Origin of the sequence: Paraburkholderia sp. JHI2823 (assembly GCF_038900695.1) — a bacterium.
GTDB lineage: Bacteria > Pseudomonadota > Gammaproteobacteria > Burkholderiales > Burkholderiaceae > Paraburkholderia > Paraburkholderia mimosarum.
This window is the reverse complement of the sequence record NZ_JAYMRY010000008.1, coordinates 113,047-169,876: the sequence shown is the minus strand read 5'-3', so window position 1 is coordinate 169,876 and position 56,830 is coordinate 113,047. Positions and strand designations below refer to the sequence as shown.

Genomic DNA, 56,830 nt, shown 5'->3' with positions numbered 1-56,830 from the left:
ACGCCGCGCAGCTTGATTGTGTAGCAATCCATGCGTGGCGCGCCCAGCTCAGCGCCCGGCACCCGTGGCGTCTCCAACCGCTTTTTGAGCGCCGTCTTGAAATGTGCCTTGACCGAACCGTCGAGGGCCGCCCATTCCTCAAGCGCCTCGGGCACGAACCGCAGGTCGTGCGTCATCACAGCTCATCGAGGTCGACCTTGACCGAACGGTCCACCGACTTCAGGCGAGACTCCGCCAACGTTGAGAGCTGACGCTCGTCGTACAGCTCAGCCATCTGGGCCATCAGCTCTGGCGAAACGGTGTAGAAGGCGGGGCGGTTATGGTTTAGCACTGCGACCGGCTGGCCCTGCGCCTCCTCTATCACTTTTCCGGGGTTTTGCTTGAACTCCGAGATGCTGACCGTCAGCAAGCTGTAGATATTTTCCATATCGACTCCCAAATTAGGTCGAAATTTAGACCTATTTTACGTCGATTCTTGCCTATGCCGCTGCAGGACGAAAAACCGCCTCACGGAGGAGGCGGCATTGCGTTCAAAACGAAACCGCCGACTAGCTTTTCACCTGCTTAGTCGACCGGCTTGCCCCGCAGGGCGTACTTACTGGCGCACCGGGCGCTTCGCGAGCTTGCGCTGCAGCGTGCGGCGGTGCATGTTGAGCGCGCGCGCCGTGGCCGAGATGTTGCCATTGTGCTCGGCCAGCACGCGCTGGATGTGCTCCCACTCGAGGCGCGCGACCGAGAGCGGCGCCGGATGCTCGATGGCTTCCTCGGCCTGCAGTGCGCTCGCATCGCTTTGCAGTGCGGAGAGAATCATCTCGACGTTCGCGGGCTTGGCCAGATAGTTGTCCGCGCCGTCCTTCACCGCCTGCACCGCGGTGGCGATGCTTGCGTAGCCGGTGAGGACGAGCATGCGCGCGTCAGGCTGCAGTTCGCGCAGCGGGGCGATGAGCGACAGGCCCGAATCGTTGCCGAGATGCAGGTCCACGGTGATCTGCGCGAACTTCTCCTGATTGGCGAAGCGGATCGCCTCCTCCGCGTTGTGTGCCTGCTTCACCTCGAAGCCGCGCCGCGTGAGCCCGCGTGCGAGGATGTCGGAGAACACTTCGTCGTCGTCGATGACCAGAAAACTCATATCGCTCATGCCTATTTCTCCGTGTTGTTAGGCGGCGCCGGGCCGGGCCGGCCCCTCGCCTGAACCAATCTCCGAAACCGCGGACGCTGCACCCCCGCGCGTTGCCGCAGAATTCGCCTGACCCGCCTCGCCCGCCTTGACCTGCTTCGCCGGCAAGCGCAGCACCGCGCGGGTGCCGCGCGCCTTGCGGGTGCGCGCGCCCCCGCCGGTTGCGGCGCCGGGCGACGCCTCGTCGTCCGCGCCGCTCACTTCGCCCGACGCGCTGCCGGGCGGCGAGACGTCATTGAGCTCGATCGACCCGCCGAGCCGCGCCGCCGACGAAAACGCCAGATAGAGCCCCACGCCGTGACCGCCTTGCGTGCTGTCCACGGGCGCGGCGCCGAGCGAGGCGCGCAGCGATGCGGGAATGCCGGGCCCCGCATCGCAGACTTCGAAATCAGCGTAACCGGCGCGCGCTGCGTGGAACGCGCGCAACGTCACGAAATCGCGGCTCGCGCGCGCGGCGTTGTCGAGCAGGATAGTGAGAATCTGGCCGACCGCGACGGTGTCGTCGAGGGCGAGGTCGTCCGGTGCGTCGTCCAGGAGTTCGAACTTCACGTGCGGATGGCGCAGGCGCCATTGCTCGACGAACGGCCCGAGCCATTCGCTCACCACCTGGCGGCTGCCCGTGGACGAGGCGCGGCTCCTCAGCCGCGCAAGCGCCGAAGTGCAGAGCGAGATCTGCTTGTCGAGCAGGTCGAGGTCGGCCGTATAGGGCGCGAGACCCTTATCCGTGCGCGCGATGTCGCGCAGCTCCTCGGTCAGCATGGCGATGGTCGAGAGCGGCGTGCCGATCTCGTGCGCCACGGTGGCCGCCTGCACGCCGAGCGCCACGGCGCGCTCATCGCGCAGGAGGCGCTGCTGGGCGTCGCCGAGCGCCGTATCGCGCTGACGCAGCGCACGCGACATGCGCGCGACGAACCACACGATCAGGCACACGCTCACCATGAAGTTCACCCACATGCCCGCGCGATAGTAATCGAACAGGTTGGCGGGATTGTCGAGATTGAGCGGCACGCTGTCGAAGCCGAGCAGCACGTAGCAGGCGACGCTGAAGGCCGCGAGCCATCCGGTGAGATACCAGGGCAGCACGGCGGCCGCGATGGCGAGCGAAGGCAGATAGAGCGAGACGAACGGATTGGTCGTGCCGCCCGAAAGAAAGAGCAGTGCGGAAAGCGCACCCAGATCGACCCAAAGCTGGCCGAACAGTTCGAGATTCGACTCCGGGCGATCCTGTGTGACGCGCAGCCAGGTGACGCCATTGAACGCGACTTCCAGGGCGATCACGAACAGCATGGCCGGCAACGGCAATTGCACGCCAATGAAGAGCTGCACGAACGCGATCGTGCAGAGCTGGCCGATGATGGCAAGACTGCGCAGCCAGAACAGATGGCTGAGATTGACACGAGCACTGACGGTTATGCGATGCATGATGTCAGTTTACCGGCTAAAACTTGTCTGATTCATCATCTTGAAAGGTTTGCTTCAACCTGGGTAATCCGCGACCGATGCGCCCGCACACGAATTGCCGCCCGCCGTCTCGTTCGCTCGGGGCTCGCGTTGCCGTTTGCAAACCGCCACGCCAAAGCGGTAGCACCTTACCGCCGAGCGCAGGAAATCGCGCGAACGTTTCCAGATCTGCGCAAGAATCTTGCAAACATTTTGATGTAAATCAAATTTTACGGGAGCGAAAGGGGATGAACTGCAACGCCGCGCAGCCGTGCGATGAAATCGAGTACGCGGCGCGCGCCGCATGCCAGTATGCGCTCAACGACGCATGGTTACGCGCGAACCTGTCGACGACCCAGCGTCTGCAAGCAAGGGGCGATTATGTGGGAGGGAGGCCGGCCCGGCCCGGATGAAGCTCACCTGGAAAGGGAAAGGGCGAATTGGCTGCAGCCCGTCCCGCCTTCCTGAAACCCGAGTGGCGAGGAGGCGAACCGCTCGTCGGCCGCACGCTGCCTGTGTGGGCCGGACAGGGACGCGTCCCGCCTCCGGGCGCCGGTCTCGCAAAAGTCGCGCTCGAGCCGCAACTCAGGGCATCGAAAGGCCGCCCTTGGGCGCGCCGCCCGGCGCTGGGGCCATGGCTGCCACGAGGCATTCGGGACACAGGCAGCGCCCGCGCGGGTCGAGTTCGTTCGCAGGCAACGCGGGCAGCGACTTGCACCAGCAATCGAACGGTTCGGTGTTCCTGCCGCAGTCGAAGCTGTTGCCGCAGCGCGGGCAGCGGGCGCTTTTCATGCCAGCGGCGGGGACGGCTGAAGCGGTCATGGCGCACTCCTCTCGAACCATGCGTCGGCGACACGAAGATGATGCCACAGCCGGGCCGCGTGGCTGCCGCCTCGCCTTCCCCACCCCGAGTCTGCGACCTCCTCGCTACCCCGTTCCGCCCGCTTCCACTGAGCCGCGCCGCGTTCGCCCCCGGGGTTGCCACGCGCCGCGATTCGTCCGCTGTTCGCCGCGTTTTTCGCGCCGTTTTTCCCCGCCGTTTTGGCTGCTGCACCGCGCCAGTCCTGTACAATCCGGCCTGTTTCGACCGTTTTGCGGCCGCGCTTTTCGTTCGCGGATTTCATCCGCGAGTTGCGTCCGCGAGTTCTATCCGATTCACGTCCTGTCCCCGCCGCCATGTCCGAGCCCCTCGACCTTTCGCAGATCGCACCCACCCTGAAAGCCGAAATCCTGGCCGAAGCGCTGCCTTACATTCGCCAGTACCACGGCAAGACCATCGTCATCAAGTACGGCGGCAACGCCATGACCGAGGAGCGGCTCAAGCAGGGCTTCGCACGCGACGTGATCCTGCTCAAGCTCGTGGGCATCAATCCGGTCATCGTGCACGGCGGCGGCCCGCAGATCGACACGGCGCTCAAGAAGATCGGCAAGCAGGGCACCTTCATCCAGGGCATGCGCGTAACCGATGAAGAAACCATGGAAGTCGTCGAGTGGGTGCTCGGCGGCGAGGTGCAGCAGGACATCGTCACGCTCATCAACCACTTCGGCGGCCATGCGGTTGGCCTGACCGGCAAGGACGGCGGCCTGATCCACGCACGCAAGCTGATGATGCCGGACCGCGACAACCCCGGTCAGTACATCGACATCGGCCAGGTGGGCGAGGTCGAGGCGATCAATCCGGCGGTCGTGAAGGCGCTCCAGGACGACGCATTCATTCCGGTGATCTCGCCGATCGGCTTCGGCGAAGACGGCCTCTCGTACAACATCAACGCCGACCTCGTGGCGGGCAAGCTCGCGGTGGTGCTCAACGCCGAAAAGCTCGTGATGATGACGAACATTCCCGGCGTCATGGACAAGGCGGGCAACCTGCTCACCGACCTTTCGGCACGCGAGATCGACGCGCTGTTCGAAGACGGCACGATCTCGGGCGGCATGCTGCCGAAGATCTCGTCCGCGCTCGACGCCGCCAAGAGCGGCGTGCGCTCGGTGCACATCATCGACGGCCGCATCGAGCACTCGGTGCTGCTCGAAATCCTGACCGAACAGCCGTTCGGCACGATGATCCGCTCGCACTGAGCGCCTTCCCCCCGGCGGCAGCGCCTCGCTGCCGCCGCGCCTCACGCCCCGCAATGACCGACTCCCGCCACACTGCCAGGGGCGCCCGGCGCCTTCCGCGACGCGTCGCCCCTGCGCCGGGCACGCCAGTCTGGCTATTCGATCTCGACAACACGTTGCATTGCGCGTCGCGCGCGATCTTTCCGGCCATCAACGCGGCGATGACGCAGTACATCATCGACGCGCTCGGCGTGAGCCGCGCCGAGGCCGATCACCTGCGCACGAGCTACACGCACCGCTACGGCGCCGCGCTCCTCGGTCTCACGCGCCACCACCGGATCGATCCGCACGACTTCCTCAAGGTCGTGCACACGTTCCCCGACCTGCACGCCATGCTGCATGCCGAGCGCGGCCTCGCCCGCACGCTCGCCGCGCTGCCCGGCCGCAAGATCGTGCTCACCAACGGCCCCGAAGACTATGCGCACGCGGTACTCGCGGCGCTCGGCATCGATCGCGCGTTCGAGCGCGTGATCGCCATCGAGGGCATGCGCGCCCGCGGTCACTGGCGCGCCAAGCCCGATCGCGCGATGCTGCGCCGCACGCTGCGCCAGGCGCGCGTGGCGCTCGCGGATGCGATCCTGATCGAAGACACCCGCAGCCATCTCAAGCGCTACCGGGGCCTTGGCATCGGCACCGTATGGATTACGGGGCATCTGCCGGCGCACCTGCCGGGCACCGGACGGCCCCACTATGTCGATCGTCGCATTCGTTCGCTAAAATCCCTGAAACCAGGCCTGCATTCGGGACGCTCGAAGTAAAACGGGGGAGCGCACACCCAGAGGCCAAAGCCAGGGACGATATCCATGCAGCCGACAGAAACGCGCGAAGCAGTCGAAGCAGCAGAATCGCCGGGCGCGGCCCGCCGCGCCCCCCGCCCGAAACCGGGCGAACGCCGCATACACATTCTCCAGACGCTCGCCACCATGCTCGAGGCGCCGCGCGGCGAGAGGATCACCACCGCAGCGCTGGCCGCGCGCCTTGGCGTTTCCGAGGCGGCGCTGTATCGCCACTTCGCGAGCAAGGCCCAGATGTACGAGGGCCTCATCGACTTCATCGAGCAGACGCTCTTCGGGCTAATCAACCAGATCGTCGAGAAAGAGCCGAGCGGCGTCATGCAGGCGCGCGCCATCGCGCTCATGCTCGTCAACTTTTCCACGCGCAACGCCGGCATGACGCGCGTGTTGACCTGCGAAGCCCTCGTGGGCGAGCACGAGCGGCTCGCCGACCGGGTGAACCAGATGCTCGATCGCGTCGAGGCGTCGCTGCGCCAATGCCTGCGCGTCGATCTGGCACAGGAGGCCGAGCGCAAATCTGTTTCGGGGTCCGACCACGTCAATGCAAAGCCTGCGGCGAGAGGCTACGATCCAACGGTCCGTGCAAATCTGGTCGTCCGCTATGTGATCGGTTGCTGGCATCGCTATGCGCAAAGCGGCTTCACGCGTTCGCCGAGCGAGCACGCCGACGAGCAGATCCGCATCCTTCTTCAATAGCGCGGCCGCGCGGGGTGTTGCCCGGGCGGCGACGATAAGGAGAACCGCCACATGAACCGTCCCGTTCCTCCCGCCGGCCTGCCTCCCATCCTTGCCAGCCTTTCCGCGCATTGGGGCTGGCTCATCGCGCGCGGCATCGCCGCCATCGTGTTCGGCATCCTCGCCGTCATGATGCCCGGCCTCACGGTGCTCACGCTCGCCATCATCTGGGGCGCCTACGCGATCGTCGATGGCGCCTTCGCGCTCATCTACGGCGCGCGCGGCGGCGGCAAGCGGCGCTGGACCCACATCGTCATCGGTCTGATCGGCGTGATCGCCGGGCTCGTGGCGTTTTTCTGGCCCGGCGAGACCGCCATCGTGCTCGTGATGATCATCGGCGTCTGGGCGTTCTTCACGGGCATCTTCGAGATCATTTACGCGATCCAGTACCGGCATGCCATCGCGCATCCGTGGGCCGTGGGGATTTCGGGGCTGCTGTCGGCCACGGTCGGCTTTTTCTTCGCGGTCTTCCCCGGCGCGGGCGCGCTCTCGCTGATCTGGGTGATCGCCGCCTATGCGATCCTCTACGGCATCCTGATGATCGTCGCGGCCTTCCAGCTCAAACGCTGGCGCGACGCCCATCCGCCGAAGTGATAACGCCTTGCGGCCTCGCGCGGCGCGCGGGCGCGTGAAGGAAGGCGGCGCGCCCCTGGCGAGCCGCATTGCTTTGCACTTTTTCCGATATACTCTGCGTTCCTTCTGCAATACCCACGCGCCGATTTGCTGACTCGATTGCGGGCGCGTGAACTCCAGGGCCTGAGCCCGGAGTTCGATATAAATGCGGCTAAAGAGGTCGTCAGCTGCGCCACTCCTTTCGCACTCCGCGCCCGCCGACACCGTTTAGCCGCCCGAAAAACCAAGGCGGAACGAATGGAATCGATCGGCATCGTCGCTCCTCAAACACTGCATTTCGACGAGCCCCTGCAACTGCAGAACGGCACGGCGCTGGCCGGGTACGACCTCGTGGTCGAGACCTATGGCACGCTCAACGCCGCGCGCAGCAATGCGGTGCTCGTCTGTCACGCGCTCAATGCCTCGCACCACGTGGCGGGCGTCTACGAAAGCGACCCGAAGAACGTCGGCTGGTGGGACAACATGGTCGGCCCGGGCAAGCCGCTCGACACCAATCGCTTCTTCGTGATCGGCGTGAACAACCTGGGCTCGTGTTTCGGCTCGACCGGCCCGATGAGCATCGATCCCGCCACCGGCCGGCCCTACGGCGCGAAATTTCCGGTCGTGACCGTCGAGGACTGGGTGGATGCCCAGGCGCGCGTGGCCGATCGCTTCGGCATCGAAAAGTTCGCGGCGGTGATGGGCGGCAGCCTCGGCGGCATGCAGGCGCTCGCCTGGAGCCTGCGCTATCCCGACCGGCTCGGCCATTGCATCGTGATCGCTTCCACGCCCAAGCTCTCGGCGCAGAACATCGCGTTCAACGAGGTCGCGCGCTCCGCGATCCTCTCGGACCCCGACTTCCACGGCGGCGACTACTACGCGCACAACGTGAAGCCGCGCCGCGGCCTGCGCGTGGCGCGCATGATCGGCCACATCACCTATCTCTCCGACGACGACATGGCCGAGAAATTCGGCCGTGCGCTGCGCCGCCCGGAAGGCGCCGTGAACGAGTACAACTTCAGCTTCGACGTGGAGTTCGAGGTGGAGTCGTATCTGCGCTATCAGGGCGACAAGTTCGCCGACTACTTCGACGCGAACACATATTTGCTGATCACGCGCGCACTCGATTATTTCGATCCCGCCAAGGCGTATGACGGCGACCTCACGCACGCGCTCGCGCACACGAAGGCGAAATATCTCGTGGCGAGCTTCGCGACCGACTGGCGTTTCGCGCCCGCGCGCTCGCGCGAACTCGTGAAGGCGCTGCTCGATCACAAGCGCCAGGTGAGCTACGCGGAGATCGACGCGCCGCACGGCCACGACGCATTCCTGCTCGACGACGCGCGCTATCACAACGTGGTGCGCGCCTACTACGAACGTATTGCTGCTGAGGTGGGCGCATGAACCAGAGCGCTTTCGACAGTCTTTCCGCCCGTCCCGACTTTCGCACCATCGCGCGCTGGGTCGAGCCGCGCGCCACGGTGCTCGATCTGGGCTGCGGCGACGGCGCGCTGCTCTCGCTCCTGTGCGAAGAACTGGAGTGCACGGGCTACGGTATCGAGATCAACGACGCGGGCGTGCTCGCCTCGGTGAAGAACGGCATCAACGTGATCCAGCAGAATCTCGAAGACGGCCTGCGCCTCTTCGAGGACGCGAGTTTCGACTTCGCGATCCTGTCGCAAACGCTGCAGACCATCCACCAGACCGCCGCGATCCTGCGCGAGACGGCCCGCGTGGGCAAGGAGTGCATCGTCTCGTTCCCGAACTTCGGCTACTGGCCGCACCGGCTTTCGGTGCTGCGCGGACGCATGCCGGTTTCGAAGTCGCTGCCCTACCAGTGGCACAACACGCCGAACGTGCGGGTTCTCACGGTGAAGGATTTCGAGGCGCTCGCGCCCGAGGTCGGCATCGAAATTCTCGACCGCGCCGTGCTCCATGGGGGCCAGACCGTTCGTTGGGGTGTGAACTGGCGTGGTAGTCTTGCGGTCTATCGCGTGAGAAAAAAATGACGCCGTGCGCGGCGTCGCGTGGTTTTCCGCCCGTCCGGTTCCCTTGGGACCGCACACAAGATCGCACCCAGGATCGAACCCAACATCGCCGCCGCTAACGACGACATGCAGAATCCGCCCCACGAGGCACCCGCTCTTACCGCTCACGAATCCCACCCCGGCTGGCGTGCGTATCTGAATACGCACATGCTGATCTGCGTGTTCCTCGGCTTCACCTCGGGGCTGCCGCTCTTCACGCTCGTCTATCTCGTGCAGGCGTGGCTGCGCTCCGAGGGCGTCAATCTCAAGGAAATCGGCCTCTTCGCGCTGATCCAGTTCCCGTACACGTGGAAGTTCGTCTGGGCGCCGCTCATGGACCGCTACGTGCCCCGCCTGCCGGGCTGGAAACCGGGGCGGCGGCGCGGCTGGATGCTGGTCACGCAAATTCTCGTGGCGCTCGCCATCGGCACGCTCGGCTACGTCTCGCCGAAAGATTCGATCTGGACCGTGGCCGCACTGACGGCGCTCGTGGCGTTCTTCGGCGCGAGCCAGGACATCGCCATCGACGCCTACCGGCGCGAGCTGCTCACGGATACCCAGCAGGGCCTCGGCAACGCCGTGCACGTGAACGCGTACAAGATCGCGGCGCTCGTGCCCGGCTCGCTCGCGCTGATCCTCTCCGACCACCTGCCGTGGAGCACCGTGTTCGTCGTCACGGCGGTGTTCATGATTCCCGGCATGATCATGACGCTCATGGTGAGCGAGCCCCAGGTGCATGGCGCGCCGCCGAAGAACCTGCGCGAAGCGATCGTGCAGCCGTTCGCCGAGTTCGTGCAGCGCGACGGCCTCGCCGCGGCACTGTTCGTGCTTGCCTTCATCTTTCTCTACAAGCTCGGCGATACGATGGCGACCACGCTGTCCACATCGTTCTTCCTCGACATCGGCTACTCGCGCACCGAGATCGGTGTGATCGCCAAGATGACGGCGTTCGGCGCGAGTCTCGCGGGCGGCATCATCGGCGGCGTGGCGCTCGTGAAGATCGGCATCGGGCGCGGGCTGTGGATCTTCGGTTTCCTGCAGATGATTTCGACGCTCGGCTTCGCGTGGCTCGCGCAGCTCGGCCCGGGCTCGCCCTCGCTCGCGGCCATCTATGACGCCGTGCTCGCCGTGAGCCACGCGGTTTCGTGGGCCGCGGGGCTGGTTGGCGCGAACGTGCAGTTCACGCTCGACCCGCGCGCCGTGGCGCTGGCACTCGTCTATGGATTCGAGACCTTCGCCACGGGCCTCACGCTCGCCGCGTTCACCGCCTATATTGCAAGCACGACCGATCCGCGCTACACCGCCACGCAGTTCGCGCTCTTCACGAGCCTCGCCTCCGTGCCGCGCACGCTGGCTTCCGCCGCGAGCGGCTACGTGGTCGCGCAGATCGGCTGGTTCGACTACTTCATCGTCTGCACGTTGCTCGCGGTACCCGGTATGCTCCTGCTCATTCGTATCGCCCCCTGGAGAATCCGGCCGTGAGCACGCCTGAGACCGCCGTGCAAAGCCCGCGCGCGCCGCTGCGCCGCGGCATGCGCGCCCGGACGCTCGCGCTGGCCATCGCGGCGGCCTTAGCGGCTTTTTGCGCGGGCGATGCGTGGTCCGCCGACAACCCGGCGGCCGTGCCGGCCAACACCGCATTGGCACCGGGGAGCAGCGCTGCGAACGCCGGCAATGTCGCAACGAACCCGACAAACAACGCGAACGGCGCTGCAAATGGCGGTGCGGGCGCGAACGTCGCGGCGGCCAACCTCTCCCCCGGCGCGCCGAACACGGGCCGCGTGGTGCGCTTCGGCAACGCAGCCGTCTACCGCAATCTGATTCCCTCGCCGATGCTCGAAGCGCAGGCCACCGCCGAGTTCAACGAGATCGTGCGCGGCGCGGCGCATTCGAACCGCCTCTACGCCGAAAGCGATCCGCACGTGCAGCGTGTGCGCGCCTTCGTCGACCGTCTCGCACCTTATGCGCAGAAGTGGAGCGATCGCGTCAAGAACTGGAAATGGGAAGTGGCGGTCATCCGCTCGACCGATATCCGCATGTACGCGCTGCCGGGCGGCAAGATCGTCGTGTACGGCGGCCTGCTCGACCGCGTGAAGCTCAACGACAACGAGTTCGGCGTGCTGCTCGGCCACGAGATCGCCCACGCGGTGCGCGAGCACGTGCGCGAGCGCCTCGGCGAACAGGAGGCCGCGCAGATCGAATCGGGCAGCGTGCCGCAACTCTTCGGTCTCGCGGATCTCGGCGTGTTTCCGCTCGGCATCGGCTCGCAGCTCGTGGAGATGCACTACGGCCGCCCCGACGAAACCGAAGCCGACGTGATCGGCAGCGATATCGCCGCGCGCGCGGGCTTCGATCCACGCGCCGCGATCACGGCCTGGGACAAGCTCGCGGTGGCGACGCGCGCCGACCGCGATCAGGGCTTCATCTACGTGCATCCCTACACGCCGGCGCGCCGCGCCGATATCGTCAAGCGCCTCGTCGACATGATGCCGCTTTACGCAAAGGCCATCGGCAAGCCGCTCGCCGAGCTGCCCGACTACGAGGGCATCGCGGCTATCCAGAAACGCAAGGTCGTATCGGCGCCCTGAACCGGGCGCCTCACGCCAGGCTGATCGTCAGCCTTTGACCTTGTAGTCGTAGTCGACGGTCAGCGGCGCGTGGTCGCTGAACTTGATATCCCTGAAGATCGACGTCTTCTTCGCCTTGTGCGCAATGCCCGGCGTCGCGATCTGATAGTCGATGCGCCACCCCACGTTCTTCGCATACGCCTGGCCGCGGTTGCTCCACCACGTGTACTGCTCGGGGCGCGGGTCGAGCGTGCGGAAGACGTCCACGTAGCCCACGTCGTCGAACAGCTTCGTGAGCCACGCGCGCTCTTCGGGCAGGCAGCCGGAGTTCTTCTGGTTGCCCTTCCAGTTCTTGATGTCGATTTCCTTGTGGACGATGTTCACGTCGCCGCACAGGATCACTTCGCGCTCGCGCTTGAGCGCCTCGAGGTGCGGCATGAACTCGTCCATGAAACGGTACTTCGCGGCCTGGCGCTCGTCGCCGCTCGAGCCAGATGGTATGTAGACCGAAATGACGGAAAGCTTGCCGAAGCGCGTTTCCACATAGCGCCCCTCCGGATCGAACTCCTCGCTGCCAAAGCCGATGATGACTTCGTCGGGCTCGTGGCGCGAGTAGACGCCCGCGCCGCTATAGCCCTTCTTCACCGCATGCTGGAAGTAGCCGGTGAAGTCGTGCGGCGCGAGGAACTCGGGTGTCATGTCGTCCTGCGAGCACTTGATTTCCTGCACGCAGAGCACGTCGGCCTTCTGTTCGCCGAACCATTCGAAAAAGCCCTTCTTCGCCGCCGAGCGGATGCCGTTCAGATTCGCGGTGATCACACGCAACATGTCTTCTTTCCTCTTGATTTTGTGTTGCCTCGCGCCGCGCCAAAGTCTGACCGCGGTCTGCACTGCGCGGCGCGAAGGAATACGGTCGGCCTCACTCGATCTTGAGACCCTTGAGCTCGGCCTTGGCCGGCGGATATTCGAGCTTCAGGCTTTCCATGAGGCGCAGCAGCAATTCGGCCACCATGAGATTGCGATGCGACTTCGAATTGGCGGGAATCACGTACCACGGCGCGTATTCGGTGGAGGTGGCCACGAGCGCGTCATGGTACGAGGCCTGATAAGCGTCCCAATGCTTGCGCGCCTCCAGATCCGATACGTCGAACTTCCAGTGCTTGGTGGGATCGTCGATGCGCGCCTGGATGCGGCTTCGCTGCTCGTCCTTCGAGATGTGCAGCATGCACTTGATGATCGACGTGCCGTTTTCGGCAAGCAGCGCCTCGAAATCGCGGATCTGCCGGTAGCGGCGCTCGCACTCGGCCGCGTTGAGCTGGCCGAGCACGCGCGGCACGAGCACGTCTTCGTAGTGACTGCGGTTGAAGATCGCCAGCTCGCCCGCTCCGGGCACCTGCAGATGCACGCGCCAGAGAAAGTCGCGCGCCGTCTCGATGGGCGTGGGCGCGCGAAACGGCACGATGCGCAGGCCGAGCGGATCCACCTCGTGAAACACGCCGCGGATCGTGCCGTCCTTGCCGCTCGTGTCCATGCCCTGCAGCACGAGCAGCACGCGCTGATGGCGCTGCGCGTGCAAACGCTCCTGAAGCAGGTCGAGCTTGTTGCCGATCTCGGCGAGGCGGTTGCGATCGCCTTCCTTGGTGCCGGTCGAGAATGGCCTTGCAGCCGCATCGAGCGCCGACAGCGAGAACGTCTCCGACTTCTTGCTGCTGAAGTACGGCACGCGGTAATCGTCGAGACTCGGGACTTTGGACATATGTTGTTCTCCTTTCTCGTGATTCGAGCGGCGGTGAAGCGAGCGCTCGCCGTGGCAAGACGCCTGAAGCGGCAAGGCGGCGCCGCACTGCTACGCACGACGCCGCCTTGCAGCATGCCCGAATCGGGCCGGACTCGCCCCGACTCAGCCGAGCTTCTTCTTCAGCAGTTCGTTGACCTGCTGCGGATTCGCCTTGCCCTTCGTGGCCTTCATCGCCTGGCCGATCAGCGCGTTGAACGCCTTTTCCTTGCCCGCGCGGAATTCCTCGACCGACTTCGCGTTCGCCGCGAGCACCTCGTCGATGATCGCTTCCAGCGCGCCGGTGTCGGAGATCTGCTTGAGGCCCTTCGCTTCGATGATGCGGTCGACGGCGGCCTCGTCCACGGCTTTCTCGTCCCACATCGCCTGGAAGACTTCCTTGGCGATCTTGTTCGAGATCGTGCCGTCGGCGATGCGCGCGAGCAGCAGCGCGAACTGCGCGGCCGAGACCGGCGAAGCGTCGATTTCCAGGCCTTCGCGGTTCAGCTGCGACGAGACCTCGCCCATCAGCCAGTTCGCGGCGGCCTTTGCTTGTGCGGCGCCGGCTTTCGCGACGACCGCTTCGAAGTACGCGGCCATCGCCTTCGAAGACGTGAGCACGTTCGCATCGTACGGCGTCACGCCGTACTGCTCGACGAAACGCTTTTGCATCGTCGCTGGCAGCTCGGGCATCTCGCCCTTCACGCGCTCGACCCACGCCGCGTCGATCACGAGCGGCATGAGGTCGGGGTCGGGGAAGTAGCGGTAGTCGTGCGCGTCTTCCTTGCTGCGCATCGAGCGCGTTTCGCGCTTGTCCGGATCGTAGAGACGCGTTTCCTGCACCACCGTGCCGCCGTCTTCGATCAGCTCGATCTGGCGGCGCACTTCGTACTGGATCGCCTCTTCGAGGAAGCGGAACGAGTTCAGGTTCTTGATCTCGGCGCGCGTGCCGAACTCCTTCTGGCCGACCGGGCGCACCGAAACGTTGGCGTCGCAACGGAACGAGCCTTCCTGCATGTTGCCGTCGCAGATGCCGAGCCACACGACGAGCGTGTGCAGCGACTTGGCGTACGCGACCGCTTCCGCCGCGCTGCGCATTTCGGGCTCCGTGACGATTTCGAGCAGCGGCGTGCCGGCGCGGTTCAGGTCGATGCCCGTCATGCCCGCGAAGTCTTCGTGCAGCGACTTGCCGGCGTCCTCTTCGAGGTGCGCGCGGGTGAGATTGATGGTCTTCTCGTACGCTTCCTTGCCGGCCTTTTCGTTGGCAGGAACCTGAATGGTGATCTGACCGCCCTGCACGACCGGAATCTCGTACTGGCTGATCTGATAGCCCTTCGGCAGGTCCGGATAGAAGTAGTTCTTGCGCGCGAAGATGCTGCGCGGCGCGACCGTCGCGTTGATCGCGAGGCCGAACTGGATCGCGCGCTCCACGGCGCCGCGGTTCATCACCGGCAGCACGCCCGGCAGCGCGAGATCGACGGGGCAGGCCTGCGAGTTGGGCGCCGCGCCGAACTGCGTCGAGGCGCCCGAGAAGATCTTCGACGCGGTGGACAATTGCGCGTGCGTTTCGAGACCGATAACGACTTCCCACTGTGTTGCCATGTTCACACCTCTGCCGGCGCCTTGCGATGCCAGTCGGTCGCGCGCTGGAAAGCGTCGGCGACCTGCAGCATGCGGGCCTCGTTGAAATAGTTGCCGACGATCTGCAGACCGACGGGCCGCTGCGCGTTCGCGCCCGCGCCGAAGCCGCACGGCACGCTCATGCCGGGCAGGCCCGCGAGGCTGGTCGACAGCGTGTAGATGTCCGCGAGGTACATCTGCAGCGGATCGTCGCCCTTCGCGCCCAGGTCCCAGGCCACGCTCGGCGCGACCGGTCCCATGATGACGTCGCACTGCCTGAACGCTTGCTGGAAATCCTGCGCGATGATGCGGCGGATCTTCTGCGCCTGCAGGTAGTACGCGTCGTAGTAGCCGTGCGAGAGCACGTAGGTGCCCACCAGAATGCGGCGCTTCACTTCGGGGCCGAAGCCCTCGGCGCGCGACTTCTTGTACATGTCGAGCAGATCGCGGTATTCGGCCGCACGATGGCCGAAGCGCACGCCGTCGAAGCGCGAGAGATTCGACGAGGCTTCCGCCGGGGCGATCACGTAGTACACGGGGATCGACAGCTCGGTTTTCGGCAGCGTGACTTCCACGAGCGACGCGCCAAGCGACTCGTACGTCTTGAGCGCGGCGTCGATGGCAGCCCGCACGTCGTCGGCGAGGCCCGCGCCGAAGTACTCCTTCGGCAGGCCGATGCGCAGACCCGCGAGCGGCTTGTCGGCCGACGCGTCGGCGCTCCACTGCTGGCCGAGGAAGCGCGTGTAGTCCTCGTGCTCGTGCGTGAGGCTCGTCGAGTCGCGCTCGTCGAAACCGCCCATGGCGTTCAGCAGCAACGCGCAGTCCGCGGCATTCAGCGCGAACGGGCCGCCCTGGTCGAGCGACGAGGCGAACGCGATCATGCCGTAGCGCGACACGCGGCCATACGTGGGCTTGATGCCCGTCACGCCCGTGAACGACGCCGGCTGGCGAATCGAGCCGCCCGTGTCGGTGCCGGTGGCGGCGGGTGCGAGGCGCGCGGCGACGGCCGCGGCGGAACCGCCCGACGAGCCGCCGGGCACGGCCTTCTTGTCCCACGGGTTCTTCACGGCGCCGAAATGCGAGTTCTCGTTGGACGAGCCCATCGCGAATTCGTCCATGTTGGTCTTGCCGAGGCAGACCATGCCCGCGCGCTCGAGGCGCTCGACGACGGTGGCGTCGAACGGGCTCACATAGTTCGCGAGCATCTTCGAGCCGGCCGTCGAGCGCCAGCCGCGCGTGACGAATACGTCCTTGTGCGCGAGCGGAACGCCCGCGAGCGGGCCCGCGTGGCCCGAGTGCAGGAGCGCGTCGGCGGCCTTGGCCTGGGCGAGCGTCAATTCGGGATTGACGTCGACGAACGCGTTCAGATCTCGATGCGCCTCGATCCGGCCGAGAAAGTGCTGGGCCAGCTCGACTGCGGAGCACTCCTTCGCAGCCAGCGCGGCGCGCAGTTCGGTCAAGCTTTTGTCATGCATTGCGTGATTCCTGGAAGAACGTCACGGCGCGGTCGAAGTCAGATCGATGCGCCGTCCGGAAAGCGGCCGGGCCGCTTCCCGGAAAACCCGCGAAAACCCGGGAGTCCGTGCCTTTTCGAACTGTTCGGACAACTCGAAGGATTTCGAAAATGGCAAAAAAAAGCTGCGCGCTTACTCGATCACGCGCGGCACGAGGTACAGTCCGTCCTGCACCGCGGGCGCGGGACGTTGCAGCGCCTCGCGGTCGACGATTTCGGTCACGGCGTCTTCGCGCAGGCGCAGCGCGACATCCTCGATCTGCTCGATCGGGTGGGCGAGCGGTGCGATGCCGGTCGTGTCCACGGCCTGCATCTGCTCGACGAGGCCGAAGAAGCCGTTCAGGCGTTCGAGCGTGTTGCCGGCTTCGGCGTCGGCCAGTTCGAGGCGCGCGAGATGCGCGATGCGCTTCACATCGTTCAGGGTCAGGGCCATGCGGTCACCGGAAAAAAGAGGCTGCTGCGGCGGTGCGGAAAAATCGGTGCTGCAACAGCGGTTTATCGCGCCGGATCCGGCTCTGGAGGAAAGCTTCGATGAGGTCAAAAACTGACTTCCGGATCCTGCAAAACAGGCAAAATTATAAGGTATCATTACGCGTTCGACCCAAACCCGGACCGCCTTGCATACGCCTTTCAGCTCCGACCGCAGCACGATGCGGCCGGACGAGATAAAACGGGCGGCGCAGCCAGGCTGCCTCCGGTAACCATCCCCGCAGTTTCAGGCCCCTCGTGGCGCCGCTGGTTAGGCCCTCCGTGACGCCCTCCGCAGTGCGTTCGAGGTGCTTTCGTGGCGGCGCATGGCGCCCTGGGGCTGTTTAATTATCCGCTGCCGCCCTCGCCCATGAAGCTGGAAGGACGGCCACAAGCGAGACAGGATTTTTGAATGTTCGGTTTTCTGCGTAGCTACTTCTCCAACGACCTGGCGATCGACCTCGGCACCGCCAACACCCTGATCTACATGCGCGGCAAGGGCATCGTCCTCGACGAACCCTCGGTCGTTTCCATCCGCCAGGAAGGCGGCCCGAACGGCAAGAAGACGATCCAGGCCGTCGGCAAGGAAGCCAAGCAAATGCTCGGCAAGGTGCCGGGCAACATCGAAGCCATCCGCCCGATGAAGGACGGCGTGATCGCCGACTTCACGGTCACCGAGCAGATGATCAAGCAGTTCATCAAGACGGCGCACGAGTCGCGCATGTTCTCGCCGTCGCCGCGCATCATCATCTGCGTGCCATGCGGCTCGACCCAGGTCGAGCGCCGCGCGATCAAGGAAGCCGCGCACGGCGCGGGCGCCTCGCAGGTCTACCTGATCGAAGAGCCGATGGCCGCCGCAATCGGCGCGGGCCTGCCGGTTTCGGAGGCCACGGGCTCGATGGTCGTCGACATCGGCGGCGGCACGACCGAAGTGGGCGTGATCTCGCTCGGCGGCATCGTCTACAAGGGCTCGGTGCGCGTGGGCGGCGACAAGTTCGACGAAGCGATCGTCAACTACATCCGCCGCAACTACGGCATGCTGATCGGCGAGCAAACCGCCGAAGCGATCAAGAAGGAAATCGGCTCGGCCTTCCCGGGTTCCGAGGTCAAGGAAATGGAAGTGAAGGGCCGCAACCTTTCCGAAGGTATCCCGCGCAGCTTCACGATCTCGAGCAACGAAATTCTCGAAGCGCTGACCGACCCGCTGAACCAGATCGTCTCTTCGGTGAAGATCGCGCTCGAGCAAACGCCGCCGGAACTGGGCGCCGACATCGCCGAGCGCGGCATGATGCTCACGGGCGGCGGCGCGCTGCTGCGCGACCTGGACCGCCTGCTCGCCGAAGAAACCGGCCTGCCGGTGCTGGTGGCCGAAGACCCGCTCACCTGCGTCGTGCGTGGCTCGGGCATGGCGCTCGAGCGCATGGACAAGCTTGGCAGCATCTTCTCGTACGAGTAAGCGCTTCGCGCACCGCCGCGCCCGCGCGCGGCGCGGTTTCGGCGCCGCTGCGCAACTGACGGCAGGGCGGCACACGCGCCGCCGCGCCGTCCGCAACGAGGCGCCCTTCGGGGCGCCACAGTTTTACCCTCCGTTTCACCGAACCGCACACGCCCCCGGCGCCGACCATGGAATACAGTCCGCCGCCCCTCTTTAAGCAGGGCCCATCGGCACTCGCACGGCTGATCTTCTTCGTCGTGCTGTCGCTCACGCTGTTGGTCTCCGACGCGCGCTTCAAGACGCTCGATATCGTGCGCGGGGTGCTCGGCGCGGGTCTGTACCCGCTGCAACGCGCGGCCCTCGTGCCGCGCGACTTCTTTATGGGCGCCGCCGATCTGGCCGTCACGAGCTCCACGCTGCGCACCGAAAACACGCAGTTGCACGCACGCAATCTCCAGCTTTCGCAGCAGGCCAACGAGGCCGCTTCGCTCGCCGCCGAAAACGCGCATCTGCGCGCCCTGCTGCAACTCTCGCAACGCATTGGCGCGCATACCACGCCGGCCGACATCCAGTACGACACGCGCGACCCGTTCACGCAGAAGGTCGTGATCGGTGTCGGCTCGCAGCAAAGTATCCAGAATGGCTCGCCGGTGCTGACCGAGGACGGCGTGATCGGCCAGGTCACGCGCGTGTTTCCCATGCAGTCCGAAGTCACGCTCGTCACCGACAAGGACCAGGCCGTGCCGGTCGAGGTCGTGCGCACGGGCCTGCGCAGCGTGATCTATGGCACGGCGAAGGGCGACCTGCTCGATCTGCGCTTCGTGCCGATCAGCGCCGATCTGCAGGTAGGCGACGAACTCGTGACGAGCGGGCTCGACGGCATCTATCCGCAAGGTCTGCCGGTCGCGAAGGTGTTGCGTGTGGACAAGCAGGCCGACACCGCATTCGCACGCGTGGTCTGCCTGCCGCTCGCCGCCGTGCGCGGGGCGCGCCAGGTGCTCGTGCTCCACTATGTTCCGCAGGTGCCGCCCAACCCGATCGCAGCCGAAGAGGCCGCGGCCGCCGAGGCGAAGGACGCGAAGAAGAAGGCCGCCAAGGGCGCGGACAAGAAGAGCGACAAGAAAGCCGATGACGCGAAGGGGAAACCCGCCGCCGCATCGGGTGCCGCACCCGCCGTCGCCCCCTCGCCGGCCAAACCGGCGACGAATGGCGCACAAGCGGCCGCGGCGGAGAAGCAACCGGCGCAGCAACAGCAGCCCGAGAGAAAGTCCGGAAAGAGCCTCCGGGAAGAGGCGGCGAAGGCCGTCGAGCAAGGGGGACATTGATGCCGCGTCCGCAATACATCCTGCAGCCGGTCAATCCGTACTTCATCGCTTTCAGCCTTGCGGCGGCCTTCCTGCTGAACCTGCTGCCCTGGGGCAAGCTGCCCGGCGTGCCGGACTTCGTCGCGCTCGTGCTGCTGTTCTGGAACATTCACCAGCCGCGCAAGGTCGGCATGGGCGTCGCGTTCTTGCTCGGACTCCTCATGGATGTCCACAACGCGAGCCTGCTCGGCGAACACGCGCTCGCGTACACGCTGCTTTCGTTCGGCGCGATCACCATTCACCGCCGCGTGCTGTGGATGCCGATCGGACTGCAAACGTTCGCCGTCATGCCCATGCTGGTCGGCGCGCAGGTCGTGCCGTTCGTGATCCGTCTGCTGATGGGCGCTTCGTTTCCCGGCTGGGGTTATCTCGTCAGCGGCTTCGCCGAGGCCATCCTCTGGCCGGTCGCGAGCCTGCTGCTGCTGCTGCCGCAGCGGCGTCCCGTCGATCCCGACGATACCCGGCCCATTTGAGCGGCGCGCGCCGCTCGCCGCTGGAAGACTCGCTTGACTAATCCTTACGCACCCCGGCTCGCTGTTCCCCGCACGCGGAACAGCGGGGCCTGCGCCTGACAGCATGACCGAATTCAAGGACACCCAGCAGCAGCTCTCGAAGTTCCGCGTACGCGTCGCGGCGGCGGGGCTGTTCGTGTTCGTCTGCTTCGGGCTGATTGCGCTGCGCTTCCTCTATCTGCAGGTCTGGAACCACAGCAAGTACTCGCTGCAAGCCGACGAAAACCGCATTTCCGTCGCGCCGATCGTGCCGAACCGCGGCATCATCACCGACCGCAACGGCGTCGTGCTCGCCAAGAACTACTCGGCGTACACGCTCGAAATCACGCCCTCGAAGCTCACCGGCACGCTCGACGACACGATCGACCAGCTCTCGACCGTGATCCCCATCGACGCGCGCGACCGCCGCCGCTTCAAGAAGCTCCTCGAAGACTCGAAGAACTTCGAGAGCCTGCCGATCCGCACGCGCCTCACCGACGACGAAGTCGCGCGCTTCACGGCGCAGCGCTTCCGCTTCCCCGGCGTGGAAGTGCGCGCGCGCCTGTTCCGCCAGTATCCGCTCGGGCCCACGGCCGCGCACGTGATCGGCTATATCGGCCGGATTTCGCAGCGCGACCAGGAGCGCATCGACGACCTCTCCGACAAGAACGACAGCGATCCCGAGCACTTCGATCCGCGTCTCGACGCGAACAACTACAACGGCACCGACTACATCGGCAAGATCGGCGTCGAGCAGAGCTATGAAACCGAGCTGCACGGCCTGACGGGCTTCGAGGAAGTGGAAGTGACGGCGGGCGGCCGCCCCGTGCGCACGCTCTCGCGCACGCAGGCCACGCCCGGCAACAACCTCGTGCTGTCGATCGACATCGGCCTGCAGCAGGTGGCCGAGCAGGCGTTCGCGGGCAAGCGCGGCGCGCTCGTCGCGATCGAGCCTGCCACGGGCGACATTCTCGCTTTCGTCTCGGCGCCGAGCTTCGATCCGAATTCGTTCGTGGACGGCATCGACCAGCAGACCTGGGACGAGCTCAACAACTCGCCCGATCACCCGCTGCTCAACCGCCCGCTGCACGGCACGTATCCGCCGGGCTCGACCTACAAGCCGTTCATGGCGCTCGCCGCGCTCACGCTGCACAAGCGCACGCCACAGTGGGGCTTCTCGGACCCCGGCTTCTACATGTTCGGCGGCCACCGCTTCAACAACGACGTGCGCTCCGGCCAGGGCTGGATCGACATGAACCGCGCGATCATGGTGTCGAACGACACCTACTTCTTCATGCTCGCGCACGATCTTGGCGTGGATAACATCGCCAACTTCATGAAGCCGCTCGGTTTCGGCCAGCTCACCGGCATCGACATCGCGGGCGAAGCGCGCGGCATCCTGCCGTCCACCGAATGGAAGCGCAAGGCGTACCGCAAGCCCGAGCAGCAAAGGTGGTATGAAGGCGAGACGATCAGCCTCGGCATCGGCCAGGGCTACAACTCGTTCACGATCCTGCAGCTCGCGCACGCCACGGCCACGCTCGCCGACAACGGCGTGCTCATGAAGCCGCACCTCGTGAAGGAAATCGAGAATCCGATCACGAAGCAGCAGCGCCTCACGGTGCCGAGCGAAAGCGGGCGTCTGAACGTGAGCCAGGCCGACATCGACGTCGTGAAGCAAGGCATGGAAAACGTGACGATGAATCAGTCGGGCACGGCCTACCAGGTGTTCCGCAACGCGCCCTACACGTCGGCGGGCAAGACCGGCACGGCGCAGGTGTTCTCGCTGCAGGGCGGCAAGTACAAGGCGCACGCGCTCGCCGAAAACCTGCGCGACCACGCGCTCTTCATCGCGTTCGCGCCGGCCGAGAAGCCGCAGATCGCGCTCGCGCTGATCGTCGAAAACGGCGGCTGGGGCGCGCAGGCCGCTGGCCCGATCGCGCGCCGCGTGCTCGACTACTATCTCGTCGACCGCCTGAAGCCTGGCGCCGAACAAGCGGCCGTGAACGCTGCGGCTTCTGCCACCGAAGACGCGTCGGCACCCGAGATCGGCGCGCCCGCAGAAGCTTCGGGCGCCGCGGCCGCTTCAGGCGCCGCGCCCGCCTCGGCCGCGCCCGCGCTCCCCGCTGCGCCGCAGCCCGTGCGGGTCGCCGCCGGCTTCACGCCGCTGCCGATTCCCCGTGCGGCATCGGCCGCCGAGGCGGCTTCGGCAGCTTCCGCTGCGGCGGCAGCTTCGAACGCCTCGGGCGCGGCCGCTGCGACGGCTGCCTCGAGTGCTGTGCCGTCTTCCGGCGCGGCCGCGCGGCCGACGCCTGCCAGCGCCGCCGCGGCAAAAGGCAAGAGCGGCAAACCCCGCCAGCCGGTCAGCCCCGATGCGAGCGCTGCGATCGACGCCGTGAACGGCGGCACCGCCAGCGCCGATGGCGCGTCCGACGCGGGTGCCGCCCGTCCCGCGCCCGTCTCCGTGCCCCGCCACTTCGGCCCCGGTCCCCATCGTCCGCGCCGCCCCGCCAGCGCACCCGACGCGGCCACGCTCGCGCCGCCGCCCAAGCCCGCGACCGGCGGCATCGACGAGTAAGGAATCACCATGCCCTTCTTCCAGTTCGACAAGATCGACAAGCGCGCGGTGCTCGACACGCTGCGCAAGATGTTCCTCGGCTTCGACCGCCCGCTCGCGCTCACCGTGTTCCTGCTGCTGTGCGTGGGCATCGTCACGCTGTACAGCGCGAGCCTCGACGTGCCCGGCCGTGTGGAAGACCAGCTGCGCAACATCATGCTCACCTTCGTGCTGATGTGGGGTCTCGCCAACGTGCCGCCCAACACACTGATGCGCTTCGCGGTGCCGGTCTATACCTTCGGCATCGCGTTGCTCGTTGCCGTGGCGCTATTCGGCCTCACGCGCAAGGGCGCGAAGCGCTGGATCAACGTGGGCGTCGTGATCCAGCCTTCGGAGATCCTCAAGATCGCCACGCCGCTGATGCTCGCGTGGTACTACCAGCGCCGCGAAGGCGTGGTGCGCTGGTACGACTTCGTCATGGGTTTCATCATCCTGCTCGTGCCCGTGGGCCTGATCGCCAAGCAGCCCGACCTCGGCACCGCCGTGCTCGTGTTCGCTTCGGGGCTCTTCGTCATCTATTTCGCGGGGCTCTCGTTCAAGCTGATCGTGCCGGTGCTGATCGCGGGCGTGATCGCCGTGGCCTCGATCGCGGCGTTCCAGGACAAGATCTGCCAGCCGCAGGTGAACTGGCCGCTCATGCACGACTACCAGAAGCACCGCATCTGCACGCTGCTCGACCCGACCTCCGACCCGCTCGGCAAGGGCTTCCACACCATCCAGGCCGTGATCGCGATCGGCTCGGGCGGCCCGCTCGGCAAGGGCTGGCTCAAGGGCACGCAGTCGCATCTGGAATTCATCCCCGAGAAGCACACCGACTTCATCTTCGCCGTGTTTTCGGAGGAGTTCGGCATGGCGGGCGGTCTCGTGCTGCTCACGCTCTACATGTGCCTCATCGCGCGCGGGCTCTATATCGCCGCGAACGGCGCAACGCTCTTCGGGCGATTGCTGGCCGGCTCGCTCACGATGGCGTTCTTCACCTACGCATTCGTCAATATCGGCATGGTGAGCGGCATTCTGCCCGTGGTGGGCGTGCCGCTGCCGTTCATGAGCTATGGCGGCACCGCGCTCACCACGCTCGGCGTGGCGATCGGGCTCATCATGAGCGTGGGGCGCCAGAAGCGGTTGATGCAGAGCTAAAGGTGCAGCGGGCGGTGACGACGCCCGCCAGATCGATGCGCCAACGAAAACGCGCCGGCATCGTCCGGCGCGTTCTCGTTTCAGCGGCTGCTTGATCACGCTTACAGCGAGCGCTTACTGTCCCGGCCCCGACTTCATCAACTGCGCGCTGAGTTGCTGGTATTTGAGGCGCGCCACAGGATCGCCCTGCGCCGCCGCCGCCGCATAGTACGCGCGCGCGACGTTCAGATTCTTCGGCACGCCGTCGCCGCCACGCTCATAGAACGAGCCGGTCACGTATTGCGCCGTCATGTCGCCGCCCTCGGCGGCCTTCTTGTACCAGTAGAACGCCTGCTTGTTGTCGCGCGTGGTGCCGCGCCCGTCCAGGTACTGGTTCGCGAGCGCAAGCTCGGCTTGCACGTGGCCCTGCTTCGCCGCCTTCAGGAACCACTGGTGCGCCTGCGCGGGATCGCGCTCCACGAAATCGCCGTCGTCGTACATCTTGCCGTACACGTACTGCGCATGCGACATGTTCGCATCCGCCGCCTTGCGCAGCCACTTGCGGCCCTCGCCCACGTCGGCGACGCCGCCTTCGCCGTTCACGAGCATCATCGCGTAGTTGAACTCCGCCAGCCGGTTGCCGCGCCCGGCCGCCGCCTTGAATTCGGAGCGCGCCTGGCTCAGGTTGCCGGCGTTGTAGTCGGCCACGGCGTTGGCCGTTTGCGGATCGGACTCCGCGCCCGGGACCGCGCCTGGGGTGGTAGTCGAAGCGGCGCTCGGGATGGCACCCGAAGCGGCGCTGCCAGCATCGGCTGCCGCGGCCACGCCGCTCATGCAGAGCAACGCGCCCGCGAAGCAGCCAACAGCCGTCGCGTGTATCGCTCGCTCGAGCGTTCGCGTCCGCTTCATGATCTCGCCTCCTGAAGTGCCTGGCGTGTCGCGCGCACGAGCCACATCACATCGGCGGCGAGAGCGATGAAGGTGAATCCCATTTCGCGATACTGCCTGGCGGCGGCGGCGTCCATCGCGAAGATGCCCGATGCCACGCCCGCCTCGCGCGCGGCGGCCACGATGCGCCGGATGGCGGCAAGCACGTCCGGGTGCTTCGAGTCGCCGAGATGACCGAGGCTCGCGGCCAGGTCGGCGGGACCGACGAACAGGCAATCGACGCCCGGCACCGCCGCGATCTTCTCGACTTCGGCGAGCGCCGCCGCCGACTCGATCTGCACGATCGATGCGATCTGCGCATTCGCGCCCTGCAGATAGTCGCGCCGCATGCCATAAGCCGCCGCACGCACCACGCCCGCCACCCCGCGCTGGCCGTTGGGCGTGCGTGCGTCCGGATACTGCGTGAGGCTCACGGCGCGCGCGGCCTCTTCGGCCGAGGTCACGTTGGGGAACATCACCGTGCGCGCGCCCGCGTCGAGCACATGCTTCACGAGCCACGGCTCGCTGTCGGGCAACCGCACCACGGGCTCGGTGGGCAGATGCGCGGCGGCAATGGCGCGCAGTTGCGCGATGGTGTCGGCGCTATCGTTGGGCGCGTGCTCCATGTCGATCAGGAGCCAGTCGAAGCCCGCGTGCGCAAGCGCTTCCGCGGCGGTTTCGCTGCCCATGGAAAGCCATAGGCCGAACAGCGGCTCCGCCTCCTTGAGGCGCTCCTTGAGAGGATTGGTGAAGGTGCTCATCGCCGTGCTCCCGGCGAGGCTGCGAGGCGCGCGGGACGCGCGGGCGCTTGCGCCCGGCGACGCGCAGCCGGCAGGTCTCGCTCCGTTATGTGTTTGTCGGGCCGCGCGCGGGGATGCGCAGGCCTTGCCGCCACGATCATACCGCGACAAAAGTCCGCGGGCCGGCACGGAAAACCCGCGTTGCGCGGGGCGTCGGAGCGAGGGTGAGGCGGGCCTTGCGCGCCTCAGTTACGCCTCAGTTACGCCTCAGTTACGCCTCAATTGCACTTCGGTTGCGCCTCAGTCGCGCGTGACTTCGGCCCAGCAGTTCGGCGTCTCGTACAGGCGCAGCTTGTAGAGACGCAGATTCACGCCGTAGTGCGCGTCGTACACGTTCGCGAGTATGTCGAACGCGATGGCCGCGAGGTTCTCAACGGTCGGGATGCGGTCGATCACGACCGTCTTGTGGCCCGGCATGGTTTCGAGGAAGCCGCGCACCTGCGTATCGCCCTCGAACACGAGAAACGCGTGATCCCACAGATCGACGAGATGCTGGTTCGCGAGCGACTTCACATCTGCGAAGTCCATCACCATGCCGCGGTCGGGCGCACCCTCGGTCTCGACGAGATCGCCTTGCAGCGTGATTTCGAGCACGTATCGATGGCCGTGCAGGTTGCGGCACTGGCTGCGGTGGTCAGGGATGCGGTGGCCCGCGTCGAATTCGAGTTTTCGGGTGATCGTCAGCACGGCGAATCAGGGAATGTTCAGGTACTTGTGGGTTTGCATCGACAGGCGCCACTGCGGATGGCGCTTGCACCAGTCGATGGCGAGCTTCGTGTTCAGGTCGCGCGACGGGCCGTCCATGGGCTGCACGAGAAAATACTCGAAATCGAGCTTCGCGTAGTCGGCAAGGCGCTGGTTTTCCTGCGGCACGACGACCTTGAGCTCGTTGCCCTTCGTGACGACGAGCGGCGCGTCGGCCTTCGGGCTCACGCAGATCCAGTCGATCGTTTCGAGCACCGGCAGCGAGCCGTTCGTTTCGATGGCGATCTCGAAGCCGGCCGCATGCAGCGCATCGACGAACGGCTGATCGATCTGCAGCATCGGTTCGCCGCCCGTGCAGACCACGAAGCGGTTGCCTTCGCCTGCGGGCCACAGCGACGCAATCTTCGCGACGAGTTCCTCCGGCGTGCGGAACTTGGCGCCATTCTCGCCATCGGTGCCCACGAAGTCGGTGTCGCAGAATCGGCAGACGGCTTCAGCGCGATCCTCCTCGCGGCCCGACCAGAGGTTGCAACCGGCGAACCGGCAGAACACGGCCGGACGCCCGGCGTTCGCGCCCTCGCCCTGCAATGTGTAGAAAATTTCTTTTACCGCGTAAGTCATGCTGCTGCCTGATTGTGGCTCATGATGTGGCCCGCGTCGGCCACGAATCCGGCTCACGAGCAAAGCGGCTCGTGCGAAGCCGGTTGATCTTCGGGCGCGGGTTCATCGCGTTTGGCAGGGCGCGCCGCCCGTGCGCCGCCCGCTTCCATCGTCACTCTGGACGCCCGGCCTTGTGGCTCAGACCGGCGCTTCCGTCACGTTTTCGCCGGCGAGATACGCTTCGTAGCCACGCTTGCGCAACTTGCACGCCGGGCACTCGCCGCAGCCGAAGCCCCACGCGTGAAGCTCGGCGCGCTCGCCCAGATAGCAGGTATGCGTCTCGACGCGCACCATGTCCACCAGCGCCTCGCCGCCCAGCTTTTCGGCGAGCCGCCACGTGTCGGCCTTGTCGAGCCACATGAGCGGCGTTTCCAGCAGAAAGCGCGTGTCCATGCCGAGATTGAGCGTGACTTGCAGCGCCTTCATCGTGTCGTCGCGGCAATCGGGGTAGCCCGAAAAGTCGGTCTCGCACATGCCGCCCACGAGTACCCTGAGCCCACGACGGTAAGCGATCGCCGCGGCGATCTGCATGAACATCAGATTGCGGCCCGGCACGAAGGTGTTCGGCAGGCCGCTCGCGGCCGTTTCGATCTCGATCTCGCGCGTCATGGCCGTGTCGCTGATCGAGCCGAGCACCGAGAGATCGATCATGTGATCGTCGCCGAGGCGCTCGCCCCACGCGGGGAACGTACGCGCAATCGCCGCGCGGAAACCCTCGCGGCATTCCAGTTCGACGCGATGACGCTGGCCGTAGTCGAAGCCGAGCGTCTCGACGGTCTCGTAGCGGTCGAGCGCCCATGCGAGGCACGTGGCCGAATCCTGGCCGCCGGAAAACAGTACGAGCGCGCCCTTGGCTTCTGTTCGAGTCACCGTGAAACTCCGTGTATGAGGTTTCCGCGCGAATGCTTTCGTTGCTCGATACACCCGGGCGGACCGCCGCGGATCAGGCGCGCCGGCTCATGCAGTATAGGCCGGGGCCCTCGGCCGGGCATCGGCGCACCCTTATAGCCCGAATACCGTCGATGTGCGGCCATTGCCGGAATCTGCCTGCCGCATCTTCGGACGCAGTTTCAACCGGCCGGATCACGAAAAACAACGAAAAAGCCCCAGGAATCGTACGATCTCCTGGGGCTGCATTCTGGTGGCCTGGGGCGGAATCGAACCACCGACACGCGGATTTTCAATCCGCTGCTCTACCAACTGAGCTACCGGGCCAACGAAGAAAGAAGAGTATAGCGTGCTATACGGGCTTGCGCAAGTGTTTTGGCAAAATCCGTTCGCCAGCGGTTTCGCTCGCCTCGCCTTGGCGCTTCATTCGCCCTTGCTCTTGCCGAGGTCCACGCCGAGCTGCTTGAGCTTGCGATACAGGTGCGTGCGCTCGAGTCCCGTCTTTTCGGCCACGCGCGTCATGCTGCCGTTCTCGCGTGCCAGGTGGTACTCGAAGTAGGCGCGCTCGAACGCGTCGCGCGCATCGCGCAGCGGAATATCGAACGAGATCGAAGCGGTTTGCGTCGCCGTTGCGCCGGCCTGCATGCCGTGCACGCCGTCGGCGCCCAGCACCGGCAGCGCCGCCGCCGATGCCACGACCGCAGGGCCGCCCGCCGCCGATTTCCCCGTTGCGCCCGCCCCAGTGGGCGAGACCGGCGCTGCGGTGCCGCGCGCGAGACCCTGCTCGACCGCCTTCAGCAGCTTTTGCAGCGCGATCGGCTTTTCGAGAAAGTTGAGCGCGCCGATCTTGGTCGCCTCGACGGCGGTGTCGATGGTCGCGTGCCCCGACATCATGATGACCGGCATCGTGAGCTGGCCCTGCGCGGCCCACTCCTTGAGCAGGGTCACGCCATCGGTGTCCGGCATCCAGATATCGAGCAGCACGAGATCGGGCACCTGGCGCTGCCGGAAGTCGCGCGCCTGTTGCGCATCTTCCGCGAGCTCCACCACGTGCCCTTCGTCGCTAAGGATCTCCGAGAGCAATTCCCGGATGCCCATTTCATCATCTACCACCAGGATGGTTGCCATTTACGCTGCCCTTGTCTGCACTGTTGCTTTTGATTCCTGCTCCGTCGCGGCATGCGCCTGCCGTTCGCCCGATGTGCTGGTTCCACCGGGGCCAGGCGTGGCGGCATCGTCTGCCAGCTGGAGAAAGAGAATCGAGATCTGCGCGCCTTCGATCACGTCGCCCGCTCTCAGTCGATTGCGGATGTCGATGCGCGCGCCGTGCTCGTCGACGATCTTCTTGACCATCGCAAGCCCGAGTCCTGTTCCTTTGGCCTTGGTCGTCACATAGGGTTCGAAAGCGCGCGTGAGGATGCGCGCCGGGAAACCCGGACCGTTGTCCGATACCGTGAGACGCACCGCCACGCGCGTGCGGCCTTGCGCGTCGGGGTCACCGTATTCTACGGCGCGCGTCTCGAGCGTCACGCGTGGATTCCCGGTGTCGGCCACGGCGTCCTGCGCGTTTTGCAGCAGGTTGTGGATCACCTGGCGCAATTGCGTCGCGTCCCCGCGTATCACGGGCAACTCCGAAAGCTCGACCTTGATCGCGCTCTTGCCTTCTTCCGCGCCGTAGAGCGTGAGCACCTCGCTCACGAGCTCGTTGAGCTGCAGGTTCGCGAGCACCGCGGGCGGCGTGCGTGCGTAGTCGCGGAAGTTGTCGACCATCTGCTTCATCGCCGCGACCTGGTTCACGATCGTCGTCGCGCCGCGCCTGAGCACTTCGGCATCCGTTGGCGCGAGCTTGTCGGTGAGCTTCATCTGCAGGCGCTCGGCCGAGAGCTGGATTGGCGTGAGTGGATTCTTGATCTCGTGCGCGAGGCGCCGCGCGACTTCGCCCCACGCCACCGAGCGCTGCGCCGAGATCACGTCGGAGATGTCGTCGAACACCACGACATAGCCCGAAGTCTGCATGTCGCCCGCGTCGCGTCCCGTGTCGGAAACGAGCCGCGCGCCGCGCACGAGCAGCGTGAGCGGATCGGTCTCGCCCGGAATCGGCACCGAGAACTGCTGCTGCCAGTGCCCGCGATCTGGATCGCCGCCTTCGCGATCCGTGCGCGACGCTTCCTGGTCGGCGAACGCCTTGCGCACCATCGCGCCGAACTCCGTGAGCGCGCCGATATGGTCGAGCGCCACGCCGAGCTGCGTCTCGAACGGCTGACGGAAAATGCGTTCCGCGCCGGGGTTCGCCGTCGTGAGGCGGAACTGGCGGTCGAACACGAACACGCCCGCCGTGAGGTTCGCCAGGATGCTTTCGAGATACGCCTTCGAGTGCTCCAGCGCGACGCGATTCTTTTCGACGGCCTGGCGCGCTTCGGAAAGCTGGCGCGTCATCGCGTTGAACGACTGCGTGAGGAAGCCCAGTTCGTCGCGTGACTTGATTTCGCGCTTGGGCGTGTAGTCGCCCTCGGTCACTTCCTTCGTGCCCTGTGCGAGCAGGAAGAGCGGCCGTGCAAGCTGGTTGCCGAGCGCGAGCGCGAGCATCATCGCGACGAAGGTCGCGAGAAAGAGCGCGAGCGTGAGCGTGCCGATGTACATCTTGCGCAGGCCCGTGCGGCCGAGCGCCTTTTCCTGGTACTCGCGATAGGCGCGCTGCACGGCGTCGGCGTTGCGCGCGAGCGCGGCCGGCACCGGCTGCACCAGTTGCAGGAAGCGCTCCACCGGTTGCAGGTCCGTTGTGTTCGCATCGGGAATGCGCGTGACCACGCGCAAGCGCAGCGCGCCCTTCGGTCCATGCTGATGCGGGTCGCCGTCCACCTCGCCCTCGATCGCGGCATAGCCGCGCCCTCGCGCCTGATCGATCATGAGCTGCGTGGGCAGATCGGCCGGCACGAGCGACGAGAAGTTGCTCGACGCCTGCGCCACCACGTGCATCTCCGGCGCCGCGCCCGACATGCTGCGCACCGGCTCGACGATGGTCGCGTCCTGCACGCCGAACTGGTCGCGCGCGCGCAAGAGCGTGAGCGTCGTGCCCGCCGCGTCGCCGCTCGCGATCTGCTCGGCCATGAGGCGGCCCTTGGTTTGCAGGTCGGAGAGCGAGGCGTCGAGCATGCCGCGGCCGAGGTTCAGGCCGGCGGTGAGCGCGGTCTCCACGTTCACGTCGAACCACGACTCGATCGAGCGCGAGACGAACTGGTACGAGACGATATAGATGATGCCGCCCGGCACCACGCCCACGAGCGCAAAGAAGAACGCGAGCTTGGCCAGCAGCCGCGTGCCGAACTTGCCGCGCCTCAGGCGCACGGCGATCACGATCACGAGCGCCGTCACCACCAGCAGGAAGATCAGCGCGACGACGATATTGGCCGCATAGAGCCAGCCGTAGTAGCGGTCGAAGAACTCGGTGTTCGCGCTCGCGGCGGCGAGCAGGACGAGCAGCAACGTCGCGGTGAACGCGACGGTGGAGACGAGCAGCTTGACGACGACGCTGCTGAAGCTGGTGGCGCGGCGTACTTTATCTAGCACGTTCGGTCACCGTGAAGTTAAAGCGCTTCCAGTCGGAAGCGAGATTCCAGTCGCGGTTGTTCACCGCGTCGATCTGGAACGGCTTGGGCATCAGCGCGACATCGAGCTGCATGCGCACCGACGCCGTGTAGGTTTCGCCCGGACGCACATCGTTGCGATCGATCACGTGCCACGACGTGACATGCTTGATGACGGCGAGTGCGTCCGCGAGCGTCGAGAAGCCGAGCTGGAGGCCGCCGCTCGACACGCGGTACTCGCGCGTGAGCGGCTGGAACGACAGGCGAATGCTTTGCGAAGCGCTCACCGGCTGTTCGTCGAACCAGTACCACCGCGCTCGCGAGAGTTCGAAGTCGGTGGTGAAGTAGAGCGGAATGCCCTTGTTGACCGCGTCTTCCAGGCTGCTGTTGAGCTCGAACTCGAAGCGGGCGTCGAGGCTCCAGCCATTGCCGTCGGCCTGCAGCGATGCGCGCTGCACGGAGATCGAATCGGCGCGCGCCGGCGCGGCGGCCACCAAGCCGACCACGGCGAGCACGAGCCAGATCAGGGCCGCGAGGCGCAGCGGGAAGAAGCGTTTGATGGTCACCGTTTCTGAAAGCGCGCGTAGAAGAATCCGTCGTGATCTGCGGTGCGATCGGGAACGGGGCAGGCGGTCGCCGCGGCTTGTCCATCGGCATCGTGCCGCGCCTCGTTGGCTGCGCCGCATTCTGGCCCCCGGGCCGGCGCGCCGTCCGCCGTGGGCAGCAGTTGCCCCGGCGCGTCCAATCGTACCGCATCCGCATGGGTGGTTTCAAACCAGCGCGCCTGCGCCTCGCCTTCCTCAGGGAAAATCGAGCAGGTCACGTAGAGCAGTTCGCCGCCCGGCTTTAGAAGCGGCCACAGCGCCTGTGCGATGCGGCGCTGCTCCTGCGCGAGCGCGGCGATGTCGCTCTCGCGGCGCAGCCAGCGGATATCCGGGTGGCGGCGCACGATGCCCGAGGCCGAGCACGGCACGTCGGCGAGAATGCGGTCGAAGCGTTGGCCGTCGTGCCACGCGGCGGGGTCGCCCGCGTCGCCCACGACGATCTTCGCGTGACGCGAGGGATGCGCCGGATCGTCCTTCGCAAAACCCAGGCGCGCGAAGTTCTCGCCGATGCGCGCGGCACGCGTCGCGTCGCTTTCCAGCGCGATCAGATCGATATCGGCAAGTTCGAGCAGATGCCCGCTCTTGCCGCCGGGCGCCGCGCACGCGTCGAGCACGCGCATGCCGTCACGCACGCCGAGGAGTTCCGCGGCGCGCTGCGCGCCCGCGTCCTGCACGGACACATCGCCAGCGAGGAAGCCGGGAATGCGATCGACGGGCAGCGGGGCAGCAAGGCGCACGGCGTGCTCGCCGATCTGTGTCGCCGCGATGTTTTCGGCGGCGAGGCGCTGCACGTAGTCAGCGGCGCTCGAGCGGCGCGCGTTCACGCGCAGCGTGAGCGGGCCCTGGCTGTTGCCGGCGGCGAGGATCGCCTGCCATTGCGCGGGCCAGGCGGTGCGCACCGCGTCGATCCACCAGTGCGGATAGTTCCAGCGCGCGATCTCGTCGGTCTGAGCCGCCGCCAGCGCCCCATCGCGTTCGCGCAGGAAACCGCGCAGCACCGCGTTCACCAGGCCCTTCGCGAAGGCGCTCTCGCGGCGCGCCCCGACGGCGCGCACGGCCTGATCCACGACCGTAAACGGCGTGTAGGCGGCACTCGATTCGTCGTCGAGCAGCAGCGCCAGCGAGCAGGCAAGCAGATTCGCGACGGGGGGCGGCGGTGCCTTGCTCACGCGCTGCCGGATAAGCCAGTCGACCGTGCCGAGCCGCCGCATCGTCCGGTAGGCGATGTCCTGCACGGCGCCGCGCGCGTGCGGCGCGAAATCGGCGGGCAGCGCGGCGAAGGCGCTCGCGAGCGCGGCCGGGAGTGCCGCGCCGGCACGCACGGCGCCGAGCGCATGAGCGGCCTGATCGAGCGCGAAGCCGAGCGAATCGGGGGCAAGGCGTACGGCGCCGCCTGTCGGCGTCCCCGGCCCCTGACGGTGCGCGTGCGATGCGGAACGCTTTTTGTCGTGGGAAGGCGCCGAAGCTCGCCGGGATGGGCTGGATGTCATGAAAAAACCGGATGCGGGCCGCGGCGAACCGTGGCGTCAAGGGTGCACAAGCGAGCCATTGTAGCGTGGTGAGCGCGCAACACTGCCAGCGGCGCACGACGCCGTTAGCCGCGCGATTCTCGCAAGGCGCGCGGATGAGGAAAGCGGCGGAATATTGCCGCGTGCATCGTCGCGAAGTTTGGGCGCCTATATGACGTGCGCCATGCGTCCTGGCTCACCGGCGTCCATTTCGCGTTCATCGTCGATTCTCGCGCGCCAGCGGTCGTTGCGGGTTTCGGCTCTTGCCAGCGCGCGGCATGCGCCCGGCGATGCCGCAGTCACCGGTTGAATAAAAAAAAGCGCCTCCAAAGAGGCGCTCTTTCTACTCGGCTTGCCACTTAGCGTCTGCCGGCGGCCATGTCCATCAACCGGCGGATGCGCTCCTCGGTGGACGGGTGGGTGCTGAAGAGGTTCTGCAAACCGCCGCCCGAGAGCGGGTTCATGATCATCATCTGCGCCGTGGCGGGATGCGCTTCGGCCGTCGCGAACGGAATGCCCTGCGCGTAGCGATGAATCTTGTCGAGCGCCGTGGCGAGCGCTTGCGGATCGCCGGAAATCTGGGCGCCGCCGCGGTCCGCCTCGAACTCGCGCGCCCGCGAGATCGCCATCTGGATCAGGGCGCCCGCGATCGGCGCGAGCAGCGCCACGGCGATGCTCGCGATCGGATTCGCCGGACGGCCGTTCTCGTCGCGTCCGCCGAAGATCATCGCGAAGTTGGCGAGCGCCGAGATCGCGCCGGCCATGGTGGCCGAGATCGTCGAGATGAGAATGTCGCGGTGCTTCACGTGCGCCAGCTCGTGCGCCATCACGCCGCGCATTTCGCGCTCGGACAATACGCGCAGAATGCCCGTGGTCGCCGCGACCGCCGCGTGCTCGGGGTTGCGGCCCGTCGCGAAGGCGTTGGGCGCGTCCTCGTTGATGAGGTAGACGCGCGGCATCGGCAGTTCCGCACGCGTGGCCAGATCGCGGACCATGCGATAGAACTGCGGCGCCGTGGTCTCGTCGACTTCCTGCGCGTTGTACATGCGCAGGACCATCTTGTCCGAATACCAGTACGAAAAGAAGTTCATGGCGAGCGCGAAGAACAGCGCCAGCATCATCCCGCGCTGCCCGCCGATCAGCCCGCCGATCACGATGAAAAGGGCCGTAATCGCGGCCATCAACATCGCGGTTTTGACCCAGTTGAACATGTGCTGTGCTCCTTCACCCGCCAGGGATCGAATCGTTCGTTGGACGCCCGCCGCCCAGCCCGGTCAGCCGTGCTGGCGCGAACGCATTGTAAGTGATTTGTTAGATATGGGCGGGCGCGAAAAATTCAATCTCAGCGCGACCTCAGCGCGTGGCGGTGGCGAGCTTCACGCCAAGGCCGACGAAGGCCGAGCCAACCGTGCGGTCGAGCCACTTCTTCACGCCGGGTTTGCCAGAAAAGCGCTGCGTGACGCTGCCCGCCACCCACGCGACAAAGCTGTTCCAGACGGTGCTCATCGCGACGAACACCGCCCCGAGCATCAGGAAAGCGAGGGCCTTGTGCGCGCTGCCCGTGCTCACGAATTGGGGGAAGAACGAGACGAAGAACAGCACGACCTTCGGATTGAGCACGTTGGTGCAGAAGCCCGAAACAAAGAGCTTGCGCAACGGGCGCGGCGCGGCGTCCGACGCGGCGCGCGGTGCGCCTTCGCCTACCGGGCTGGGTTCGTGCCTTGTCAGGATGAGCCGCACGCCCAGGTACACGAGATAGACGGCGCCGACGATCTTGATGACCGTGAACGCCGTGGCCGAGGCCGCGAGCAGCGCCGTCAGACCGAAGGCGCAGGCAACCACGTGCACGCAGCAACCCGCCGAGATGCCGAGTGCGGAAACGAGACCGGCGCCGCGGCCCTGCGCGACGCTGCGGCCGACGATATAGGCCGTGTCGGGGCCCGGCGTCACGTTCAGGAGGAAAACGGCGACGAGGAAAAAACCGAAATGGGTGATGCCGGGCATGACGACCTCTGGACCATGAAACGCGCCGAAGCGCCATCGATTTTAGCGCGCTGCTCGCGGCACGGCATCGGGCGTGCGAGTCGTCAGGCGCGCCCGATGCCGTGCCGGGCTCAGGCTGCGGACGCTTCCGGCAGCTGGAAACGCTGCCCCGCCGCGAGCGGCATGCCGGCCAGAAATTGGCGCGCGGGCAGGCGCTTGCCGCCCGGCTTTTGCAGTTGCATGAGGCGCAGCGCGCCCTCGCCGCACGCTACCACCACGCCCGCCGGCCCTGCCTCCAGAATCTCGCCGGGCTGGGCGGGCGAGCCGGCCCGGTGCTCCACCGGTTCGGCGGCCCACAGCTTGAGCTGCGCGCCATCCAGGGTGCCCGCGCCGCCCGGAAACGGATCGAACGCGCGAATCTGGCGCGCGAGCGCCACAGCCGGCCGGCGCCAGTCGAGCGCGGCCTCGTGCTTGCCGATCTTTTCGGCGTAAGTCGCGCCCTCGGCCGGCTGCGGCGTGGCAGGCAGCGCGCCGTCGCGCTCGAGCGCGACGAGCCCATCGACGATCAGCTTCGCGCCGAGTTGCGCGAGGCGGTCGTGCAGTGTCGCCGTGGTGTCGTCGGGGGCGATCGCGGTGCGGACCTCGGAGATCATCGGACCGGTGTCGAGCCCCGCGTCCATCTGCATGAGCGTGATGCCGGTTTCCGTATCACCGGCTTCGATCGCGCGATGAATCGGCGCGGCGCCGCGCCAGCGCGGCAGGATCGAGCCGTGAATGTTGATGCAGCCGTGCGGCGGTATATCGAGCACTTCCTGCGGCAACAGCAGTCCGTACGCGGCGACCACCATCACGTCGTGCGGCGTCGCGCGCAGCAGGTCCAGCGCCGCGGCAGCTTCCTGCGGATACTTGCCCGTGCGGCGCAGCGACGGCGGCTGCGCAACGGCGATGCCATGCTCGTGCGCGTAGCGCTTGACGGGGCTCGCCTGCAGCTTCATTCCGCGGCCAGCGGGGCGATCGGGCTGGGTGAGGACGAGCGGCACGGCGAAGCCCGCTTCGTGGATCGCCGCGAGTGCGGCGGCGGCGAATTCCGGCGTGCCGGCAAAGATGACGCGAAGGGTATGGCTCATAGGCGCTCGCTGCCCGGTTGGCTCGAAGCAGGGGGATGAAGGGAAGAAACGGCGCGGCGCAAGACGATCACATCGCGCGCTCGAGCTTCTTCATCTTGCTCTTGATGCGCGTCTGCTTGAGCGGCGACAGGTACTCGACGAACACCTTGCCCATCAGGTGATCCATCTCGTGCTGGATGCACACCGCGAGCAACCCTTCGCAGTCCACCTCGTAGCTCTCGCCCTTTTCGTTGATCGCGCGCACGCGCACCCTTTCCGCGCGCTCGACTTCGTCGTAAATGCCGGGCACGGAGAGGCAGCCTTCCTCGTGCACTTCGCGCTCGTCGCTCGACCAGACGATTTCCGGGTTGATGAACACGCGCAGTTCGTTGTGCGTGTCGGATACGTCGATCACCACCACGCGCTCGTGGACGTCGACCTGGGTCGCCGCGAGGCCCACGCCAGGCGCGGCGTACATGGTTTCGGCCATGTCGGCGACGAGCTTGCGGATGCGGTCGTCGACCACGTCGACTGGCTTTGCGACCTTGTGCAGGCGCTTGTCCGGGTAATGAAGAATGTTCAGTAGAGCCATGACTTGACGGGTTTCTCGTTAGGCGCCCGGCAAAAAGCCAGGATCGAGGCGACGCCACGCGGACTGGCCATTCGGCCAGCTTGCAGGTCTCATGCCGGATACGGAGGATATGCACGCATATACGGATGCAGGGACCGCAATTCAACGTTGCATGCGCTGTCGCCCGCGCGCTCACGCCTGAAGGCGTGCGCCCGCGACCAGGGATGAGGGCGCCACGGTGTATTTCGGATAGTGAAAATTTTATCACGATGTGCGGCAAACGGTCCGCGCGCGGAGGACGCGATGCTGACGACCTTGCCGTTGTCTCCCGAAGAACTGGCCGCCTGGCTGCGCCTTGCACTCGCGCGCGGTCTGAGGCCGGCGGCGCTGCGGGCGCTGCTCGGTGCATTCGGGCTGCCGCAGAACATACTGGCGCAGCCTTTCACCGCACTCGCCGCCGTGGCCGGCGCGCAAGCCGCTCGCGCCGCACTGGCCGAGCCCGGCCCGGACTTCGCGCCGCAGGTTGAAGCGTTGCGGGCGTGGTGCGCTGCGCCCGGCAACGCGCTCATCACGCTCGCCGACCCGGCCTATCCGCCGCGCTTGCTCGCGCTCCCCGATCCACCCGCCCTGCTTTACGCGAAGGGCCGGCTCGATCTGCTCCATGCTCGCGCGGTGGCCGTCGTGGGCAGCCGCAACGCCACGCCGCAGGCCATGGAAGACGCGGCGCGCTTCGCGCGCTCGCTGGCCGCTTCGGGCCTCACCGTGGTCTCGGGGCTCGCCCTGGGCGTGGACGGCGCCGCCCATCGCGGGGCGCTCGACGAACGGGGCGGCACCGTCGCCGTGATCGGCACGGGCGCGGATCTCGTCTATCCGGCGGTGCATCACGCGCTCGCCACGCAGATTGCCGAGCGCGGAGCGATCGTCTCCGAGTGGCCGCTTGGCACGCCGGCGCGCTCGGCGAACTTTCCGCAACGCAACCGCGTGATTGCCGCGCTCGTGGAAGGCGTGGTCGTGGTCGAGGCCGCGGAGCGTTCGGGCTCGCTCATCACGGCACGCCTCGCCAACGAAATGGGGCGCGACGTCTTCGCGCTGCCCGGTTCGATTCACGCGCCGCTCACGCGCGGCTGCCATGGCCTCATCAAGCAGGGCGCGCAACTGGTCGAAACGCCGGAAGAGGTGCTCGATGCGCTGAACATCGGGCAACCGGCGGCCACCCGTGGGTCTCGCGGGGCGCAACGAGGTCACCTCGGCCCGAAAGTCTCGGTGCCCTTCGATCGTATGCAGCGCAACGCCAACGAAACGGTGCCGCTACCGCTCCAATCCTCTCCACCGCTGCCTGCCGTAGCGCGAAAAGAAGGCATTTCTTCGCGCACCGGCCTGAGCGCAGACGCCCTGCGGCTGCTGGAAGCGCTGGGTCACGCCCCCGCCACGGTTGAAATCCTCGCCCAGCGCACCGATATGCCGGAAGCGGCATTGCAAGGCACGCTATTGCAACTGGAACTCGCGGGACACCTCGATGCACTGCCGGGCGGCTGGTTCGTGCGCGCTTCCCGCAGCCAGGACGGCTGCCAGTGAGCCGCACCGGGGAGTGCCGCCGCGGCCGTGCCGCCGTGATACATTCGCGCCAAACACCCCGCTCTATATATAAGAGAACGCAAGGAACGACCATGCCCGCGCTAAACCTCGACACCGACGCCGAACAGATCGCCGAGCGCGTCAGCAACCCGGACACGCTGTTCGTCGCGTGTCTGTGCGCGCAGTGGTGCGGGACGTGCCGCGACTACCGGGCCACGTTCGACCGCATCGCCGATGCGCATCCAGAGATCTGCTTCGCGTACATCGATATCGAAACCCATGCCGACCGCTTCGACGACCTCGATGTCGAGAACTTCCCGACCATCCTGATCGAAGACGGCCATGCCACGCGATTCTTCGGCACGGTGCTGCCGCACGCCGCCGTGGTCGAGCGCATGCTCGCGGACCTCACGGCGCTGCCTGGCGTGGCCGATGCCCCAAAACTGCGGCCCGCGCTAACTGCCGTCTGAGCGCAACTCGCGTCGGAGTCCGATCAGCCGCGCCGCTTGCCGCGCGGCTTCGCGCGCCCTTATGATTGGGCGCCCCAGGAGGTGTCCGGCAGGTTCCGGGCAGGTGCGCAGGCGTCGCCACGAGATGACACAAAAATCGACGCCGTCGCGCCATGTGCTATAAAGCGGTCGAGAAAGACCCCCGAAGCGGGGCAGCATAGCCGGGCATCGCGCCCAAGCGCCCATTCGAGCGGCATCGGCCCCGGGGGCGCCAACCGGATACACCACAAGCAACCAGTCATGTCCAAAGCTCTGATCATCGCCGAGAAGCCATCCGTCGCGAACGACATCGCGCGCGCTCTGGGCGGTTTTACCAAGCATGACGAGTACTACGAGAGCGACGACTACGTGCTCTCGTCGGCAGTCGGCCATCTGCTGGAAATCGCCGCGCCCGAAGAATACGAGGTCAAGCGCGGCAAGTGGAGCTTCGCCCACCTGCCCGTGATCCCGCCGCACTTCGACCTGAACCCGATCGCCAAGAGCGAATCGCGGCTCAAGGTGCTCAACAAGCTGATGAAGCGCAAGGACGTCACCAAACTGATCAACGCCTGCGACGCGGGGCGCGAGGGCGAACTGATCTTCCGCCTGATCGCGCAGCACGCGAAGGCGAAGCAGCCAGTCCAGCGCCTGTGGCTCCAGTCGATGACGCCCCAGGCGATCCGCGAGGGCTTCGCGAACCTGCGCAGCGACGACGACATGCAGCCGCTCGCCGACGCCGCGCGTTGCCGCTCGGAGGCCGACTGGCTCGTCGGCATCAACGGCACGCGCGCGATGACCGCGTTCAACAGCAAGGGCGGCGGCTTCTTCCTCACGACCGTCGGCCGCGTTCAGACGCCAACTTTGTCGATCGTCGTTGAACGTGAGGAGAAAATCCGCCGATTCATCCCGCGTGACTATTGGGAAGTGCGTGCGGAGTTCGTCTGTGCGAGCGGTTTCTACGAGGGCCGCTGGTTCGACCCTAAATTCAAGAAAGACGAGTTCGATCCGGAAAAACGCGACTCGCGCCTCTGGAGCCTGCCGGCCGCCGAAAGCATCGTGGCGGCCTGTCATGGCCGCGAAGGCACGGTAAGCGAGGAATCGAAGCCGTCCACCCAGCTCTCGCCCGCGCTCTTCGACCTGACGAGCCTGCAGCGCGAAGCCAATGGCCGCTTCGGCTTTTCGGCCAAGAACACACTCGGCCTCGCCCAGGCGCTGTATGAAAAGCACAAGGTGCTCACCTACCCGCGTACCGATTCCCGCGCGCTGCCGGAGGACTACCTCGGCACCGTGAAAGAGACGCTCGAGATGCTCAAGGAGAGCAACAACTACCTGCCGCATGCCAAACAGGTGCTCGACAAGGGCTGGGTGAAGCCGAACAAGCGCATCTTCGACAACTCGAAGATCAGCGACCACTTCGCCATCATCCCCACGCTGCAGGCGCCGAAGTCGCTCTCCGAGCCGGAGCAGAAGCTTTACGACCTGGTCGTGAAGCGCTTCCTCGCCGTGTTCTTTCCGGCAGCCGAGTATCGCGTCACGACGCGCATCACCGAAGTCGCCGGCCATCACTTCAAGACGGAAGGCAAGGTGCTGGTCGAGCCGGGCTGGCTGCAGGTCTACGGCCGCGACGCGGGCGGCGACGACGCCAATCTCGTGCCGGTGAAGAAGGACGAGAAGGTGAAGACCGACAAGATCGCCGCGCACCAGCTCGTGACCAAGCCGCCCGCCCGCTACAACGAAGCGACGCTGCTCTCGGCCATGGAAGGCGCCGGCAAGCTCGTGGACGACGAGGAGCTGCGCGAGGCAATGGCCGCCAAGGGGTTGGGCACGCCGGCCACGCGTGCGGCCATCATCGAAGGCCTGCTCGGCGAAAAGTATCTCGTGCGCGAAGGGCGCGAGCTGATTCCCACGGCCAAGGCGTTCCAGCTCATGACGCTGCTGCGCGGTCTCGGCGTGGAAGAACTCACCGCGCCGGAACTGACCGGCGAGTGGGAGTACAAGCTTTCGCAGATGGAGCGCGGCAAGCTCCCGCGCGATGCGTTCATGCAGGAAATCGCCCGCATGACGCAGACCATCGTGAAGCGCGCGAAGGAATACGACTCCGACACCATTCCCGGCGACTATGCGACGCTGGAAACGCCGTGCCCGAACTGTGGCGGCCAGGTGAAGGAAAACTATCGCCGCTTCGCATGCACGAAGTGCGAGTTCTCGATCTCGAAGATTCCGGGCGGACGCCAGTTCGAAATCCCGGAAGTGGAAGAGCTGCTGCAGAACAAGACGATCGGCCCGCTCTCGGGCTTCCGCAGCAAGATGGGGCGGCCCTTCTCGGCCATCCTCAAGCTCTCGTTCGACGACGAGATCAAGAACTACAAGCTGGAGTTCGATTTCGGCCAGGACGCCGGCGCCGAGGATGGCGAAGCGCCCGACTTCTCGCAGCAGGAGCCCGTAGGCGCGTGCCCGAAGTGCAAAGGCCGCGTGTTCGAGCACGGCATGAGCTATGTCTGCGAGCATTCGGTCGCGAATCCGAAGTCCTGCGACTTCCGCTCGGGCAAGGTGATCCTCCAGCAGGAAATCACGCGCGACCAGATGGCGAAGCTGCTGGCAGAGGGCCGCACCGACTTGCTGACGAACTTCAAGTCGTCGCGCACGGGCCGCAACTTCAAGGCCTTCCTCGTCAAACAGCCGGACGGCAAGATCGGCTTCGAGTTCGAGAAGAAGGAGCCGAGCGCGAAGACGGCCGCAAAGACGGCAGCGAAGAAGTCGGCCGCAACGACCGAGGCCCCGGGCGATGCCGTGAACGATGCAGACGAAGCAGCGGCAGAAGCGAAGAAACCCGCACGCAAGACGGCGGCCGCCAAGGCCGCACCGGCGCGCAAGACCGCCGCTCGCAAGACGCCGGCGCGCAAGACGGGCTCGTAGGCCGCCGCCTCTTCGCGGGCCGTCGCCGCCCCAGGCGCGATTGTGCAAAAAGGCGCAGCTTCCCTCGAAGCTGCGCCTTTTTTATCGACCGACGAACGGCGATACCGCGCTTATAGCGGCGAAATCGCCGAAGTCCGGTTGCGTGCCGCCGACGGGCGTCCGACCTTGCGCGCGCGCTCGGCGTCCATGCCGATGTGCTCGCCGTCGCGCCGGTTCGAAGCCCCCGAAGACTGCGCTTCGTCGAAGGATTCAGGCACGACGCCGTCACGCGCCGCCGCGGAGGCGCCGGCGGGCCGTGCGAGGCCATCCTTGACCCACTGCTCACCGAGCTGGCTGTTCGGCGTCTGGCTGAAGTGCTCGACGAGGTGGTCGATGAAGGTACGCACCTTGGCCGGCAGATGGCGGCGGCTAGGATACGCGACGTTGATCTCCACCTGCGGCAGGCGATAGTCGCCAAGCAGCCGCACGAGGCGCCCGCGCGTCATGTCACGGCCGATCAGGTAGCTCGGGAGAATCGCGATGCCCATGCCCAGCAGCGCGAACTGGCGCAGCATCTCCGTGTTGTTCGCCACGATCACATTGACCGGGCGCACGCGAACTTCGCCATCGGGGCCCGTAAAAACGCGCTCGTCGCCCCAGTACTCCGAGGGCAGCGAGAGGCTCGGGTGTTCCATGAGCTGCTCGGGGCGCGTGGGGGTGCCGTGTTTTTCGAGGTAAGCCGGCGTCGCGCATACGGTCATGCAGCCCGTCGTGAGGCGACGGGTGACGATGCTTGCGCTGCGCATCTGGCGCGCCGTCACGACGCCCAGGTCGAAACCCTCCTCCACGAGATCGACCTGGCGGTCGACCAGCGTGACGTCGGGAATGACCTGCGGATAGCGCTGCGTGTACGTCTGCAGCACAGGGGCAAGATTGTGGAGACCGAACACCACCGGCGCGACGATGCGCAGCGTGCCTACGGGCTCGTGATTGCGCGCGACGACCATCTGCTCGACATCCTCGAGCTCATCGAGAATCTGCCGGGCGCGCTCGAGATAGACCTGGCCCGATTCGGTCAGGGAAAGACTGCGGGTCGTGCGATTGAGCAAACGCGTGCCGAGCCGGCCTTCGAGGTCGGCGACATGCCGCGTCGCAACCGCATTGGAGATATCCATCGCGGAAGCGGCCCGGGCGAAACTGCCGAGGTCGGCGACTTTGACGAAGACTCGCATCGACTGCAAATGATCCATGTGACAACTCCTGCTGTACTGCCCCCGCCGTTAATCAGCGGAGGAGATCGCGAATTCTCCTACGACAGCGGAAAACGTGCAGAAGTTGCCTCCCAAGCCCCTATTTTCTTTACGAATTCTTCGACTGCGCCCCAAAATGCATCAACCGCTGACGTATTGTTTCTTGGATAGAAACAATTTTGCGCGACGCAGCGAAAAGACCGGCCAACCGCCGAATAGACAGCCTTGCGCACTGCATCACCTGAGTCGGCGCCGGAATGGAAAATGGCCGCCCGTCGGCGGCCATTCTGTTAGCGAGCGCTCACTTCAGCCGATTACAGGCGTGTTTCCAGCGCTTCGCAAGCGTCCTTGAGCACTTTCGGCAGGCCATGCGCGAGTGTTTCGAACAATTCAGCGTGCAGTGCGAGTTCGGCGCGCCAGGCGTCGGGGTCGACAGAAATCACCTGTTCGAATTGCGCCTGCGTGAAGTTCAGGCCGCTCCAGTTGAGATCGTCGTAACGCGGCGACACGCCGAACGCATGTTCGCCACCGCTCGCGTTGCCCTCGATGCGGCGCACCATCCACTCGAGCACGCGCATGTTCTCCCCGAAGCCCGGCCAGACGAACTTGCCGTCCGGGCCCTTGCGGAACCAGTTCACGCAGAAAATACGCGGCAGCGTCGCGCCGAGCCTCGCCAGGCGATCGCCCACGTCGAGCCAGTGCCGGAAGTAGTCCGCCATGTTGTAGCCGCAGAACGGCAGCATCGCGAACGGGTCGCGACGCACCACGCCTTGCTGTCCCGCCGCTGCGGCGGTCGTTTCCGAGCCCATGGTCGCCGCCATGTAGACACCCTCGGTCCAGTCGCGCGCCTCGGTCACGAGCGGCACCGTGGTCGAACGGCGGCCGCCGAAGACGAAGGCGTCGATGGCCACGCCCTTCGGGTTCTCCCATTCGGGGTCGATCGACGGGCACTGAGAAGCCGGCGCCGTGAAGCGCGCGTTCGGGTGCGCGGCCTTGCGGCCGGTCTCCTTCGCAATGGCCGGTGTCCAGTCGTTGCCCTGCCAGTCGATCAGGTGCGCGGGCGGCTCGTCGGTCATGCCTTCCCACCAGACGTCGCCGTCATCGGTGAGCGCGACGTTCGTGAAGATCACGTTCTCCTTGAGCGTCGCCATCGCATTGAAATTCGTCTTTTCGCCCGTGCCCGGCGCCACGCCGAAGTAGCCCGCTTCCGGGTTGATCGCGTAGAGACGGCCGTCGGCGCCGGGCTTGATCCAGGCAATATCGTCGCCGATCGTGGTGACTTCCCAGCCGTTCATGGTGGGCGGCGGAATCAGCATGGCGAAGTTGGTTTTGCCGCACGCGGATGGAAACGCCGCCGCGACGTGGTATTTGCGGCCCTCGGGCGAGCGCACGCCGAGAATCAGCATGTGCTCGGCGAGCCAGCCCTCGTCCCGGCCCATGGTCGAGGCGATACGCAGCGCGAAGCACTTCTTGCCCAGCAGCGCATTGCCGCCATAGCCCGAGCCGTAGCTCCAGATCTCGCGCGATTCGGGAAAGTGGACGATGTACTTGGTCTTGTTGCACGGCCACGCCACATCCTTTTCGCCCGCAGCGAGCGGCGCGCCAACGCTGTGCACGCACGGTACGAACGGGCCGTCTTCGCCGAGCACGTCGTACACGGCGCGGCCCATGCGCGTCATGATGCGCATGTTCGCGACCACATACGGGCTATCCGAAAGCTCCACGCCGATATGGGCGATGGGCGAGCCGAGCGGGCCCATCGAAAACGGCACGACGTACAGGGTGCGGCCGCGCATCGCGCCCGCGAACAGGCCGTCGAGCGTCGCGCGCATCTCGGCGGGCGCGATCCAGTTATTGGTGGGACCGACATCCTCCTTGCGCGGCGAGCAGATGAAGGTGCGGTCTTCCACACGCGCGACATCCGATGGGTCGGAGCACGCGAGCCAGGAATTCGGGCGCTTCTGCGGATTGAGGCGGCGCATCGTGCCGGCCTCGACCATCTGCGCGCACAGGCGGTCATATTCCTCCTGCGAGCCGTCGCACCACACGATACGATCGGGCTGCGTATGCGCCGCGATCTTCTGCACCCAGTCGATCAGTTTCCGGTGCCGGACCCAGGCGGGCACCTGCGCGGCGGCCTGGGCTTGGTAATCGGGATGGTTCATCGAGCTGTCTCCATTTTTAGGGCTGTAAAAAGGGAATCGGCCCTTTTAGACGCTGCACGCGAGAGGCGCAACCGTTGCGAACCCAACGTTGATGGCAGGTCAACAGGCGGTTCGAATCGGACAGTTGGGCAGGTCGTCAAGGTCCTTTAGCCTGGGGTTCGAAACCGTCTGTAAAGCGGCTTGCATCGGAGCCCGACAAGCTGTTAAAAATTGCAAATTCGCGGCCGACGGCCGCGTCAACAAAACCTGCCTGCGTAGCCGAGGGGCTGCGCAAGCGAAATGCCCGCCGCCGCACGCGGCGAGCGACCTGAAAGCTCCCCATATTCATACCAGTCTTCCTGGCGCTGCATAGTGGGACAACCACCAGATAAACATCGAAGTCGCGCCGCGAATGACGCTGCGCAAAACACATACAACAACCCGCTGCCATGAAAATAGCCATCCTTGACGACTACCAGGACGCCGTCCGCAAGCTCGACTGCTTTCAACTGCTCGCCGACCACGAGGTCAAGGTTTTCAACAACACTGTGCGAGGGCTCGGCCAACTGGCCAGCCGCCTCGCCGAAGTCGAGGCCCTCGTGCTGATTCGCGAACGCACCCGCATCAGCTCGCAACTGCTCGACAAACTCCCGCATCTGCGCATGATCAGCCAGACGGGCAAGGCCGGTTCGCATATCGACATCGCCGCCTGCACCGAGCGCGGCATTGCCGTGCTCGAGGGCACGGGCTCACCCGTCGCGCCCGCCGAGCTCACGTGGGCGCTCATCATGGCCGCCCAGCGCCGCATTCCGCAGTACGTCGCCAACCTCAAGCAGGGCGCGTGGCAGCAGTCGGGCCTCAAGACCTCGGCGATGCCGCCGAACTTCGGTCTCGGCACGGTGATGCGCGGCCAGACGCTCGGCATCTGGGGCTACGGGAAGATCGGCCGGCTCGTGGCCGGGTACGGCAAGGCGTTCGGCATGCGCGTGCTGGTGTGGGGCCGCGAGCATTCGCTGGAGCAGGCGCGCGCCGACGGCTACGAAGCGGCCGCGAGCCGCGAGGCGCTGTTCGAGGAAAGCGACGTGCTTTCGCTGCATCTGCGCCTGCACGACGACACGCGCGGGATCGTGAAGCAGGAAGACCTGCTGCGCATGAAGCCCACGTCGCTGCTCGTCAACACGAGCCGCGCGGAACTGATGGAAGAGAACGCGCTGCTCGGCGCCCTCGCGCACAACCGGCCGGGCATGGTCGCAATCGACGTGTACGAAAGCGAGCCGATCCTGCAGGGCTACAGCCTGCTGCGCATGGAAAACGTGATTTGCACGCCGCACATCGGGTACGTGGAGCGCGAGAGCTACGAACTGTACTTCGGCGCGGCGTTCCGCAACATTCTCGCCTTCGATGCGGGCGATCACGCGAACGTCGCGAACCCCGAAGCGCTGAAGGGCGGCCGGCGCAAGTAAGCACGGCGTTATGGGGTGGCGCCCGCCGCCCTGCTTGCGTCCGCCTTTTGGCCGGCCGGCGCGCGCTCAAGCGCGCGCGGCCGCATCCATGACCTCGGGCAAACGCGCGAGGAAACGCTCGCCATCCACGCGGCCGAGGTTGTAAGCGTGCTGCATCTGCTGCGGGCTCGTGTAGTCCCAGCTCGAAATCGGCACCCTGGCCGAAGGCTGCACATACAGGCGTTGCTGCACGCCCTGCGCCGTCTGATGCGGCACCACGAACATCTGCGGACGCGGATAAAGCCGCGTCACCATCACCAGCACGCGGCCGGGCGTCTCGTCGAGCGCGCCGACCGGCACGTTGTCGACCATTCCGCCGTCGAGCACGGGGCGACCGTCGCGGCGCAGCACCGGCGTGAACGGCGGCGTGCACGACGACTGCAGGATGAGGTCGGCCAGATCCTCCACGCTCGCGCACTCCTGCGCCGTCACGAACTCCGGATGAAACCCGAGCTTGCGCCCGAGCGTGGGATGCAGCGTCTTGCGGATGTGCTTTTCGATGTTGTACGCGATGAGCCCCGCCGCCACGGCGCTGCGCGCGCCAAGCCAGCGCGGCACATGCGAAACGCCGATGCGGATCTCGGGCGCGTCCTGAAGCCGCGCGAACGGCTCTCCGTAGATGTCTAGCAGCGCCTGGCGATAAATGCGGTAATGCGGGAAAACCGATTCGCCGCGCAGCAGATTGCCCCAGTAGGCGTTGCGCTTGTTGTGACGCAGTGCTTCCTCGTAATAGCGCATCACCCAGTCGGCCTCGCGCATGTAGAGCATGCACGCGGTGGCCGCGCCCGCGGAGATGCCCGTGATGACGCGCGGGCGAATGCGCAGCTCAGGCTGGACGATGTCCCAGAAGCCCGCCTGCCACCAGCAGCGATTGCCCCCGCCTGCAAAAACCACCTGATCGAACATGCCTTGTGCGTCCTTCGAAACGACCGGAAACGATCGGAAGCGCCAAGCTTAATCGAGCAGCGCGTAGGTCGAGGTCGCGTGTACCGCCATCCGGCCGTCTTCGTCGTAGAGTTCTATTTCGCCGAACACTAGATTGCGGCCCATGCGCAGCACCCGGGCCGTCACGAGCACGTCGCCCTTGCGCACGGCGCGCATGAAGTTGGTGTTGAGCGCAACGGTGGTCATGGGCTTGAAGCCGCCGAGCGCGGCCGCGATCGCGACGATCATGGCCGTATCGGCCGCCGCCATGAAAACCTGGCCGCAGATCACACCGCCCGAGTGGCGCAGCTCGCCGGAGAACGGCAGGCGCAGGGTGGCGCTGTCGTCAGTCACTTCGACAGGTCTCATCCCGAGCGCGCGGACCCACGGGGCCAGCACGCGCTCCAGCAGCGCGTCGATTGCGTTGTCGTCCATCGTATGCCTTTGAGAAATGCGTGCCGCGCGGCGATTCCAGCCGGTTTGCGCCGGTTCCAACGATACGGCGACGCGCGGCGACTGGCGAGAAGCCCTTTGACGCCACGAAGTGGCGCCCATCATACCGGGACAGCGCGACCCCGCGGTGAATGCGCTCACGCCCCGTGTGGGACGGGCGTTAGACGCCGAAGTCAACTTTTTTCACAAAATTCGCAGAAGGGACTTGGCAAGTCCTGAAAAGTGATGCATAATCTTTCTTCTGTTGGGGGCGTTAGCTCAGTTGGTAGAGCAGCGGACTCTTAATCCGTAGGTCGAGTGTTCGAGTCACTCACGCCCCACCAGCAAATTCAGTCAAAAAGCCCGATCCTCGCGATCCGGCTTTTTGCATTTCTCACCCCTTTGCTGGTTTGCCAGGCCGCAGGCCCTACTTCGCGCGCCGCACGTCGCGGGACGCCTGCTTCGGGCGCGGCAGCCAGCGGCCGAGCGCCTCGAAGCCGTCGAGCTGCCTTAGCAGTGTATCGACGGTCGAAAGCTGGACATGAGTCAGGTGATTTTGCTTGAGCAGCGTATGCAGACGCTTGCGCCAGTAGGCGACGCCCATCACCGGCATCTCGAAATCACCAGCCAGCGACGGCGGCATCACACGCGCAATGTGCGCGATTTCCTGTTCGACGAATGTCATGGCTATCCCCGTTGGTCCCGCCGTAGGTTCTTTTCGTATGAAGTACTGTAGGACGCTCTGACGCTCGCGCCAGCCTACCCGTATGGATAGGTAACGAATAGTCCGACTAAAACGGGTATCGACCAGACCGGCGTCAGGGTTGGCAGCATCGCTCGGGCAGCTCGCGGCTCATGCGCCGATTCGCTCCCCGCACCGACCTTGCTTGCAACAAGCACAGAGCACGGGGCACACGAAATTTCGGAATCCAAATGATTTCATTCCGAACTGCCATCTTTGCTTTTCGCACGCTTCCTTGGGCTCTCAATCGTCCCCGGGAGGCAAGGCGCGATCCGCTCATGCTGGACGAAGATCGGAACTCGCGCCGCCCGCGCCTTATGTGGTTGGCGGCTTTTTATCGTGCCACGCTTGCGCCCCAGATCCTCTGGCCGCCAGCACTCAGAGGAAAGGTTTGCCGTCCACCTGTTCGTAGACGACGTTGCCCTCGTCGTCTTCGAATTGCTCCAGATAGTTGCGTGCGCCGCACAGAGGGCAACGGAACAAGGGCCCCTGCCCTTCGTTCTTGATCACGACCTCGCTCTGTTCCCACGGGGTGCCGCAAGACTGGTTGCGGCAAACGAATGAAGTACTCGACATGCAGACTCTCCTGACTGTTAAGGGTGCAAAGCCTACCGCATGTTGTGGCTCGAGCGCGCAAATCTCCGATCCAGCCGAAACGCGCCCCTGTTCACTTCTTGAGCAATCGGGACGCTCCTCTGTTCCGGCCTGACACAATCCGCTCGCCGCCCGCAAGGCCCGGGTCGCGCATTTCCCGGGCGCGGGCGCGCCGGCCCACCGCCACGAAGCGAGGCGCGGCCGCGCCGCCGCGCTGGCATGCTTCTCGCGTTAGATGCCGCGGTAGCGCAGCTTCGCTGCGTCCATCCATATCGAGATCGAGAACACAGAGGAGCACGGAGATGAATCACGCTGAGATGCAATTCCTGACCACCGAATTCCCCTTCAAGAAGCAGTATGGCAACTTCATCGGCGGCGAGTGGGTGGCCCCGCTCGGCGGCGAGTATTTCGACGACATCTCGCCCATTACCGGTCACGCGTTCACGTCCATTCCGCGCTCGCGCGAAGCCGACATCGAACTCGCGCTCGACGCCGCCCACAAGGCCAAGGCCGCATGGGGCAAGACCTCGCCCACCGAGCGCGCCAACATCCTGAACCGCATCGCCGACCGGATCGAGCAGAACCTGCACAAGATCGCCGTTGCCGAAACCATCGACAACGGCAAGCCGCTGCGCGAAACGCTGGCCGCCGATATCCCGCTCGCCGTCGACCACTTCCGCTACTTCGCGGGCTGCGTACGCGCGCAGGAAGGCGGCATCTCCGAGATCGATCACGACACGGTTGCCTATCACTTCCACGAGCCGCTCGGCGTGGTCGGCCAGATCATTCCGTGGAACTTCCCGATCCTGATGGCCGCCTGGAAGCTCGCGCCCGCGCTCGCGGCCGGCAACTGCGTGGTGCTCAAGCCGGCCGAGCAGACGCCCGCCTCGTTCCTCGTGCTCACCGAGCTGATCCAGGACCTCCTGCCGCCGGGCGTGCTCAACGTGGTGAACGGCTTCGGTCTCGAAGCCGGCAAGCCGCTCGCCTCAAACAAGCGCATCGCCAAGATCGCCTTCACGGGCGAGACGACGACGGGCCGCCTCATCATGCAGTACGCGGCCCAGAACATCATTCCGGTGACGCTCGAGCTGGGCGGCAAGAGCCCGAACATCTTCTTCGCCGACGTGCTCGACCACGACGACAGCTATTTCGACAAGGCGCTCGAAGGCTTCGCCATGTTCGCGCTGAATCAGGGCGAAGTTTGCACCTGCCCGTCGCGCGTGCTCATCGACGAGAAGATCTATGACCGCTTCATGGAACGCGCGCTCAAGCGCGTCGCGGCGGTCCAGCAAGGCCACCCGCTCGACACGAAGACCATGATCGGCGCGCAGGCCTCGCAGGAGCAGCTGGAGAAAATCCTTTCGTACATCGAGCTGGGCAAGCAGGAAGGCGCGCAATGCCTGATCGGCGGCGAGCGCAACCAGCTGAGCGGCGAACTCAGCGACGGCTACTACGTGAAGCCCACTGTCTTCCGCGGCCACAACAAGATGCGCATCTTTCAGGAAGAGATCTTCGGGCCGGTGGTTTCGGTCACGACCTTCAAGACCGAAGAAGAAGCGCTGGAAATCGCCAACGACTCGCTCTACGGCCTGGGCGCAGGCGTGTGGACGCGCGACGGTACGCGCGCCTACCGCTTTGGCCGCGCGATCCAGGCGGGCCGCGTCTGGACGAACTGCTATCACGCCTACCCCGCGCATGCCGCGTTTGGCGGCTACAAGCAGTCGGGCATCGGGCGCGAAAACCACAGGATGATGCTCGACCACTACCAGCAGACCAAGAACCTGCTCGTGAGCTATAGCGAGCAGCCGCTCGGGTTCTTCTGATCGCGCAGCGTGCCCATGGCGGCGCGCCCCGCGACGGGTGCGCCGCTTCGTCCATCACCTCATCGGGAGCGTTGCGACATGGTCGAACGCGTTACCGCCACACCGGCCGCACTCGCGCTGATCGAGCAGCTCGCGCGCGAGCACGGCCCCGTGCTCTTTCACCAGTCGGGCGGCTGCTGCGACGGCAGCGCACCCATGTGCTTTCCCGTCGGCGAGTTCATGGTCGGCAACGCCGACGTGCAACTGGGCGAGATCGGCGGCATGCCGTTTTACATGACGGAGGCGCAATATGAGTACTGGCAACACACTCAGCTCATCATCGATGCCGTGCCGGGCAACGGCGGCATGTTTTCGCTCGAGCGACCCACGGGCCTGCGCTTTCTCACGCGCTCGCGGCTATACGACGACGCGGAGAACGCGTGGCTCGCGGAACATCCGGTAACGCGCGTGAGTCTCTGAGGCTCGCGCGGCACGTGAAGTACGTCGCCCGTGGCGCGGTGCTATCTTCGTTCGCATGCGGCTGCGCATTCGCGTGGCCATCGCATCGGAGGCACCATCATGCCAAACCATGAAGTGAAGCTCGTCACGCTCGAGCCAATGGATCTGCTCGCCGTCAGTCACGTGGGCCCGTACACGAAGATCGGTGACGCTTTCTACACGCTCGCGCAATGGCTCGGCGAGCGCAATGTGCGGACATCGGGCGCGAAGATGGTCGGCATCTATTACGACGATCCCAATACGGTCGAAGCATCGAAGCTGCGCTCGAAGGCGGCGCTGCATCTGCGGCACGAAACCGACGTGGAAATCGTGGCGCCTGTCGAGAAGTTTCAGCTGCGCGGCGGCGAGCACGCAATGATGCTGCACACGGGGCCGTACGAGGGGCTGCAGCGGGCGTGGATGTGGTTCTACAACGAAGGGTTGAACAGGCTGGGCCGGACTCCGGACTATTCGGCGCCTTCGTTCGAGATTTATCTGAATACGCCCGATCAGGCGGCGCCGGAGGACTTGAAGACGGAGCTTTATATTCCGCTGGCTTGATGCGCGCTGTCCGCAGCAGGGTTCGCGCGATGCCGCCTTGGCAGTTTTCCGGCGGCATCGCCGTTTCCGATGCGAGGGTTCTAAGGTTTTTTTAACTTATGTATACGTAAACGTAGTAATAGTTAACAAGCCCCTGGGTAATCTGTGGATAACCGAGGAAAACCATTGAGTAAACAAGGCTGTGGAGAAATCATAACCTTGCGGGCGTTAACGGGACAACGCCAGGCTGCTGCTGGCAACTTTTCCGCTTTTTTTGCGCCGTCGAAGTTATCCCCGATTCATGCACAGTGATTTCCAGGGGTTTTCCGAGGGTTATCCGCTGGGGGTTGTGGATAGGATGCCGGCGAAAAAAAAGCGCCCCGAAGGGCGCTCTTTCGCGGGCGACAACGCAGACACAGACGCTCAAACGTCAATATTCCCCGCCCGCAACGCATTGCTCTCGATGAACGCACGACGCGGCTCGACGTCATCACCCATGAGCGTCGTAAAGATGCCATCGGCGGCAATCGCATCCTCGATCTGCACGCGCAGCAAACGGCGCACAGCCGGATCCATCGTCGTTTCCCACAGCTGCCCGGGGTTCATCTCGCCGAGGCCTTTATAGCGCTGCTTCGACACGTTGCGCTCCGCATCGGCAATCAGCCACTTCATCGCGCTCTTGAAGTCGTTCACGGCCATGCTGCGCTCGCCGCGCTTGATGAACGCGTTCTTGCCGATCAAGCCCTTGAACGTATTGGCGGTGTTCACGAGCTGCTGATAATCGGCGGTGAGCTGGAACTCCTCGTCGATCACCGACACCTTCACGTTGCCGTGATGGCGGCGCTCGACGCGCAGCGAACGCTGCTCGCGCACCGGGTCGTACATCGGCACCACGGTCACTTCGGGCTTCAAAGGATCGTCGCGCAGCTGCGCCTCGAGCGCGCGCGCGGAAGCCTCGGTCGATTCTTCGCTCGCGAGATCGATCGCCACGCCGTCCATGATCGCTTCGAGCGCGCGCACGTCGTACAGGCGGCTCAAACGGTCCACCACGCCGCGCGCAAGCTGATACGAACGCGCGAGCTCGCCGAGCGCATCGCCCGAGATCGGCGTTGCACCTTCGCTCGGCACGAGTTCCGAGCCTTGCAGCGCGAGCCGCAGCATGTGCGCGTTGAGATCGGCGTCGTCCTTCAGGTAGCGCTCGTCCTTGCCCGCCTTGAGCTTGTAGAGCGGCGGCTGCGCGATGTATACGTAGCCACGCTCGATCATTTCCGGCATCTGGCGGTAGAAGAACGTGAGCAGCAGCGTGCGGATGTGCGCGCCGTCCACGTCCGCGTCGGTCATGATGATGATGCGGTGATAGCGCAGCTTCTCGAGGTTGTAGTCGTCCTTGCCGATGCCGCAGCCAAGCGCCGTGATCAGCGTGACGATCTGCTCGCTCGAAAGCAGCTTGTCGTAGCGCGCCTTCTCGACGTTCAGCACCTTGCCGCGCAGCGGCAGGATTGCCTGGAACTTGCGGTCGCGGCCCTGCTTGGCCGAGCCGCCTGCCGAGTCGCCCTCGACGATATAGACTTCCGACTTCGCCGGATCCTTCTCCTGGCAGTCCGCGAGCTTGCCCGGCAGGCCCACGCCGTCGAGCACGCCCTTGCGGCGCGTCATCTCGCGCGCCTTGCGCGCGGCGTCACGCGCACGCGCGGCGTCGACGATCTTGCCGCAGATGGTCTTGGCGTCGTTCGGCGTTTCCAGCAGGAATTCTTCGAGCGCCTTCGCCACCACTTCTTCCACGGGCGCACGCACTTCCGACGAAACCAGCTTGTCCTTGGTCTGCGAGCTGAACTTCGGCTCCGGCACCTTCACGGAGAGCACGCACGAAAGACCTTCGCGCATGTCGTCGCCCGAGGTTTCGACCTTGGCCTTCTTCGCGATCTCGTTGTCGGCGATGTACTTGTTGATCACGCGCGTCATCGCCGCGCGCAGGCCCGTGAGGTGCGTGCCGCCGTCGCGCTGCGGAATGTTGTTCGTGAAGCAGAGCACGCTCTCGTTGTAGCTGTCGTTCCACTGCATCGCCACTTCGACGCCCACGCCGTCCTTCTCGCTCTGCACGTAGAAGATGTTCGGGTGCAGCACCTGCTTCTGCTTGTTGATGTACTCGACAAAGCCCTTCACGCCGCCCGCGAACGCGAAGTCGTCTTCCTTGCCGGTGCGCTGGTCGGTGAGGCGAATGCGCACGCCGTTGTTGAGGAAGGAGAGTTCGCGAATACGCTTGGCGAGAATGTCGTAGTGATACTCCACGCTGCCGAAGATCGTTTCATCGGCCATGAAGTGCACTTCGGTGCCGCGGTTTTCGGTGTCGCCGAGCAGTTGCATGGGCGAGACCGTGTGGCCGTCGCGCTCTTCGAGCACGCGGTTCTGCGGCACGCCACGGTGGAATTCCATGAAGTACTTCTTGCCGTTGCGGCGCACGGTGAGACGCAGAAAGCTCGAAAGCGCGTTCACGCACGATACACCCACGCCATGCAGGCCGCCCGAGACCTTGTAGCTGTTCTGGTCGAACTTGCCGCCCGCGTGCAGCTCGGTCATCACGATTTCGGCGGCGCTGCGCTTCGGGTCGTGCTTGTCGTCCATCTTCACGTCCGTGGGAATGCCGCGGCCGTTGTCGGTGATCGAGATGGAGTTGTCCGCGTGAATCACCACGTGGATGTCGTTGCAATAGCCGGCGAGGGCTTCGTCGATCGAGTTGTCCAGCACTTCGAAGACGAGGTGGTGCAGACCGGTGCCGTCCGACGTGTCGCCGATGTACATCCCGGGCCGCTTGCGCACCGCCTCCAGTCCTTCGAGGATCTGGATCGACGAGGCGCCATAGCTGCTGTTGTCGGGTTGCGAGTTGTTCGTATCAGTCATGGAATTTTCCGGTTCTGCGTACTGCCTGTGTTGCTGCTCGAGACTCTTTCAAAAAGCCATAAAAACGCCAAAGGGGCGCAGCGCCCCCTGGTGTTCTTCTTCTGTCGCGCTTTCTAGATGCGCATTGGCATCACCACGTACTTGAATTCCTCGTTCTCGGGAATCGTGATGAGTGCGCTTGAGCTGGCGTCGCCGAGGCTCACTTCCAGGTTGTCGACCTTCAGGTTCGCGAGGACGTCGAGCAGATACGTGACGTTGAACCCGATGTCGATGGTGTCGCCCTGGTAGGCGATTTCCAGCTCTTCCTGCGCCTCTTCCTGGTCGGCGTTGGTCGACATGATCTTGAGCTGGCCCGGCTCGATGATGCAGCGCACGCCCTTGAACTTGTCGGACGTGAGAATCGCCGCGCGTTGCAGCGAGCGTTGCAGCTCTTCGCGCCCGATCTGGAAGGTGTTCTTGTGCGCCTTCGGAATCACGCGCTGGAAGTCGGGGAACTTGCCTTCCACGAGCTTCGAAACCAGTTCGACCTGGCCGAACGTGAACTTCACCTGGCTCGCGCCGATGTCGATCTTCAGCGAATCGTCGATGTCTTCGAGCAGGCGCTGGAGTTCGAGAATGGTCTTGCGCGGGATGATGACTTCCTGGCGCGCGAACGAGCCTTCGATCTTCATCGACGAGAACGCGAGGCGGTGGCCGTCGGTCGCCACGGCCATGAGCTGGTCGCCGTCCACGACGAGCAGCATGCCGTTCAGGTAGTAGCGGATGTCCTGCTGCGCCATGGCGAAGTACACCATGCCGAGCAACTGGCGGAAGGTCTTCTGCGGCACCGAGAGGCTCGCGCCGAAGTCCTTCGCCTGGGCCACCGTGGGGAACTCGTCCGCGGCGAGCGTCTGCAGCGCGAAGCGGCTCTTGCCCGACTGCACCGTGAGGCGCTTGTCGGCGAGCGTGAGCGTGACCTGGCCGTCGGGCATCGCGCGCAGGATGTCGAGCAGCTTGCGCGCCGCGACCGTCGTGGCCACCTGGTCATTGCCCACGCCGAAGTCGGCGGTCGTGGTGATCTGCAACTCGAGGTCGGTCGACAGGAACGAGACGTCGGAACCGGTTTTGGTGATCAGCAGATTGGCGAGGATCGGCAACGTGTGGCGGCGTTCGACAATGCCGCTCACCGTTTGCAGCGGCCTCAGCAGGTTATCGCGTTCGGTCTTGACCAGTTGCATAGAGTTCCTTCGTTGATGTGACGGTCTGCTCGCCCGCCTGGCGCCGTTTTTGCCGACATGACCCCACGTATGTCATGCGACCACCGGCGCCGCCAGGACGGTTGATGCAGAACAGGCCGCGGCGTGG

The 56,830-nt window shown here is 65.5% G+C and carries 51 protein-coding genes and 2 tRNA genes (1 of these 53 cut by a window edge); 21 read left to right on the top strand and 32 right to left on the bottom strand.

Features of this window, described 5'->3' with window-relative positions; all coding sequences use genetic code 11:
• The 5 genes from VSR34_RS12105 to VSR34_RS12085 form a co-directional block, all read right to left on the bottom strand.
• Positions 1-176, bottom strand: the 5' portion of a protein-coding gene (locus VSR34_RS12105) for a type II toxin-antitoxin system RelE/ParE family toxin (RefSeq protein ID WP_342962570.1). Its footprint begins 142 nt before the window's first position; only the first 176 of its 318 coding nucleotides appear in the window; it begins with the start codon at positions 174-176; its stop codon lies off the left edge, out of view.
• Positions 176-427, bottom strand: coding sequence for a type II toxin-antitoxin system prevent-host-death family antitoxin (locus VSR34_RS12100; protein WP_028211896.1), 252 nt, complete (start codon positions 425-427; stop codon positions 176-178). The genes VSR34_RS12105 and VSR34_RS12100 overlap by 1 nt, the downstream gene beginning before the upstream one ends.
• Positions 428-595: 168 nt before the next feature.
• Positions 596-1,138: a response regulator transcription factor gene (locus VSR34_RS12095; RefSeq protein ID WP_028211897.1), complete on the bottom strand. Its 543-nt coding sequence runs from the start codon at positions 1,136-1,138 to the stop codon at positions 596-598.
• Positions 1,139-1,156: 18 nt separating this feature from the next.
• A complete protein-coding gene (locus VSR34_RS12090) occupies positions 1,157-2,599 on the bottom strand; it encodes an ATP-binding protein (protein ID WP_342962569.1) in 1,443 nt (480 codons plus the stop codon).
• A gap of 603 nt (positions 2,600-3,202) precedes the next feature.
• A complete protein-coding gene (locus tag VSR34_RS12085; protein ID WP_028211898.1) occupies positions 3,203-3,439 on the bottom strand; it encodes a cysteine-rich CWC family protein in 237 nt (78 codons plus the stop codon).
• A 354-nt stretch (positions 3,440-3,793) separates the two neighbouring features.
• Between VSR34_RS12085 and argB the strand changes: the two genes are divergently transcribed.
• The 8 genes from argB to VSR34_RS12045 all read left to right on the top strand — a co-directional run bounded on the left by argB (position 3,794) and on the right by VSR34_RS12045 (position 11,488).
• Complete coding sequence (gene argB, locus VSR34_RS12080) at positions 3,794-4,693, top strand: acetylglutamate kinase (RefSeq protein WP_028211899.1); 900 nt, start codon at positions 3,794-3,796, stop codon at positions 4,691-4,693.
• Positions 4,694-4,746: 53 nt separating this feature from the next.
• Entirely contained in the window at positions 4,747-5,490 is a 744-nt protein-coding gene (locus tag VSR34_RS12075; protein WP_028211900.1) for a pyrimidine 5'-nucleotidase, read from the top strand.
• Positions 5,491-5,535: 45 nt separating this feature from the next.
• On the top strand, positions 5,536-6,222 hold the full coding sequence (gene slmA / locus VSR34_RS12070; protein ID WP_028211901.1) for a nucleoid occlusion factor SlmA: 687 nt from the start codon (positions 5,536-5,538) through the stop codon (positions 6,220-6,222).
• Between the two features lie 51 nt (positions 6,223-6,273).
• Positions 6,274-6,855: an HdeD family acid-resistance protein gene (locus tag VSR34_RS12065; protein WP_042288731.1), complete on the top strand. Its 582-nt coding sequence runs from the start codon at positions 6,274-6,276 to the stop codon at positions 6,853-6,855.
• Positions 6,856-7,131: 276 nt separating this feature from the next.
• Positions 7,132-8,277 (top strand): homoserine O-acetyltransferase, encoded by a 1,146-nt coding sequence (locus tag VSR34_RS12060; protein WP_028211903.1) that lies wholly within the window; start codon positions 7,132-7,134, stop codon positions 8,275-8,277.
• A complete protein-coding gene (gene metW, locus VSR34_RS12055) occupies positions 8,274-8,882 on the top strand; it encodes a methionine biosynthesis protein MetW (protein ID WP_028211904.1) in 609 nt (202 codons plus the stop codon). Before VSR34_RS12060 ends, metW begins: the two co-directional genes overlap by 4 nt.
• A gap of 105 nt (positions 8,883-8,987) precedes the next feature.
• A complete protein-coding gene (locus VSR34_RS12050) occupies positions 8,988-10,382 on the top strand; it encodes an AmpG family muropeptide MFS transporter (RefSeq protein ID WP_342962568.1) in 1,395 nt (464 codons plus the stop codon).
• Positions 10,379-11,488, top strand: a complete 1,110-nt coding sequence (locus VSR34_RS12045; RefSeq protein ID WP_342962567.1) for a M48 family metallopeptidase — start codon at positions 10,379-10,381, stop codon at positions 11,486-11,488. The genes VSR34_RS12050 and VSR34_RS12045 overlap by 4 nt, the downstream gene beginning before the upstream one ends.
• Before the next feature lie 27 nt (positions 11,489-11,515).
• Here VSR34_RS12045 and VSR34_RS12040 read toward each other — a convergent pair whose 3' ends face one another.
• From VSR34_RS12040 to gatC, 5 genes are all read right to left on the bottom strand, one after another.
• Positions 11,516-12,295 (bottom strand): exodeoxyribonuclease III, encoded by a 780-nt coding sequence (locus VSR34_RS12040; protein ID WP_028211907.1) that lies wholly within the window; start codon positions 12,293-12,295, stop codon positions 11,516-11,518.
• A 91-nt stretch (positions 12,296-12,386) separates the two neighbouring features.
• Positions 12,387-13,223: a PPK2 family polyphosphate kinase gene (locus VSR34_RS12035; RefSeq protein WP_342962566.1), complete on the bottom strand. Its 837-nt coding sequence runs from the start codon at positions 13,221-13,223 to the stop codon at positions 12,387-12,389.
• Between the two features lie 144 nt (positions 13,224-13,367).
• Positions 13,368-14,843 (bottom strand): Asp-tRNA(Asn)/Glu-tRNA(Gln) amidotransferase subunit GatB, encoded by a 1,476-nt coding sequence (gatB, locus tag VSR34_RS12030; RefSeq protein WP_342962565.1) that lies wholly within the window; start codon positions 14,841-14,843, stop codon positions 13,368-13,370.
• A gap of 2 nt (positions 14,844-14,845) precedes the next feature.
• Positions 14,846-16,336: an Asp-tRNA(Asn)/Glu-tRNA(Gln) amidotransferase subunit GatA gene (gene gatA / locus VSR34_RS12025; protein WP_028211910.1), complete on the bottom strand. Its 1,491-nt coding sequence runs from the start codon at positions 16,334-16,336 to the stop codon at positions 14,846-14,848.
• Positions 16,337-16,507: 171 nt separating this feature from the next.
• Positions 16,508-16,807, bottom strand: coding sequence for an Asp-tRNA(Asn)/Glu-tRNA(Gln) amidotransferase subunit GatC (gatC, locus tag VSR34_RS12020; RefSeq protein WP_028211911.1), 300 nt, complete (start codon positions 16,805-16,807; stop codon positions 16,508-16,510).
• Positions 16,808-17,254: 447 nt separating this feature from the next.
• Between gatC and VSR34_RS12015 the strand changes: the two genes are divergently transcribed.
• From VSR34_RS12015 to rodA, 5 genes are all read left to right on the top strand, one after another.
• A complete protein-coding gene (locus tag VSR34_RS12015; RefSeq protein WP_004189550.1) occupies positions 17,255-18,298 on the top strand; it encodes a rod shape-determining protein in 1,044 nt (347 codons plus the stop codon).
• Positions 18,299-18,465: 167 nt separating this feature from the next.
• Positions 18,466-19,602 carry a rod shape-determining protein MreC gene (gene mreC, locus VSR34_RS12010; protein ID WP_028211912.1) on the top strand — a complete coding sequence of 379 codons (1,137 nt, stop codon included), beginning with the start codon at positions 18,466-18,468 and terminating at the stop codon, positions 19,600-19,602.
• A complete protein-coding gene (gene mreD / locus VSR34_RS12005) occupies positions 19,602-20,114 on the top strand; it encodes a rod shape-determining protein MreD (RefSeq protein ID WP_028211913.1) in 513 nt (170 codons plus the stop codon). The genes mreC and mreD overlap by 1 nt, the downstream gene beginning before the upstream one ends.
• A 103-nt stretch (positions 20,115-20,217) precedes the next feature.
• Positions 20,218-22,710: a penicillin-binding protein 2 gene (mrdA, locus tag VSR34_RS12000; protein ID WP_342962564.1), complete on the top strand. Its 2,493-nt coding sequence runs from the start codon at positions 20,218-20,220 to the stop codon at positions 22,708-22,710.
• Between the two features lie 9 nt (positions 22,711-22,719).
• Positions 22,720-23,886, top strand: a complete 1,167-nt coding sequence (gene rodA / locus VSR34_RS11995; protein WP_036018947.1) for a rod shape-determining protein RodA — start codon at positions 22,720-22,722, stop codon at positions 23,884-23,886.
• Positions 23,887-24,000: 114 nt separating this feature from the next.
• Here the strand turns inward: rodA and VSR34_RS11990 are convergent, their stop codons facing one another.
• The 14 genes from VSR34_RS11990 to def form a co-directional block, all read right to left on the bottom strand.
• Positions 24,001-24,774, bottom strand: coding sequence for a tetratricopeptide repeat protein (locus VSR34_RS11990; protein WP_238327806.1), 774 nt, complete (start codon positions 24,772-24,774; stop codon positions 24,001-24,003).
• Entirely contained in the window at positions 24,771-25,553 is a 783-nt protein-coding gene (locus VSR34_RS11985) for an aldolase/citrate lyase family protein (protein WP_028211916.1), read from the bottom strand. Before VSR34_RS11985 ends, VSR34_RS11990 begins: the two co-directional genes overlap by 4 nt.
• Positions 25,554-25,832: 279 nt before the next feature.
• A complete protein-coding gene (gene queD, locus VSR34_RS11980) occupies positions 25,833-26,276 on the bottom strand; it encodes a 6-carboxytetrahydropterin synthase QueD (protein WP_342962607.1) in 444 nt (147 codons plus the stop codon).
• A gap of 9 nt (positions 26,277-26,285) precedes the next feature.
• Complete coding sequence (gene queE / locus VSR34_RS11975) at positions 26,286-26,918, bottom strand: 7-carboxy-7-deazaguanine synthase (RefSeq protein ID WP_342962563.1); 633 nt, start codon at positions 26,916-26,918, stop codon at positions 26,286-26,288.
• Between the two features lie 177 nt (positions 26,919-27,095).
• Positions 27,096-27,827: a 7-cyano-7-deazaguanine synthase QueC gene (gene queC / locus VSR34_RS11970; RefSeq protein WP_342962562.1), complete on the bottom strand. Its 732-nt coding sequence runs from the start codon at positions 27,825-27,827 to the stop codon at positions 27,096-27,098.
• Between the two features lie 269 nt (positions 27,828-28,096).
• Positions 28,097-28,172: transfer RNA gene (locus tag VSR34_RS11965), tRNA-Phe, on the bottom strand.
• 96 nt (positions 28,173-28,268) lie between these two features.
• Positions 28,269-28,973, bottom strand: a complete 705-nt coding sequence (esaR, locus tag VSR34_RS11960) for a response regulator transcription factor EsaR (protein WP_028211920.1) — start codon at positions 28,971-28,973, stop codon at positions 28,269-28,271.
• The gene (locus VSR34_RS11955; RefSeq protein ID WP_028211921.1) at positions 28,974-31,412 is read right to left on the bottom strand and encodes a PAS domain-containing sensor histidine kinase; all 2,439 of its coding nucleotides are present in this window, start codon (positions 31,410-31,412) and stop codon (positions 28,974-28,976) included.
• The gene (locus VSR34_RS11950) at positions 31,402-31,995 is read right to left on the bottom strand and encodes a DUF4390 domain-containing protein (protein ID WP_028211922.1); all 594 of its coding nucleotides are present in this window, start codon (positions 31,993-31,995) and stop codon (positions 31,402-31,404) included. The genes VSR34_RS11955 and VSR34_RS11950 overlap by 11 nt, the downstream gene beginning before the upstream one ends.
• Positions 31,992-33,524 carry a 16S rRNA (cytosine(967)-C(5))-methyltransferase RsmB gene (gene rsmB, locus VSR34_RS11945; RefSeq protein WP_342962561.1) on the bottom strand — a complete coding sequence of 511 codons (1,533 nt, stop codon included), beginning with the start codon at positions 33,522-33,524 and terminating at the stop codon, positions 31,992-31,994. The genes VSR34_RS11950 and rsmB overlap by 4 nt, the downstream gene beginning before the upstream one ends.
• A gap of 377 nt (positions 33,525-33,901) precedes the next feature.
• Positions 33,902-34,753, bottom strand: coding sequence for a zinc metalloprotease HtpX (gene htpX / locus VSR34_RS11940; RefSeq protein WP_342962560.1), 852 nt, complete (start codon positions 34,751-34,753; stop codon positions 33,902-33,904).
• A gap of 142 nt (positions 34,754-34,895) precedes the next feature.
• Positions 34,896-35,546, bottom strand: coding sequence for a LysE family translocator (locus tag VSR34_RS11935; RefSeq protein WP_028211925.1), 651 nt, complete (start codon positions 35,544-35,546; stop codon positions 34,896-34,898).
• A gap of 110 nt (positions 35,547-35,656) precedes the next feature.
• Complete coding sequence (gene fmt, locus VSR34_RS11930; protein ID WP_342962559.1) at positions 35,657-36,652, bottom strand: methionyl-tRNA formyltransferase; 996 nt, start codon at positions 36,650-36,652, stop codon at positions 35,657-35,659.
• Positions 36,653-36,719: 67 nt separating this feature from the next.
• Positions 36,720-37,223, bottom strand: a complete 504-nt coding sequence (gene def, locus VSR34_RS11925) for a peptide deformylase (protein WP_028211927.1) — start codon at positions 37,221-37,223, stop codon at positions 36,720-36,722.
• A 285-nt stretch (positions 37,224-37,508) separates the two neighbouring features.
• Between def and dprA the strand changes: the two genes are divergently transcribed.
• From dprA to VSR34_RS11910, 3 genes are all read left to right on the top strand, one after another.
• Positions 37,509-38,777: a DNA-processing protein DprA gene (gene dprA, locus VSR34_RS11920; RefSeq protein ID WP_342962606.1), complete on the top strand. Its 1,269-nt coding sequence runs from the start codon at positions 37,509-37,511 to the stop codon at positions 38,775-38,777.
• A 92-nt stretch (positions 38,778-38,869) separates the two neighbouring features.
• A complete protein-coding gene (locus tag VSR34_RS11915) occupies positions 38,870-39,247 on the top strand; it encodes a thioredoxin family protein (RefSeq protein ID WP_028211929.1) in 378 nt (125 codons plus the stop codon).
• A 279-nt stretch (positions 39,248-39,526) separates the two neighbouring features.
• The gene (locus VSR34_RS11910; protein ID WP_028211930.1) at positions 39,527-42,181 is read left to right on the top strand and encodes a DNA topoisomerase III; all 2,655 of its coding nucleotides are present in this window, start codon (positions 39,527-39,529) and stop codon (positions 42,179-42,181) included.
• A 110-nt stretch (positions 42,182-42,291) separates the two neighbouring features.
• Here VSR34_RS11910 and VSR34_RS11905 read toward each other — a convergent pair whose 3' ends face one another.
• Both VSR34_RS11905 and VSR34_RS11900 read right to left on the bottom strand, forming a co-directional pair.
• Positions 42,292-43,410, bottom strand: coding sequence for a LysR family transcriptional regulator (locus tag VSR34_RS11905; RefSeq protein ID WP_342962558.1), 1,119 nt, complete (start codon positions 43,408-43,410; stop codon positions 42,292-42,294).
• Between the two features lie 314 nt (positions 43,411-43,724).
• Positions 43,725-45,575, bottom strand: a complete 1,851-nt coding sequence (locus VSR34_RS11900) for a phosphoenolpyruvate carboxykinase (GTP) (RefSeq protein ID WP_028211932.1) — start codon at positions 45,573-45,575, stop codon at positions 43,725-43,727.
• A gap of 428 nt (positions 45,576-46,003) precedes the next feature.
• Here VSR34_RS11900 and VSR34_RS11895 point away from each other — a divergent pair, with 428 nt between their 5' ends.
• Entirely contained in the window at positions 46,004-47,017 is a 1,014-nt protein-coding gene (locus VSR34_RS11895) for a D-2-hydroxyacid dehydrogenase family protein (protein ID WP_028211933.1), read from the top strand.
• Positions 47,018-47,083: 66 nt separating this feature from the next.
• On the opposite strand, the gene VSR34_RS11890 is transcribed toward VSR34_RS11895, so the two are convergent.
• Entirely contained in the window at positions 47,084-47,962 is an 879-nt protein-coding gene (locus tag VSR34_RS11890) for a patatin-like phospholipase family protein (protein ID WP_028211934.1), read from the bottom strand.
• A 48-nt stretch (positions 47,963-48,010) separates the two neighbouring features.
• Positions 48,011-48,415 (bottom strand): PaaI family thioesterase, encoded by a 405-nt coding sequence (locus VSR34_RS11885; RefSeq protein WP_028211935.1) that lies wholly within the window; start codon positions 48,413-48,415, stop codon positions 48,011-48,013.
• Between the two features lie 265 nt (positions 48,416-48,680).
• Between VSR34_RS11885 and VSR34_RS11880 the strand changes: the two genes are divergently transcribed.
• Positions 48,681-48,756 (top strand) — tRNA-Lys (locus VSR34_RS11880).
• An 83-nt stretch (positions 48,757-48,839) separates the two neighbouring features.
• Here VSR34_RS11880 and VSR34_RS11875 read toward each other — a convergent pair.
• Positions 48,840-49,097 carry a hypothetical protein gene (locus VSR34_RS11875; RefSeq protein WP_042288721.1) on the bottom strand — a complete coding sequence of 86 codons (258 nt, stop codon included), beginning with the start codon at positions 49,095-49,097 and terminating at the stop codon, positions 48,840-48,842.
• Positions 49,098-49,532: 435 nt separating this feature from the next.
• On the bottom strand, positions 49,533-49,730 hold the full coding sequence (locus VSR34_RS11870) for a hypothetical protein (protein WP_028211937.1): 198 nt from the start codon (positions 49,728-49,730) through the stop codon (positions 49,533-49,535).
• A gap of 320 nt (positions 49,731-50,050) precedes the next feature.
• Between VSR34_RS11870 and adh the strand changes: the two genes are divergently transcribed.
• From adh to VSR34_RS11855, 3 genes are all read left to right on the top strand, one after another.
• Positions 50,051-51,571 carry an aldehyde dehydrogenase gene (gene adh, locus VSR34_RS11865; RefSeq protein WP_028211938.1) on the top strand — a complete coding sequence of 507 codons (1,521 nt, stop codon included), beginning with the start codon at positions 50,051-50,053 and terminating at the stop codon, positions 51,569-51,571.
• A 78-nt stretch (positions 51,572-51,649) separates the two neighbouring features.
• Entirely contained in the window at positions 51,650-52,030 is a 381-nt protein-coding gene (locus VSR34_RS11860; protein WP_342962557.1) for a DUF779 domain-containing protein, read from the top strand.
• A 99-nt stretch (positions 52,031-52,129) separates the two neighbouring features.
• Entirely contained in the window at positions 52,130-52,609 is a 480-nt protein-coding gene (locus VSR34_RS11855) for a GyrI-like domain-containing protein (RefSeq protein WP_342962556.1), read from the top strand.
• Between the two features lie 402 nt (positions 52,610-53,011).
• Here VSR34_RS11855 and gyrB read toward each other — a convergent pair whose 3' ends face one another.
• Positions 53,012-55,486: a DNA topoisomerase (ATP-hydrolyzing) subunit B gene (gyrB, locus tag VSR34_RS11850; RefSeq protein WP_028211941.1), complete on the bottom strand. Its 2,475-nt coding sequence runs from the start codon at positions 55,484-55,486 to the stop codon at positions 53,012-53,014.
• A 113-nt stretch (positions 55,487-55,599) separates the two neighbouring features.
• On the bottom strand, positions 55,600-56,703 hold the full coding sequence (dnaN, locus tag VSR34_RS11845) for a DNA polymerase III subunit beta (RefSeq protein WP_028211942.1): 1,104 nt from the start codon (positions 56,701-56,703) through the stop codon (positions 55,600-55,602).
• Positions 56,704-56,830 lie beyond the last annotated feature (127 nt).

Coding starts and splice junctions, on each gene's coding strand:
- mreC (WP_028211912.1), top strand. CDS start 18,466: ATGGAATACAGTCCGCCGCCCCTCTTTAAGCAGGGCCCATCGGCACTC.
- esaR (WP_028211920.1), bottom strand. CDS start 28,973: ATGGCAACCATCCTGGTGGTAGATGATGAAATGGGCATCCGGGAATTG.
- VSR34_RS11935 (WP_028211925.1), bottom strand. CDS start 35,546: ATGCCCGGCATCACCCATTTCGGTTTTTTCCTCGTCGCCGTTTTCCTC.
- VSR34_RS12085 (WP_028211898.1), bottom strand. CDS start 3,439: ATGACCGCTTCAGCCGTCCCCGCCGCTGGCATGAAAAGCGCCCGCTGC.
- VSR34_RS11985 (WP_028211916.1), bottom strand. CDS start 25,553: ATGAGCACCTTCACCAATCCTCTCAAGGAGCGCCTCAAGGAGGCGGAG.
- VSR34_RS11895 (WP_028211933.1), top strand. CDS start 46,004: ATGAAAATAGCCATCCTTGACGACTACCAGGACGCCGTCCGCAAGCTC.
- VSR34_RS12060 (WP_028211903.1), top strand. CDS start 7,132: ATGGAATCGATCGGCATCGTCGCTCCTCAAACACTGCATTTCGACGAG.
- VSR34_RS12065 (WP_042288731.1), top strand. CDS start 6,274: ATGAACCGTCCCGTTCCTCCCGCCGGCCTGCCTCCCATCCTTGCCAGC.
- rodA (WP_036018947.1), top strand. CDS start 22,720: ATGCCCTTCTTCCAGTTCGACAAGATCGACAAGCGCGCGGTGCTCGAC.
- VSR34_RS12095 (WP_028211897.1), bottom strand. CDS start 1,138: ATGAGCGATATGAGTTTTCTGGTCATCGACGACGACGAAGTGTTCTCC.
- metW (WP_028211904.1), top strand. CDS start 8,274: ATGAACCAGAGCGCTTTCGACAGTCTTTCCGCCCGTCCCGACTTTCGC.
- VSR34_RS11870 (WP_028211937.1), bottom strand. CDS start 49,730: ATGTCGAGTACTTCATTCGTTTGCCGCAACCAGTCTTGCGGCACCCCG.
- dnaN (WP_028211942.1), bottom strand. CDS start 56,703: ATGCAACTGGTCAAGACCGAACGCGATAACCTGCTGAGGCCGCTGCAA.
- gatB (WP_342962565.1), bottom strand. CDS start 14,843: ATGGCAACACAGTGGGAAGTCGTTATCGGTCTCGAAACGCACGCGCAA.
- def (WP_028211927.1), bottom strand. CDS start 37,223: ATGGCTCTACTGAACATTCTTCATTACCCGGACAAGCGCCTGCACAAG.
- fmt (WP_342962559.1), bottom strand. CDS start 36,652: ATGAGCCATACCCTTCGCGTCATCTTTGCCGGCACGCCGGAATTCGCC.
- VSR34_RS12075 (WP_028211900.1), top strand. CDS start 4,747: ATGACCGACTCCCGCCACACTGCCAGGGGCGCCCGGCGCCTTCCGCGA.
- slmA (WP_028211901.1), top strand. CDS start 5,536: ATGCAGCCGACAGAAACGCGCGAAGCAGTCGAAGCAGCAGAATCGCCG.
- rsmB (WP_342962561.1), bottom strand. CDS start 33,524: ATGACATCCAGCCCATCCCGGCGAGCTTCGGCGCCTTCCCACGACAAA.
- VSR34_RS11915 (WP_028211929.1), top strand. CDS start 38,870: ATGCCCGCGCTAAACCTCGACACCGACGCCGAACAGATCGCCGAGCGC.
- VSR34_RS11905 (WP_342962558.1), bottom strand. CDS start 43,410: ATGGATCATTTGCAGTCGATGCGAGTCTTCGTCAAAGTCGCCGACCTC.
- VSR34_RS12090 (WP_342962569.1), bottom strand. CDS start 2,599: ATGCATCGCATAACCGTCAGTGCTCGTGTCAATCTCAGCCATCTGTTC.
- mrdA (WP_342962564.1), top strand. CDS start 20,218: ATGACCGAATTCAAGGACACCCAGCAGCAGCTCTCGAAGTTCCGCGTA.
- VSR34_RS12015 (WP_004189550.1), top strand. CDS start 17,255: ATGTTCGGTTTTCTGCGTAGCTACTTCTCCAACGACCTGGCGATCGAC.
- VSR34_RS12040 (WP_028211907.1), bottom strand. CDS start 12,295: ATGTTGCGTGTGATCACCGCGAATCTGAACGGCATCCGCTCGGCGGCG.
- queE (WP_342962563.1), bottom strand. CDS start 26,918: ATGACTTACGCGGTAAAAGAAATTTTCTACACATTGCAGGGCGAGGGC.
- VSR34_RS11860 (WP_342962557.1), top strand. CDS start 51,650: ATGGTCGAACGCGTTACCGCCACACCGGCCGCACTCGCGCTGATCGAG.
- mreD (WP_028211913.1), top strand. CDS start 19,602: ATGCCGCGTCCGCAATACATCCTGCAGCCGGTCAATCCGTACTTCATC.
- gatA (WP_028211910.1), bottom strand. CDS start 16,336: ATGCATGACAAAAGCTTGACCGAACTGCGCGCCGCGCTGGCTGCGAAG.
- htpX (WP_342962560.1), bottom strand. CDS start 34,753: ATGTTCAACTGGGTCAAAACCGCGATGTTGATGGCCGCGATTACGGCC.
- VSR34_RS12100 (WP_028211896.1), bottom strand. CDS start 427: ATGGAAAATATCTACAGCTTGCTGACGGTCAGCATCTCGGAGTTCAAG.
- VSR34_RS11885 (WP_028211935.1), bottom strand. CDS start 48,415: ATGGACGACAACGCAATCGACGCGCTGCTGGAGCGCGTGCTGGCCCCG.
- VSR34_RS11990 (WP_238327806.1), bottom strand. CDS start 24,774: ATGAAGCGGACGCGAACGCTCGAGCGAGCGATACACGCGACGGCTGTT.
- gyrB (WP_028211941.1), bottom strand. CDS start 55,486: ATGACTGATACGAACAACTCGCAACCCGACAACAGCAGCTATGGCGCC.
- VSR34_RS12035 (WP_342962566.1), bottom strand. CDS start 13,223: ATGTCCAAAGTCCCGAGTCTCGACGATTACCGCGTGCCGTACTTCAGC.
- VSR34_RS11875 (WP_042288721.1), bottom strand. CDS start 49,097: ATGACATTCGTCGAACAGGAAATCGCGCACATTGCGCGTGTGATGCCG.
- gatC (WP_028211911.1), bottom strand. CDS start 16,807: ATGGCCCTGACCCTGAACGATGTGAAGCGCATCGCGCATCTCGCGCGC.
- VSR34_RS11855 (WP_342962556.1), top strand. CDS start 52,130: ATGCCAAACCATGAAGTGAAGCTCGTCACGCTCGAGCCAATGGATCTG.
- VSR34_RS11890 (WP_028211934.1), bottom strand. CDS start 47,962: ATGTTCGATCAGGTGGTTTTTGCAGGCGGGGGCAATCGCTGCTGGTGG.
- argB (WP_028211899.1), top strand. CDS start 3,794: ATGTCCGAGCCCCTCGACCTTTCGCAGATCGCACCCACCCTGAAAGCC.
- VSR34_RS12050 (WP_342962568.1), top strand. CDS start 8,988: ATGCAGAATCCGCCCCACGAGGCACCCGCTCTTACCGCTCACGAATCC.
- VSR34_RS11900 (WP_028211932.1), bottom strand. CDS start 45,575: ATGAACCATCCCGATTACCAAGCCCAGGCCGCCGCGCAGGTGCCCGCC.
- adh (WP_028211938.1), top strand. CDS start 50,051: ATGAATCACGCTGAGATGCAATTCCTGACCACCGAATTCCCCTTCAAG.
- VSR34_RS11910 (WP_028211930.1), top strand. CDS start 39,527: ATGTCCAAAGCTCTGATCATCGCCGAGAAGCCATCCGTCGCGAACGAC.